The 56,883-nt window shown below is 66.2% G+C and carries 50 protein-coding genes and 1 tRNA gene (2 of these 51 cut by a window edge); 20 read left to right on the top strand and 31 right to left on the bottom strand.

What is annotated here, in order from left to right; genetic code table 11:
* The 7 genes from ACQR0W_RS07380 to ACQR0W_RS07410 all read right to left on the bottom strand — a co-directional run.
* A protein-coding gene (locus ACQR0W_RS07380) for a hypothetical protein (RefSeq protein WP_315715302.1) crosses the window boundary here: on the bottom strand, nucleotides 1-49 show its start. Its footprint begins 281 nt before the window's first position; 49 of the gene's 330 nt are visible here — the first part of the coding sequence; it begins with the start codon at nucleotides 47-49; its stop codon lies off the left edge, out of view.
* 107 nt (nucleotides 50-156) lie between these two features.
* On the bottom strand, nucleotides 157-1,809 hold the full coding sequence (locus tag ACQR0W_RS07385) for a PAS-domain containing protein (protein WP_315752256.1): 1,653 nt from the start codon (nucleotides 1,807-1,809) through the stop codon (nucleotides 157-159).
* A gap of 159 nt (nucleotides 1,810-1,968) precedes the next feature.
* Nucleotides 1,969-2,565 (bottom strand): AprI/Inh family metalloprotease inhibitor, encoded by a 597-nt coding sequence (locus ACQR0W_RS07390; protein WP_315715433.1) that lies wholly within the window; start codon nucleotides 2,563-2,565, stop codon nucleotides 1,969-1,971.
* A gap of 92 nt (nucleotides 2,566-2,657) precedes the next feature.
* Nucleotides 2,658-3,641, bottom strand: coding sequence for a 2-hydroxyacid dehydrogenase (locus ACQR0W_RS07395; protein ID WP_315825482.1), 984 nt, complete (start codon nucleotides 3,639-3,641; stop codon nucleotides 2,658-2,660).
* Nucleotides 3,641-4,369: an ABC transporter permease gene (locus ACQR0W_RS07400; protein ID WP_315715432.1), complete on the bottom strand. Its 729-nt coding sequence runs from the start codon at nucleotides 4,367-4,369 to the stop codon at nucleotides 3,641-3,643. Before ACQR0W_RS07400 ends, ACQR0W_RS07395 begins: the two co-directional genes overlap by 1 nt.
* Nucleotides 4,370-4,452: 83 nt before the next feature.
* Nucleotides 4,453-5,253, bottom strand: coding sequence for an ABC transporter ATP-binding protein (locus ACQR0W_RS07405; protein WP_315752258.1), 801 nt, complete (start codon nucleotides 5,251-5,253; stop codon nucleotides 4,453-4,455).
* Nucleotides 5,254-5,278: 25 nt separating this feature from the next.
* A complete protein-coding gene (locus ACQR0W_RS07410; RefSeq protein WP_315752323.1) occupies nucleotides 5,279-6,280 on the bottom strand; it encodes an ABC transporter substrate-binding protein in 1,002 nt (333 codons plus the stop codon).
* 122 nt (nucleotides 6,281-6,402) lie between these two features.
* Here ACQR0W_RS07410 and ACQR0W_RS07415 point away from each other — a divergent pair, with 122 nt between their 5' ends.
* From ACQR0W_RS07415 to ACQR0W_RS07440, 6 genes are all read left to right on the top strand, one after another.
* The gene (locus tag ACQR0W_RS07415) at nucleotides 6,403-7,233 is read left to right on the top strand and encodes a creatininase family protein (RefSeq protein WP_316170954.1); all 831 of its coding nucleotides are present in this window, start codon (nucleotides 6,403-6,405) and stop codon (nucleotides 7,231-7,233) included.
* A 146-nt stretch (nucleotides 7,234-7,379) separates the two neighbouring features.
* Complete coding sequence (locus ACQR0W_RS07420) at nucleotides 7,380-7,661, top strand: hypothetical protein (RefSeq protein WP_315752260.1); 282 nt, start codon at nucleotides 7,380-7,382, stop codon at nucleotides 7,659-7,661.
* 345 nt (nucleotides 7,662-8,006) lie between these two features.
* On the top strand, nucleotides 8,007-9,992 hold the full coding sequence (locus tag ACQR0W_RS07425; RefSeq protein ID WP_316170955.1) for a carbohydrate porin: 1,986 nt from the start codon (nucleotides 8,007-8,009) through the stop codon (nucleotides 9,990-9,992).
* 257 nt (nucleotides 9,993-10,249) lie between these two features.
* Nucleotides 10,250-11,560: a hemolysin family protein gene (locus ACQR0W_RS07430; RefSeq protein WP_316170956.1), complete on the top strand. Its 1,311-nt coding sequence runs from the start codon at nucleotides 10,250-10,252 to the stop codon at nucleotides 11,558-11,560.
* A 371-nt stretch (nucleotides 11,561-11,931) separates the two neighbouring features.
* On the top strand, nucleotides 11,932-13,665 hold the full coding sequence (locus tag ACQR0W_RS07435; protein ID WP_315825485.1) for an ABC transporter permease: 1,734 nt from the start codon (nucleotides 11,932-11,934) through the stop codon (nucleotides 13,663-13,665).
* Between the two features lie 15 nt (nucleotides 13,666-13,680).
* Entirely contained in the window at nucleotides 13,681-14,982 is a 1,302-nt protein-coding gene (locus ACQR0W_RS07440) for an ABC transporter ATP-binding protein (RefSeq protein WP_315752264.1), read from the top strand.
* 11 nt (nucleotides 14,983-14,993) lie between these two features.
* Here the strand turns inward: ACQR0W_RS07440 and ACQR0W_RS07445 are convergent, their stop codons facing one another.
* The 6 genes from ACQR0W_RS07445 to ACQR0W_RS07470 all read right to left on the bottom strand — a co-directional run bounded on the left by ACQR0W_RS07445 (nucleotide 14,994) and on the right by ACQR0W_RS07470 (nucleotide 21,098).
* A complete protein-coding gene (locus ACQR0W_RS07445; RefSeq protein ID WP_315715292.1) occupies nucleotides 14,994-15,311 on the bottom strand; it encodes a cupredoxin domain-containing protein in 318 nt (105 codons plus the stop codon).
* Between the two features lie 9 nt (nucleotides 15,312-15,320).
* Nucleotides 15,321-15,842 carry a DUF4142 domain-containing protein gene (locus ACQR0W_RS07450; protein WP_315752265.1) on the bottom strand — a complete coding sequence of 174 codons (522 nt, stop codon included), beginning with the start codon at nucleotides 15,840-15,842 and terminating at the stop codon, nucleotides 15,321-15,323.
* 96 nt (nucleotides 15,843-15,938) lie between these two features.
* A complete protein-coding gene (locus tag ACQR0W_RS07455) occupies nucleotides 15,939-16,625 on the bottom strand; it encodes an RNA polymerase sigma factor (RefSeq protein ID WP_315752266.1) in 687 nt (228 codons plus the stop codon).
* A gap of 81 nt (nucleotides 16,626-16,706) precedes the next feature.
* Nucleotides 16,707-18,332, bottom strand: coding sequence for an FMN-binding glutamate synthase family protein (locus ACQR0W_RS07460; protein WP_315752267.1), 1,626 nt, complete (start codon nucleotides 18,330-18,332; stop codon nucleotides 16,707-16,709).
* A 216-nt stretch (nucleotides 18,333-18,548) separates the two neighbouring features.
* Complete coding sequence (locus ACQR0W_RS07465) at nucleotides 18,549-20,114, bottom strand: acyl-CoA synthetase (protein WP_315752268.1); 1,566 nt, start codon at nucleotides 20,112-20,114, stop codon at nucleotides 18,549-18,551.
* A gap of 210 nt (nucleotides 20,115-20,324) precedes the next feature.
* On the bottom strand, nucleotides 20,325-21,098 hold the full coding sequence (locus ACQR0W_RS07470; protein WP_315715287.1) for a ferredoxin--NADP reductase: 774 nt from the start codon (nucleotides 21,096-21,098) through the stop codon (nucleotides 20,325-20,327).
* 288 nt (nucleotides 21,099-21,386) lie between these two features.
* Between ACQR0W_RS07470 and ACQR0W_RS07475 the strand changes: the two genes are divergently transcribed.
* The 3 genes from ACQR0W_RS07475 (at nucleotide 21,387) to ACQR0W_RS07485 (ending at nucleotide 25,202) form a co-directional block, all read left to right on the top strand.
* Nucleotides 21,387-22,340, top strand: coding sequence for an ATP-grasp domain-containing protein (locus ACQR0W_RS07475; protein WP_316170957.1), 954 nt, complete (start codon nucleotides 21,387-21,389; stop codon nucleotides 22,338-22,340).
* 112 nt (nucleotides 22,341-22,452) lie between these two features.
* A complete protein-coding gene (locus ACQR0W_RS07480) occupies nucleotides 22,453-23,592 on the top strand; it encodes an FAD-dependent monooxygenase (protein ID WP_316170958.1) in 1,140 nt (379 codons plus the stop codon).
* Entirely contained in the window at nucleotides 23,589-25,202 is a 1,614-nt protein-coding gene (locus ACQR0W_RS07485; protein WP_315715283.1) for a benzoate-CoA ligase family protein, read from the top strand. The genes ACQR0W_RS07480 and ACQR0W_RS07485 overlap by 4 nt, the downstream gene beginning before the upstream one ends.
* Nucleotides 25,203-25,240: 38 nt before the next feature.
* Here ACQR0W_RS07485 and ACQR0W_RS07490 read toward each other — a convergent pair whose 3' ends face one another.
* A complete protein-coding gene (locus tag ACQR0W_RS07490) occupies nucleotides 25,241-25,750 on the bottom strand; it encodes a MarR family winged helix-turn-helix transcriptional regulator (protein WP_316166213.1) in 510 nt (169 codons plus the stop codon).
* Nucleotides 25,740-26,372: a maleylacetoacetate isomerase gene (gene maiA, locus ACQR0W_RS07495; RefSeq protein WP_316166451.1), complete on the bottom strand. Its 633-nt coding sequence runs from the start codon at nucleotides 26,370-26,372 to the stop codon at nucleotides 25,740-25,742. Before maiA ends, ACQR0W_RS07490 begins: the two co-directional genes overlap by 11 nt.
* A gap of 102 nt (nucleotides 26,373-26,474) precedes the next feature.
* On the opposite strand from maiA, the gene gtdA reads away from it, so the two are divergent.
* Complete coding sequence (gtdA, locus tag ACQR0W_RS07500) at nucleotides 26,475-27,512, top strand: gentisate 1,2-dioxygenase (RefSeq protein ID WP_315825491.1); 1,038 nt, start codon at nucleotides 26,475-26,477, stop codon at nucleotides 27,510-27,512.
* A gap of 10 nt (nucleotides 27,513-27,522) precedes the next feature.
* Here gtdA and ACQR0W_RS07505 read toward each other — a convergent pair whose 3' ends face one another.
* From ACQR0W_RS07505 to ACQR0W_RS07545, 9 genes are all read right to left on the bottom strand, one after another.
* Nucleotides 27,523-28,350, bottom strand: coding sequence for an ABC transporter permease (locus ACQR0W_RS07505; RefSeq protein ID WP_316170959.1), 828 nt, complete (start codon nucleotides 28,348-28,350; stop codon nucleotides 27,523-27,525).
* Complete coding sequence (locus ACQR0W_RS07510; RefSeq protein WP_315825493.1) at nucleotides 28,343-29,116, bottom strand: ABC transporter ATP-binding protein; 774 nt, start codon at nucleotides 29,114-29,116, stop codon at nucleotides 28,343-28,345. Before ACQR0W_RS07510 ends, ACQR0W_RS07505 begins: the two co-directional genes overlap by 8 nt.
* 42 nt (nucleotides 29,117-29,158) lie before the next feature.
* Nucleotides 29,159-30,160 carry an ABC transporter substrate-binding protein gene (locus ACQR0W_RS07515; RefSeq protein WP_316170960.1) on the bottom strand — a complete coding sequence of 334 codons (1,002 nt, stop codon included), beginning with the start codon at nucleotides 30,158-30,160 and terminating at the stop codon, nucleotides 29,159-29,161.
* 480 nt (nucleotides 30,161-30,640) lie between these two features.
* Complete coding sequence (locus ACQR0W_RS07520; RefSeq protein WP_315715276.1) at nucleotides 30,641-31,123, bottom strand: hypothetical protein; 483 nt, start codon at nucleotides 31,121-31,123, stop codon at nucleotides 30,641-30,643.
* A 107-nt stretch (nucleotides 31,124-31,230) separates the two neighbouring features.
* Nucleotides 31,231-31,923: an alpha/beta hydrolase family protein gene (locus ACQR0W_RS07525; protein WP_316170961.1), complete on the bottom strand. Its 693-nt coding sequence runs from the start codon at nucleotides 31,921-31,923 to the stop codon at nucleotides 31,231-31,233.
* A gap of 59 nt (nucleotides 31,924-31,982) precedes the next feature.
* Nucleotides 31,983-33,998: a methyl-accepting chemotaxis protein gene (locus ACQR0W_RS07530; protein WP_316171115.1), complete on the bottom strand. Its 2,016-nt coding sequence runs from the start codon at nucleotides 33,996-33,998 to the stop codon at nucleotides 31,983-31,985.
* 35 nt (nucleotides 33,999-34,033) lie between these two features.
* The gene (locus ACQR0W_RS07535; RefSeq protein ID WP_410051219.1) at nucleotides 34,034-35,011 is read right to left on the bottom strand and encodes a TRAP transporter substrate-binding protein; all 978 of its coding nucleotides are present in this window, start codon (nucleotides 35,009-35,011) and stop codon (nucleotides 34,034-34,036) included.
* Nucleotides 35,012-35,255: 244 nt separating this feature from the next.
* Nucleotides 35,256-35,900 carry an NAD(P)H-binding protein gene (locus tag ACQR0W_RS07540; RefSeq protein ID WP_316170963.1) on the bottom strand — a complete coding sequence of 215 codons (645 nt, stop codon included), beginning with the start codon at nucleotides 35,898-35,900 and terminating at the stop codon, nucleotides 35,256-35,258.
* Nucleotides 35,901-36,050: 150 nt separating this feature from the next.
* Nucleotides 36,051-38,363, bottom strand: coding sequence for a Tex family protein (locus ACQR0W_RS07545; protein WP_316170964.1), 2,313 nt, complete (start codon nucleotides 38,361-38,363; stop codon nucleotides 36,051-36,053).
* A 196-nt stretch (nucleotides 38,364-38,559) separates the two neighbouring features.
* On the opposite strand from ACQR0W_RS07545, the gene ACQR0W_RS07550 reads away from it, so the two are divergent.
* Entirely contained in the window at nucleotides 38,560-40,620 is a 2,061-nt protein-coding gene (locus tag ACQR0W_RS07550; RefSeq protein ID WP_316170965.1) for an ATP-dependent helicase, read from the top strand.
* 292 nt (nucleotides 40,621-40,912) lie between these two features.
* Here the strand turns inward: ACQR0W_RS07550 and ACQR0W_RS07555 are convergent, their stop codons facing one another.
* Together ACQR0W_RS07555 and ACQR0W_RS07560 are read right to left on the bottom strand one after the other, a co-directional pair.
* On the bottom strand, nucleotides 40,913-41,872 hold the full coding sequence (locus ACQR0W_RS07555; protein ID WP_316170966.1) for a fatty acid desaturase: 960 nt from the start codon (nucleotides 41,870-41,872) through the stop codon (nucleotides 40,913-40,915).
* A 14-nt stretch (nucleotides 41,873-41,886) separates the two neighbouring features.
* On the bottom strand, nucleotides 41,887-42,918 hold the full coding sequence (locus ACQR0W_RS07560) for an alpha/beta fold hydrolase (RefSeq protein ID WP_316170967.1): 1,032 nt from the start codon (nucleotides 42,916-42,918) through the stop codon (nucleotides 41,887-41,889).
* A gap of 927 nt (nucleotides 42,919-43,845) precedes the next feature.
* Between ACQR0W_RS07560 and ACQR0W_RS07565 the strand changes: the two genes are divergently transcribed.
* Together ACQR0W_RS07565 and ACQR0W_RS07570 are read left to right on the top strand one after the other, a co-directional pair.
* Entirely contained in the window at nucleotides 43,846-44,883 is a 1,038-nt protein-coding gene (locus ACQR0W_RS07565; RefSeq protein ID WP_316170968.1) for an LLM class flavin-dependent oxidoreductase, read from the top strand.
* 238 nt (nucleotides 44,884-45,121) lie between these two features.
* Nucleotides 45,122-45,508 (top strand): hypothetical protein, encoded by a 387-nt coding sequence (locus ACQR0W_RS07570; RefSeq protein ID WP_316170969.1) that lies wholly within the window; start codon nucleotides 45,122-45,124, stop codon nucleotides 45,506-45,508.
* A gap of 38 nt (nucleotides 45,509-45,546) precedes the next feature.
* Here ACQR0W_RS07570 and ACQR0W_RS07575 read toward each other — a convergent pair whose 3' ends face one another.
* From ACQR0W_RS07575 to ACQR0W_RS07585, 3 genes are all read right to left on the bottom strand, one after another.
* Nucleotides 45,547-47,652 carry a tetratricopeptide repeat protein gene (locus tag ACQR0W_RS07575; RefSeq protein WP_316170970.1) on the bottom strand — a complete coding sequence of 702 codons (2,106 nt, stop codon included), beginning with the start codon at nucleotides 47,650-47,652 and terminating at the stop codon, nucleotides 45,547-45,549.
* An 81-nt stretch (nucleotides 47,653-47,733) separates the two neighbouring features.
* Nucleotides 47,734-48,426, bottom strand: a complete 693-nt coding sequence (locus ACQR0W_RS07580) for a flavin reductase family protein (RefSeq protein WP_315715264.1) — start codon at nucleotides 48,424-48,426, stop codon at nucleotides 47,734-47,736.
* 189 nt (nucleotides 48,427-48,615) lie between these two features.
* A tRNA-Arg gene (locus ACQR0W_RS07585) sits at nucleotides 48,616-48,692 on the bottom strand.
* A 393-nt stretch (nucleotides 48,693-49,085) separates the two neighbouring features.
* Between ACQR0W_RS07585 and ACQR0W_RS07590 the strand changes: the two genes are divergently transcribed.
* The 3 genes from ACQR0W_RS07590 to ACQR0W_RS07600 are packed head-to-tail and all read left to right on the top strand — an operon-like array spanning nucleotide 49,086 to nucleotide 51,593.
* On the top strand, nucleotides 49,086-50,009 hold the full coding sequence (locus ACQR0W_RS07590; protein ID WP_315715263.1) for a spermidine synthase: 924 nt from the start codon (nucleotides 49,086-49,088) through the stop codon (nucleotides 50,007-50,009).
* Nucleotides 50,006-50,623, top strand: coding sequence for a fused MFS/spermidine synthase (locus ACQR0W_RS07595; protein WP_315715262.1), 618 nt, complete (start codon nucleotides 50,006-50,008; stop codon nucleotides 50,621-50,623). Before ACQR0W_RS07590 ends, ACQR0W_RS07595 begins: the two co-directional genes overlap by 4 nt.
* Nucleotides 50,624-50,648: 25 nt before the next feature.
* Nucleotides 50,649-51,593 (top strand): M28 family peptidase, encoded by a 945-nt coding sequence (locus ACQR0W_RS07600; RefSeq protein WP_315825506.1) that lies wholly within the window; start codon nucleotides 50,649-50,651, stop codon nucleotides 51,591-51,593.
* 28 nt (nucleotides 51,594-51,621) lie between these two features.
* Here ACQR0W_RS07600 and ACQR0W_RS07605 read toward each other — a convergent pair whose 3' ends face one another.
* Nucleotides 51,622-53,748 (bottom strand): phytoene desaturase family protein, encoded by a 2,127-nt coding sequence (locus ACQR0W_RS07605; RefSeq protein WP_316170971.1) that lies wholly within the window; start codon nucleotides 53,746-53,748, stop codon nucleotides 51,622-51,624.
* A gap of 370 nt (nucleotides 53,749-54,118) precedes the next feature.
* Between ACQR0W_RS07605 and ACQR0W_RS07610 the strand changes: the two genes are divergently transcribed.
* The 3 genes from ACQR0W_RS07610 (at nucleotide 54,119) to ACQR0W_RS07620 (ending at nucleotide 55,806) form a co-directional block, all read left to right on the top strand.
* Nucleotides 54,119-54,820 carry a hypothetical protein gene (locus ACQR0W_RS07610; protein WP_409998663.1) on the top strand — a complete coding sequence of 234 codons (702 nt, stop codon included), beginning with the start codon at nucleotides 54,119-54,121 and terminating at the stop codon, nucleotides 54,818-54,820.
* A 100-nt stretch (nucleotides 54,821-54,920) separates the two neighbouring features.
* Entirely contained in the window at nucleotides 54,921-55,505 is a 585-nt protein-coding gene (locus ACQR0W_RS07615; RefSeq protein WP_315752288.1) for a YidB family protein, read from the top strand.
* Nucleotides 55,506-55,539: 34 nt separating this feature from the next.
* Entirely contained in the window at nucleotides 55,540-55,806 is a 267-nt protein-coding gene (locus ACQR0W_RS07620) for a GlsB/YeaQ/YmgE family stress response membrane protein (RefSeq protein WP_315715257.1), read from the top strand.
* Between the two features lie 55 nt (nucleotides 55,807-55,861).
* Here ACQR0W_RS07620 and ACQR0W_RS07625 read toward each other — a convergent pair whose 3' ends face one another.
* Nucleotides 55,862-56,641: an SDR family NAD(P)-dependent oxidoreductase gene (locus tag ACQR0W_RS07625; protein ID WP_315715256.1), complete on the bottom strand. Its 780-nt coding sequence runs from the start codon at nucleotides 56,639-56,641 to the stop codon at nucleotides 55,862-55,864.
* A gap of 233 nt (nucleotides 56,642-56,874) precedes the next feature.
* On the opposite strand from ACQR0W_RS07625, the gene ACQR0W_RS07630 reads away from it, so the two are divergent.
* Nucleotides 56,875-56,883, top strand: partial view of an acyl-CoA dehydrogenase family protein gene (locus tag ACQR0W_RS07630; protein WP_316170972.1) — the beginning only. It continues 1,056 nt past the right edge of the window; only the first 9 of its 1,065 coding nucleotides appear in the window; its start codon is at nucleotides 56,875-56,877; the stop codon falls past the right edge of the window.

The raw sequence follows: 56,883 nt of genomic DNA on the forward strand, positions 1-56,883 counted from the left end.
CCGCAGCGCCGAGGCGGGTAGCAAAGGGAATCCCCAGACGTCGGATCATGGACAGGCCTCCGTTCCGGGCACGCTAGTCCGCCCGGCGCGGCCGTTCTTGATGCAGATCAAGGCGACGTCAAGGCAGGGCAATCCACGGCCTTGCCACGTGACGCATCATGCCGCCACGCGCTGATCCTGGGTGCGGTCCTCGATGATGCTGAGGAGATATTTCGGCTCGCCCTCGCCGATCGAGACCGGCAGCCGGCGCACGACGATGTCGCGCGGACCGTTCCCGGGTGTGAGGATGCTATGGGCTCGCGGCTCATCGTCGCCGCGCCCTGCGAGCTGGTCGCGGGCGGCTTCCTCGAGGATTGCGCCGGTCGGCGCGGAGAACAGTTCGCCCGGCGTGCGGCCGATGATGTCGGTGCGTGGCACGCCGAACAGGCGCTCGGCGGCGCGATTGACGAACATGTAGCGCAGCGACTGCGCATCCTTGGCCAGCACCGCCTGCGGGATGTTCTCCAGCAATGCGGCGAGGAAATATTCGGCGCGCGCGAGCTTGCGCTCGGCACGGCGCTGCGCGGTGAAATCCTCATGAGTGGCGATCCAGCCGCCGCCGTCCATCGGACGCTCCGAGATGCGGATGATGCGGCCGTCGGCGAGCTCGACCTCGACGATCTCGGCCCGTCGCGCCTTCATGCGCTCCCGTAGCGCGGCGAGGAACTCCGACGGCTTCTCGCGCAGCAGGCCCAGCTTGGCGCGATGTGCGAGAATCTCGCGTACATGCGCACCGGGCTTCGCAACCGAGGCAGGAAGGCCGTAGAGCATGCGGTACTGCTCGTTGACGATCAGCACGTAGCCGAAGCTGTCGAGCATGATCAGGCCCTGGGCCATGTTGGCGACCGCGGCATCCAGACGCTGCTGGTTGCTGAGCGCGCCCTGCTCCAGCCGCTCGTGCTCGCGCAGGATGTCGGCGTGCTGGCGCTCGATCTCGACCTCGTGCTGCTCGAGCTCCTGAATCCGGAAGGCGCCGTTCTGGAAAGTCTCCACCGCATGGGCGACCCGTCCGATCTCGTCATGGCGCCGCGCATGGGGAATCTTGAGCTTGATGCGGCCGGCGGCGATGCGGTCGGTGACGCGGGCGATGTCCAGCAGCGGCATCAGCACGCCCCAGCGCAGCGCCAGCGCCGCGGCCGCGATCAGCACGATGATCACCGCCCCGAGCGCGCCCAGATAGAACGCGGCCATGCCGCGCGCGTCGGCCGCCTCGCCGAGCTCGCGGGTGCGGTCGGCATAGAGCCGCGACAATTTCTCGAGGTCCTCGTTGAGCGCGGTGCGCACCGCGCGATTCTCGTCATTGTCGCCGAGCTCGCGCGCCGCCGACGATCCGACCGAGATCGTCTGCCGCGCCATCTCGGTGCGGAATGCGACGAACTGATCGATCCGCTTCCTGAACGGGGCGAACAGCGCGGCGTCGTCATCTGTGACCCGGCTTTCCCATTCGTCGACCACCTTGCTCAGCTGCGCGATCTTCGCAAGCTGCGAATCGGCGTAGCGCCGCGCGACGGTGCGGTCCAACGACATGTAGATGCCGCGCGATTCCATCACGACCGCGTAGATCAGCGCGTTGGTGCGCTCGATGTTGCGGGCTGCAATGGAAAGCGCTTCGAGCCGATCGTAGAACAGGCGCTGCTCGCGCAGCGCCGACAGCGCGCCCAGTGTCGACAGCATCACCAGGACGGCGAACGCGGCCGCAGCCGCAGAGATCTTGTCGTTGAGGCTGAACGACGGCAGCGACCTGTTGAACCGGCGCAACAACTCACGCATGGCGGTCCCCCTCGATGGAGTACAACCATCAGACGCAAGATGCGTAAACAACAAGTTCCAATCAGTGGAACAGGCGTGTAACCGGCCGTTAACCAAATCCGATGCCGGAAGAAGCTTGCCCGCCGCGCGGCAAGGGCGCTCAACGGCGCGCGTCTCGTCCTACTGCCTGAGCATGATCAGCGGATTGGCGCTGTCGGGCACCAGCCGCCACTGCGCATTGTCGTCCGCCTCGAACCGCCAGGTCTCGCCGCGGTCCGACATCAGCATCATCTGGCCGTGCTCGAGCCGCCACTGGCTCGGCGCGAACGCTGCGATCATGGGGTCGCATTTCGGCTTCACGAACACTTGGAAATTGTCGTGGCCGGCGTCGTTGTTGGTCAGCACCAGGCTGCAGATCGTGGCGCCATTGCCGCGGACCATCGCCCAGTCGCCGATCATCTGGTCCATCGATTTCGCCAGCGACCGCGCCGCCGCCAGGTTCTGCAGGATGTAGACGCCTTCGCCCTGGCGCAGTCCCTCGAAGATGCCGGCCTCGACCTCGGTGAAGTCGATCACCGCTTCGCCATTGGCGGCCTGGAGACTGACGATGTCGAGGCCCTTCACGTTCCAGCCGGCGATGTCCTTGGTGAAGGGCAGCGCGGCGGCGCAGCTCGGCTCCAGCTCGAGCTTCTGCCCGCGCGGCGCCGCGTCCGGCTTCAGGGTCACGACGCAGGTCTTGCTGCGCTCGGTGGTCGCAAGCTCCCACTGCCCGATCATCGCTTTCTTCAGGCCGGCGGCGTCCTGCGCGACGGCAGGGACGCTCGCCACTGACGACAGCAGCGCGATCAGCATTGGGAGCGAGCGTTTCATCAGCGGCCTTTCACCGGCGTTTCCGGAACGGGCGTCAGCGGCGGCTTGCCGGCAAACCAGACCTTGAGATTGTCGACCACCAGCTGATCCATCGCGTTGCGGGTTACGATGGCAGCCGAGCCGATGTGTGGCAGCAGCACGACATTGTCCATCGCCTTGAGCTCGTCGGGTACCGCCGGCTCCTTCTCGAACACGTCGAGGCCGGCCCCGAGAATCGTGCCGGACTTCAGCGCCGCGACCAAAGCCTGCTCGTCGATCACCGAGCCGCGGGCGACGTTGACGACGACGCCCCGCGGCCCCAGCGCCTTCAGCACCTCGGCGTTGACGATTTTGTTGGTGCCGGCGCCGCCGGGCACGATCACGATGAGCGTGTCGACGTCCCTGGCCATCGCGAGCAGGTCGGGATAGTGCTTGTTGGTGACGCCCGCCGCCGGGTTGCGCGAGTGATAGACCACCGGCACCAGCGAGGCTTCGAGCCGGCGCGCGATCGCCTGGCCGATGCGGCCCATGCCGACCATGCCGACGGTGCGGTCGCGCAGCGAGCCGACGCTCAGCGGATAGGGCTTCGACGTCCACTCGCCGGAGCGCACGAAGCGGTCGGCCTTGATGAACTCGCGGCAGGTGGCGATCAGCAGACCGAGCGCGACGTCGGCGACCTCCTCGGTCAGCACGTCCGGCGTGTTGGTGACAATGATGCCGTGCTGGCCGGCATGGGCGGCCGCGATATGGTCATAGCCGACGCCGAAGCTTGCGATCATCTCCAGCTTCGGCAGCATCGCCATCACGGCGGCATCGGTCTTCACGGTGTGGAAGGTCACGGCGACGCCGCGGATCCGCCCTTTCACGTCCGCCGGCAGCGCTTCGAGATCGGCCTGCGTCGTCGCATGGTGCACGGTGAAGCCGTCCGGGAACCCTTTCTCCAGGATCGGCCGCAGCGGCCCATAGATCAGAACATCGATCTTGTCAGACGAAGTAGCCGCCATCAGTTGTCCTTTCCAAGCGCGCTCTCGTGCCAGCGCCGCAAAACGAGGTGCGAAACTAGCGCCAGCAAGCCATAGATGACAATCCCGGCGACCGACAGCAGCACCAGCGCTGCGAACATGCGGGGTATGTTGAGACGATAGCCGGATTCGGCGATGCGATAGGCGAGCCCTGAGCCCGCGCCGGCGCTGCCCGCGGCGATCTCGGCGACGACGGCGCCGATCAGCGACAGGCCGCCGGCGATGCGCAGACCGCCGAGAATGTAGGGCAGAGCGGCGGGCAATTTCAGATAGCGCAAGGTCTGCCAGCGCGAGGCGCCGTAGAGCTGGAACAGGCCGGCGAGATTGCGATCGACCGAGTTGAGCCCGAGCGCGGTGTTGGACAGCACCGGGAAGAAGCCGACGATCCAGGCGCATACGACCACCGCGGTCTGCTGCGGCAGATAGATCAGGAGCAGCGGTGCGACCGCGATCACAGGGGTGACCTGCAGCACTACGGCATAGGGAAACAGCGCCCATTCCAGCCATCTCGACTGGTTGAACAACAGCGCCAACGCGATGCCGCCGAGCGCGGCGGCGATGAAGCCTTCGAGCGTGGTGACCAGTGTCGTCAGCAGCGACTGCGCCAGAATGTCCCAGTCGGCAACCAAGGTCTTCAGGATGAGCAGCGGCCCCGGCAGCACATAGGGCTGGATGCCGTTGACGCGCACCACCAACTCCCACGCCGTCATCGCTGCGACGAAAACCAAGGCCGGAAAGGCGAGGCTCGCCAGCCGCTCGCCCGCAACGGATGTCGCTCGCTCGGAGGCACCGCTCACAGCGCATGCACTCCGGTGTAGGCCGGCGCCAACGCGTCGGAGACGCGACGGCAGTATGCGGCGTAGTCCGGCGAGGCCCGGAACGCATCATCGCGCGAGTCGACGTCGATCCGGATTTCGGCACTGAGCCGGCCGGGCCGCGCCGTCATCACCAGCACGCGCTGCGACAGGTAGACCGACTCGAACACCGAATGGGTGACGAACAGGACGGTCATGTTCAGGCTGCGCCACAGCGCCAGCAGGTCGTTGTTGAGGCGAAAGCGCGTGATCTCGTCGAGGGCCGCGAACGGCTCGTCCATCAGCAGGATGTCGGGCCGCGTCACCAGCGCCCGCGCCAGCGAGGCGCGCATCTTCATGCCGCCGGACAATTCGCGCGGGAAAGCATCGGCAAAATCCGACAGGCCGACCTGCGCCAAGGCCGCATCGATCCGCGGCCGCGCCTCCATGGCCGGGACATGCGCAAGCTTCAACGGCAATCCGACATTGTCGCGCACGCTGGTCCAGGGCATCAAGGTCGGCTCCTGGAACACGAAGCCGATGCGATGGCCCGGATGCGTCTCGGACGCGGACGCCGCGACATCGACCGCGCCGCCGCTCGGGCGCGCGAGGCCTGCGATCAGCCGCAGCGCCGTCGACTTGCCGCAGCCGGAGGGGCCGAGCAGCGAGACGAACTCGCCTTTGGCGATGGTCAGATCGATCGGCCCCAGCGCGGCGACGCCGGACTCGTACACCTTGGTGACGCCGCGCAGGCGTACCGCGGTCGCGACGGCGCGCTCGGACGAAAGGGGTGAGCTCATTTGCTGAAAGTGCCGCTCAAGCGTCCTACTTCTTCGGCCGGAGATCGATGCCGACGCTCTTGTTGACGAAACGCAACGTGTAGGACTTGCGATAGTCGATCGTCGACTTGACCACGCCGGCCCGCACCATCTTGTCGAAGAAGCTGGCGATGCGCTCCTCCGTCATGGCGCCGATGCCCTTCTCCACGCTGTCGCCGGAATCGACGATGCCGTACTCCTTCATCTTGGCGACCGAATAGGCCAGCAGGTCGTCGGTCATCTCCGGGTTCATCTTCTTGATCAGCGCATTGCCCGCGGAATTGTCGCCGTAGATGTAGTTGTACCAGCCGATGATCGAGGCATCGACGAAACGCTGCACCAGGTCCGGCTTGCTCTCGATCAGGTCGCGGCGCGTCTCGATCAGGGTCGAATAGGTGTTGAAGCCGTTGTCTGCGAGCAGGATCACGCCGGGCTTGAAGCCGGCGGCGCGCTCGACCGCGAACGGCTCCGACGTGACATAGCCCTGCATTGCGCTCTGCGGCGTGGCGATGAAGGGCTGCGGATTGAACGTGTAGGGGCGGACGTTCTTCTCGGAGAAACCGTATTCCGATTTCAGCCATTGATAGTAGCTGGAGATGCCTTCCTTGGAGACGAACAGGGTCAGCGGCTTCAGCTCGTCGAGCTTGGTGATCCTGGACTCCGGGTGGGTCAGGAACACCTGCGGGTCCTTCTGGAACATCGCCGCGATCGACACCACCGGCACGTTGTTGGCGACCGCGTCGAACGACATCAGCGTGTTCGCGGCCATGAAGAACTCGATCTTGCCCGAGATCAGCAGCATGCGGTTGTTCTCGTTCGGACCGCCCGGCACGATCGTCACGTCCAGACCGTAGCGCTTGTAGGTGCCGTCGGCGACCGCCTGGAAGAAGCCGCCATGCTCGGCCTCGGCGACCCAGTTGGTGCCGAACGAGACCTTGTCCAGAGTCTGGGCATGGGCCGCCGAGATCATCCCGCCCAAAGTCCCGCCGAGGACCAGCAATGCCGCCATTAACGTTCGCGGCAGAAGCGCCTGCGCCATGTCTGGTCTCCCCGGTTCTTTCTGGCTGAACATGTTAAGATCGTTCGGGTGATACCTACCCTGCCCCACGGACGAAGGAAACTGCCCGCGCGATGACCCTGCCGCCCCGCGACTGGACCGAGCTGCACTGGCCCGCTTTGGCAACGCCCGAGGCGGGAACGCCCGAGAGCGCGCGCTGGATCGCAGTGCTGCCGCTCGCCGCCACCGAGCAGCACGGCCCGCACCTGCCTCTCGGCACCGACGTCTACATCGCCGAGGCCTATCTCGCCCAGGTGCGCGCGCTGCTGCCGCCGTCGCTGCCGGTGACGGTCCTGCCGGTGCAGCCAGTGGGGATCTCGACCGAGCATATCGACTATCCGGGCACGCTGACCATGCCGACCGAGGTCGCGCTGCGGAGCTGGCGTGCGCTCGGCGACAGCGTCGCGCGCGCCGGGATCAGGAAGCTCGTGATCGTCACCAGCCATGGCGGCAACAGTGCCGCGATGACCCTGGTCGCACAGGATCTGCGCGCTGATCACCGCATGCTGGTGGTGACGACGTCGTGGTCGCGCTTCGGTGCGCCCGACGGCCTGTTCTCGCCCGATGAGTTGCGGCACGGCATTCACGGCGGCGCCGTCGAGACCTCGATCATGCTGGCCCGCCATCCCACGCTGGTGCGCAGCGATGCGATCGCCGCTTTTCCCTCGCGCGGCGCTGAGATGGAAACGACCTACAAGGTGCTCTCGACGCAGCGGCCGGCGCCGATGGCCTGGCAGACGCAGGACCTGAATGCGGGCGGCGCGGTCGGCGATGCCACGCAGGCGTCGGCGGAGAAGGGCGAGCGCGTGCTCGACCACGGCGCGCGGGCGTTCTGTGCGCTGCTGGCGGACATCGATAACTTCGACGTGAACACGCTTCGCCGCGGCCCCCTGTCGGGCGGCTGAGCCAGAGATAACACTCTGGATCTTCTGATGAATCTTCGAACGGCGTCGATCGCGATCAGGCGATTCGAACCGGTTTCGAAAAGGCTCCGTCCAATTTGGCAAGCGGCCGACGCCGGCCGCCGCAACAACAAACAGGAGCCTTCACCATGTCGATCAAGACCAAGATTGCCGCCCTCGCGCTGACCGCTCTCGCCGTGACCGGCAGCATCGCCGCAACGTCGACGCCTGCCGCGGCCAACGGCTTCCATCATCACCATTGGGGCTGGGGCGTCGGTGCCGGCCTCGTCGGAGCCGCCGTCGTCGGCAGCGCCATCGCCGCCAGCAACGACGGCTACTACTATGGCGGTGGCTATCGGTACTGCCGCTGGGTGCCGCAGTACAACGTCTACGGCCAGTATGTCGGCCGGGTCAGGGCCTGCGGCTATTGATGCTGGGCTTTCGTCGCGCCCCGCCCAGCCGCGGCCAAGGCTCGCCTCGCCAAATTCGCCAAGGCCGGGCGTCTACCTGCCCCGATCTGCGATCTCGACAGCCCGCCCGGCCGCCCGGGCGGGCCGATTGTTGCGTGGGCGCAACACCCTCGATCAGAAACCGGGTCAGATCGCCCCACGCTTGCTCTTGCGAATTAATCGCAATATAAATCATCCCTGAATTGCCGCGTGTCATCCACACTTCCGATCAAACATCGACGACTCCGTAATCTTCTCGTGACTGTGCGCGGGCAATCAGTTGTGACGTTGCCTGTGTCGTTTGCCTTGCCTTGGGAATCCGCCGCCATGATCCGTTCGAACTGCACCCGGGAAGTGATCGCGGCCGGCGCCATGATCGCCGCGCTCGCTGCCCCCGCCGCTGCCGCCGACCTGCCGGTCAAGGCCCGGATGGCGCAGACGGTGTTCGACTGGACCGGCCTCTATGTCGGCGTCCATGCCGGCTATACACGTGACCACGGCCGGGCGACCCTGACGGACCCGAGCGGCACGGTCAGCACCGGCAGCCCTTTCAGCGGTCTCACTGGCGGCGTTCAGGCGGGCTACAACTGGGTCACCCGCTCCGGGCTCTTGCTCGGGCTCGAGGGCGATTTCAGCTTTCCGAACTATCTCACCTCCAACCACACCGTCGCGATGCTCGGCACGCCCGGCTCGAACGTCTCGGAGCTGTGGGACTATGTCGCCACCGCCCGCGGCCGCGTCGGCTACATCAGGGGCGACTGGCTGGTCTATGCCACCGGCGGACTTGCCTGGACCGGCGGCCGCTTCATCAACACCAATGCAGCCGGCGACACCGAGAAACTGCTGACGACGCGGCTCGGCTGGGCCGCCGGCGCCGGCATCGAACGCAGCTTTGCGCCGCATTGGAGCTGGCGCCTCGAATATCTCTACAGCCATTTCGAGAACGGTGGCGTCCGCTTCTCCAACGGCGCCAGCTACAATTCGCAACTTGACTTCCAGACCCTGCGGGTCGGGCTCAACCGGAAGCTCGACTTCGCCAGCGGTCCCGACCTGAAGCTCAAGAGCGATCCGTCCGATCCCGAATCCGACCGCTGGGAGATCCACGGCCAGGCGACCGTGATCGGCCAGGGCTATCCGGCGTTCCGCGCCGCCTACACCGGCGCCAACAGCCTGACACCCGCGCGCCAATTCCAGGAGACCTGGAGCAACAGCCTGTACATCAACGCGCGGCTGTGGGACGGCGGCGAGGTCTACTACAATCCCGAGCTGCTGCAGGGCTTCGGCCTCAGCAACACCGTCGGACTCGGCGGCTTCCCCAATGGCGAAGCGCAGAAGTCCGACTTCCCCTATCCGCACTACAACACCTCGCGGCTGTTCCTGCGCCAGACCTTCGGCTTCGGCGGCGAGCAGGAGCAGCTCGGCAGCGGCCAGCTGCAGCTGTCCGGCAAGCAGGACATCTCGCGTCTCACGGTGCAGATCGGCAAATTTCCGGTGCTCGACGTGTTCGACGGCAACGCCTACGCCAAGGATGCGCGCAAGGACTTCATGAACTGGTCGATCTGGGCGCCCGGTGCCTTCGACTACGCCGCCGACAAGCTCGGCCTGACCTATGGCGCCACCGCCGAGCTGAACCAGAGGAACTGGGCGCTGCGCGCCGGCTATTTCCTGGTCGACGCCACCTCGAACTCCAACAATTTCGACACGAACGTGTTCAGGCGCGGCAGCTATGTCGTCGAGCTGGAGACGCGCTATCAGCTGTTCTCGCAGCCGGGCCACCTGCGCACCATCGGCTTCTTCAACAACACCTTCTCCGGCAGCTACCGCGAGACGCTGGACAATCCCGCGCTTAATGCCGACATCACCCAGACCCGCCGCGGCCGCCCCAAATACGGCTACGTCGTCTCTTTCGACCAGGCGCTGTCAGACGAGCTCGGCCTGTTCGGCCGCTGGAGCTGGAACGACGGCAAGACCGAGATCATGGCCTTCACCGACATCGACAACAGCCTGTCGTTCGGCACCTCGATCAAGGGCACGCGCTGGGGCCGTCCCGATGATACGATCGGCCTCGCCGGCGTGACCAACGGGCTGTCGCGCGACCACCGCGCCTTCCTAGCCGCCGGCGGCCTCGGCCCGCTGATCGGCGATGGTGCGCTGAACTATCGGCGCGAGAACATCATCGAGGCCTACTACGCCTACTCGATCAACAAATACCTGACCTTCACGACGGACTACCAGTTCGTCAACAACCCCGCCTACAACGCCGACCGCGGCCCGGTGTCGATCTTCTCCGGGCGGTTGCACGGGGATTTCTGAGGGCGACAGGCTGCGCCGCCGTCGAGGCCGGCAGTCGAGCGCCGATGAGAGCCACAATTCGCGCCACAAATGGGTGTCGTCCGGGCTCAAGGCCGGGACGACAGCGGAGGATGATGCGCCCGTCGGTGCGCCAAGCTGACCTGCCGCCAGGGTGCAGTCCCCCATGCGCTTACCGCAATGCGGCATTGGGCGCTTGCCATCCCCATATGCTAGGACCTGTCTCCATTCCCCGCCCCTTCGGGCGCTCACAGGTCGAAATGCTCTCAGTCGAACTCGCCATCATCGTCGTCCTCATCGTCGTCAACGGGCTGTTGTCGATGTCCGAACTCGCGATCGTCTCGTCGCGGCCGGCCCGGCTGGCCATGCTGGCCGAGAAAGGCGTGTCCGGCGCGCGGCGGGCGCTGACGCTGGCGTCCGACCCGGGGCGGTTCCTGTCGACGGTGCAGATCGGCATCACCCTGGTAGGCGTGCTCTCCGGCGCGTTCTCGGGCGCCACGCTCGGCCAGCGCCTGACGCAATCGCTGCTGGAGCTCGGCCTGTCGGCTTCCGTCGCCGACATCGTCGGCGTCGGCCTGGTCGTCACCATCATCACCTATGCCACGCTGATCGTCGGCGAGCTGGTGCCGAAGCAGCTCGCGCTGCGTGATCCCGAGGCGATTGCCGTCCGCGTCGCGCCGGCCATGCAGGTGCTCGCCAAGGTGTCGCTGCCGCTGGTGGTCCTGCTCGACCTTTCCGGCAAGCTGATCCTGACGCTGCTCGGCCGTTCCGGCGAGGCCGAGGAGAAGGTCTCGGAGGCGGAGATCCATCATCTGGTGCGCGAGGCCGAGACTGCCGGCGTGCTCGAGCCGGGCGAGAAGGAGATGATCGCGGGCGTGATGCGGCTCGGCGACCGCCCGGTCGGCGCCATCATGACGCCGCGCCCCGAGGTCGACGTCGTCGACCTCAACGACGATCCCAAGACCATTCGCGAGCTGCTCGCCAGGAGCCCGCATTCGCGCCTGCCGGTGTCGGACGGCGAGCGCGACCGTCCGATCGGCGTGCTCCAGGCCAAGGACCTGCTGGCGGCCTATCTGCGCGACGAGACGCCGGACCTGCGCAACCTGGTGCGCGAGGTGCCGATCATTCCCTCCACCGTCGATGCGCGCGACGTGATCGCGATCCTCAAGGTAGCGCCCGTGCATATGGGGCTGGTCCACGACGAATACGGCGCGTTCGAAGGCGTCGTGACCGCGGCGGATATTCTGGAGTCGATCGTCGGCGCATTCTCGTCCGAGCAGGGTCCCCCCGAGCCCGCCTGCGTCCGCCGCGACGACGGCTCGCTGCTGGTCTCCGGCTGGATGCCGCTCGACGAGTTTGCCGACGTCCTCGCCATCGAGGTGCCGCCACATCGCGGCTATCACACCGTCGCCGGCCTGGTGCTGCAGCACTTCGGCAGCGTGCCCGAGGTCGGCCAGAGCTTCGAGCTGCAAGGGTGGCGCTTCGAGATCATCGACCTCGACGGCCGCCGCATCGACAAGATCCTGGCGACCAGGCTCGCGCCGGAGGGCGGCGAGCCGAATGTGGGGTAGCTGAACCCGTGCTGTCGCCGCAACGACAGTGCGCCCCGCCGGAGCATTCTCGCACCCGCATCGCATCTGCCATGCGATGCGACCTCCCTCGCACGCGGCGGAGGCGCAGATCGAGCGAGTGGCGCGCGATCAGGCATACCCCGGACAGCCGATGTCGCGGGAACGTGAAGACGCGGCCTGCGTATCCTTTGATAGGCCGACATGTGGTACCGGATCCCGGCCGCCGCCGCTTGATATCAAACCATCACACAGGGCACTTAGGGTACGGATTCGGTCGGCAGCCCCAGCCGGCGCGAACCAGCCCATACGCCATGACAAGCACCGTCCGCAGCCACCGCCGATGGCTGCGGACGACGAGACGAGACACGCCGATGATGCTTCAGGAGCTCCGGACCACAGTGCTGCGCGACGCCGTCCGTCCCAACATCTGGGACGTGGTCGCGCTGGTGATCGTGGTGGGCGCGATGGTGCTGATCGTCTATGGCGGCGAGCAGACCACCCAGCCGCTGTCGGCGCTGGATACCGCCCCGGTGTCGCTCGATCCGGCCAACCTTCCGCTCTACGCGCTGCGCACGACCTTGCGCATGCTGCTCGCGATCGCGTGCTCGCTCGTGTTCACCTTCGTCTACGCCGCGCTGGCGGCCAAGAGCCGGCGCGCCGAGATCGTGCTGATCCCGCTGCTCGACATCCTGCAGTCGGTGCCGATCCTCGGCTTCCTCACCTTCACCGTCGTGTTCTTCATGAACCTGCTCCCCGGCAAGGTGCTGGGCGCCGAGCTCGCCTGCGTGTTCGCGATCTTCACCAGCCAGGCCTGGAACATGACCTTCAGCATGTACCAGTCGATGCGCAACGTGCCGAAGGATCTGGAGGAGGCGACGCGCAGCTTCCACCTCTCCGGCTGGCAGCGCTTCTGGCGGCTCGACGTCCCCTATGCGATGCCCGGCCTGATCTGGAATGCGATGATGTCGATGTCCGGCGGCTGGTTCTTCGTCGTGGCCTCCGAGGCGATCACGGTCGGCAACACCACCGTCACCCTGCCCGGCATCGGCTCCTACGTCGCGCTGGCAATTCAGCAGAAGGATCTCGCCGCGATCGGCGCCGCGCTGCTGACCATGCTGCTGGTCATCACCGCCTACGATCAGCTGCTGTTCCGTCCGATCGTGGCCTGGGCCGACAAATTCCGCTTCGAGCAGACCGCCTCGGGCAATCCGCCGAGCTCGTGGATGCTCGACCTGTTCCGGCGCACCCGCGCGCTGCGCTCGCTGTCCGTCCCGTTCGCCGCGGTCAATCGCGCCGTCTCGAACCTGCGGATCAACTGGCCTAAAACCTGGAGCGGCCCGGTGCGGCACGCGCCACCGTCGCAGCTCGTCGACGGCCTCTGGCTCGCCGTCGTCGTTCTCGGTTGCGCCTATGCCGGCTGGAAGACGTACCTCTACCTCTCGGCCACGCTGGCGCCCGCCGATGTCCTCTCCGCCATCGGCTATGGCCTGATCACGCTGATCCGCGTGGTGGTGCTGATCGGGCTGGCGTCGCTGATCTGGGTCCCCGTCGGCGTCTGGATCGGGCTGCGGCCCAAGCTCGCTGAGCGCATCCAGCCGCTGGCGCAGTTCCTCGCCGCCTTCCCGGCCAACCTCGCCTTCCCGGTGTTCGTCGTGCTGATCGTGCGCTTTCGCCTCGACGCCAATGTCTGGCTGAGCCCGCTGATGATCCTGGGCACGCAATGGTACATCCTATTCAACGTCATCGCCGGTGCCAGCGCCTTCCCGACCGACCTGCGCGAGGCGGCCGCGAGCCTGCACCTGACCGGCTGGCGCTGGTGGTTCAAGGTCGTGCTGCCCGGAATCTTCCCCTATTACATCACCGGCGCCATCACCGCCTCGGGCGGCTCATGGAACGCGGCGATCGTCGCAGAGGTCGCGAGCTGGGGCGACACGCATCTGACGGCGTCGGGGCTCGGCGCCTACATCGCCGCGGCGACGGAGCGCGGCGACTTTCCGCGCGTGGTACTCGGCATTGCCGTGATGTGCATCCTCGTCACTCTGTTCAACCGGCTGCTGTGGCGGCCGCTGTATGCCTTCGGCGAGCGCCGGCTGCGGCTCGGCTGACCGGGAGAGATCATCATGCGCGACCAGGTCAAGGACACATCGCTGATCGAGATCAAGAGCGTCAGCCGGCTCTTCCCAAAGGGCAGCGGCGAGGATCTCGTCGTGCTGGAGAAGGTCGACCTCACGATCCGAGCCGGCGAAATCGTCGGCCTGCTCGGACGCTCCGGCTCGGGCAAGTCGACCCTGCTGCGGATCATCGCCGGCCTGGTGTCGCCATCCTCAGGCGAAGCACGATGCCGCGGCGAGATCATCGCCGGCCCCCCTGTTGGCGTCGCCATGGTGTTCCAGTCGTTCGCGCTGTTTCCCTGGCTCACCGTGCTGCAAAACGTCGAACTCGGCCTGGAGGCGCTCGGTGTCGACAGTGCCGAGCGGCGCAAACGCGCGCTGGCCGCGATCGACCTGATAGGTCTCGACGGTTTCGAATCGGCTTTTCCAAAAGAGCTGTCCGGCGGCATGCGCCAGCGCGTCGGCTTCGCCCGCGCGCTCGTCGTGCATCCTGACCTCCTGCTGATGGACGAGCCGTTCTCCGCGCTCGACGTGCTCACCGCCGAGACGCTGCGCACCGACCTCGTCGATCTCTGGACCGACGGCCGGCTGCCGATCAAGTCGGTGCTGATGGTGACGCATAACATCGAGGAAGCGGTGCTGATGTGCGACCGCGTCCTGGTGTTCTCGTCCAATCCCGGCCGCGTCGCCGCCGAGTTCAGGATCGACCTGCCGCATCCGCGCAACCGGCTCGATCCCGCGTTCCGCCAGCTCGTCGACAGTCTCTATGCCCGCATGACGCAGCGGCCCGAGCCGAAGCTGCCGAGCACCGCCAGCGCCGGCGTGGGCATGGTGCTCAACCACGTGTCGTCGAACTCGATCTCCGGCCTGATCGAGACGCTAGCCGGCGAACCCTATAATGGGCATGCCGACCTGCCGGTGCTGGCGGGCCATCTGCAGCTCGAGGTCGACGAGATCTTTCCGCTGGCCGAGGCGCTGCAGCTCTTGCGCTTCGCCCAGCTCAGTGAAGGCGACCTGACCTTGACCGAGGACGGGCGGCGGTTCGCCCATCAGGAGACCGACGAGCGCAAGAAGCTGTTCGCGAAGCATTTGATGGAGAACGTGCCGCTGATGGGGCTGATCCGCCGCGTGCTCGACGACCGCCCCTCGCACGCCGCTCCGGCTGCGCGCTTCCGCATCGAGCTCGAGGACTACATGTCCGAGCACTACGCCGACGAGACCTTGCACACCATCGTGTCATGGGGCCGCTATGCCGAGCTGTTCGCCTATGACGAGCAGTCCGAGACCTTCAGCCTGGAGAACCCGCATTGAGGCCAACGGCGTCACGGCGCGATGGTCAGTGTCGCCTTCATGTTGGGATGAAAGCGGCAGTAGTAGTCGACCGTGCCCGCCTTCTTGAGGACCGAGCTCACCGTCTTGCTCGGCGGCAAAGTGACATCGAAGGCGCCATCCCGCGCCGTGGCCGTATGAGCCAGCGCATCCTTGTTGACCCATTCGACGGTATCGCCGACCTTGGCCGAAGCCGCGGCCGGCGAGAATTCGAGCTTGTCCACCAAGATCCGGATCGTGGCAGCGCGCGCCGGAACGCTCATGGCGGCGAGCACAACCACACTCACGAGAGTGATGCGTCCTGACAGCATCGGATCGTCCTACTTCAGATCCGCCGCGACATGCTCGGCGTGCTGCTCGTGGCCCTGGAAGAGCTTCAAGCCGGTCTGCAGCAACTCCTTCAGCTCGGCGTTGGTTGCGGACGGAATGAGCTGCGTCTCCAGCGCGCCGTTCACCGTCTTGTGGTAGGCGACCTCGTTGGCGATATAGGCCTTGTCGAATGCCGCGCCCTTGAGCTTGCTGAGCTCGTCGAGCTTCTCGCTCGCCTGCTTCGACAGCGCGCGGCTGGTATCGTTGTCTTCCGGCGTCACTTTCAGCTTCTTGACCAGGGCGAGGGCCTGCTTGTTGACCGCCTCGTGGTCCCGCACCATGCCTTGCGCGAACTCCTTGACCTCCTTGCTGCCGGACTTGTCCAAGGCCTGCTTCGCCGCCTTGATGTCGATTTCGCCGGCGGTGTAGGCGATATGCGCGATCTGCGGATCGCTGAGCTTGGCGCCCTGCGACAGGGCGACGCTGCTCGTGAGGCAGAGCGCGAGGGCGATCGTACCGATATGCTTGAACATGGTTCTCATCTCCTGTGCCGCCGGACCTCGTGGCCGGCGGGTGAATGACTGCACAGGGATTGGATGAAAAGCGGGAGCCGACGTTCCCGAGAATCTTCAGGTCGGACGTCGAAGACGATCGAGCACGGCCTCGGTCAGCCGCTCGCAACGCGGGCCGGCGAAGGGAAACGCGTCCAGAAGGACGGGACCGATCTCTTTTTCGACGTTCTCGCGCAACATGCCGCGGGCGCGATGCAGGCGCGTCTTCACGGTCTCGGGCTTCAATCCGAGCAAGTCCGCCGTCTCGTCGATGCTCATCTCCTCGATCACGCGGGCGATGAACACCAGGCGAAACGGCTCGGACAGGTCATCGATCGCCCGTTCGACAACGGCCTGGATCTGGCGCTGCGCCACCGACTTCTCCGGATCGCTCGACGTGGCGGGAAATTGGATGACCTCGGCCCGAGGCTTGTTCTCTCGCTCCGCATCCAGTTGCAGTGCCGGTCGCCGCCCGCGCAGCCGCCCCATCGCCTCGTTCATCGCGATGCGAACCAGCCACGTCGACAGGCTGGACTGGCCGCGAAACGCGTCCAGGTGGGTGAGTGCCCGGACATAGGTTTCCTGCACGACGTCCTCCGCCTCGCTGTCGTTGCGCAGGATGCCGCGGGCGATCCGGAACAGGCGGCGGTTGTTGGCCTGCAGGATGGCCCGAATGGCCGCCTCGTCGCGGGCTTTCGCCCGTCGGATCAGGTCATCCTCGCCGCTCGTCGCCGCGGAGACCGTGGTCGCTGTGGTCCAAGGCATTGTCGATCATCCAAGCTGAGTACACGTGGCTTAGATGGAATTGGAGCCGGAAAGTTCCCAAGAACGATCACGCAAGGCGTTTCACTGCACCGCCGCAAACGTATCGGCTCGCGCCATCGCCCAGGCGTCGCGGAAGCGGACGTCCTGGGTGCCCTCGAGCAGTTCGCCCGGCCGCAGCGATGGATACAGCTTGGCAAAGGAGGAGACATCGGTGGTCGACGTCCGCTGTGAGAAGTGGATGGGCCGCAGATCCTGCGGATGCTCGAGGCCGGCGGCGGCGAGCAGCTCGGCCAGCGCATGCAGGGTCGCGTGATGATAGTTGTAGACGCGGTCGAGCTTGTGCGGCACGACCAGCGCGCGGGCGCGCGTCGGATCCTGCGTCGCGACGCCCGTTGGGCAGCGGTCGGTGTGGCAGCTCAAGGACTGGATGCAGCCGAGCGCGAACATGAAGCCGCGCGCCGAGTTGCACCAGTCGGCGCCGATCGACATCGCGCGCGCCATGTCGAAGGCGGTGGCGATCTTGCCGGAGGCGCCGATCTTGATACGATCGCGGACGTTCAGCCCGACCAGCGCATTGTGCACGAAATTGACGCCCTCGCGCATCGGCATGCCGAGGTGGTCCATGAACTCCAGCGGCGCCGCGCCGGTGCCGCCCTCATTGCCGTCGACCACGATGAAGTCGGGATAGATGCCGGTCTCCAGCATCGCCTTGCAGATCGCAAGGAACTCCCAGGGATGGCCAATGCACAGCTTGAAGCCGGCCGGCTTGCCGCCCGACAGCCGCCGCATCTCGCCGATGAACTGCATCATCCCGATTGGCGTCGAGAACGCGCGGTGCGCCGCCGGCGAGATGCAGTCCTCGCCCATCGCGACGCCGCGGATCTTGGAGATCTCCTCGGACACCTTCGCCGCCGGCAGCACGCCGCCGTGGCCGGGCTTGGCGCCCTGGCTGATCTTGAGCTCGACCATCTTGATCTGCTCGGCGGCTGCGACCCGCGCGAACGCGTCGGGGTCGAACGTGCCGTCATGGCGGCGGCAGCCGAAATAGCCGGATCCGATCTCCCAGATGATGTCGCCGCCCATCTCGGCATGGTACGGGCTGAAGCCGCCCTCGCCGGTGTCGTGCGCGAAGCCGCCGCGCTTGGCGCCACCATTGAGTGCGCGCACCGCATTCGGGCTCAGGGCGCCAAAGCTCATCGCCGAGATGTTGAACACCGAGGCGGAATAGGGTTTTGCGCAGTCGGGGCCGCCGATGGTGATGCGGTATTTTTCCTCCGCACGCGGCTTGGGCGACATCGAATGGTGCATCCATTCATAGCCCTCGCGGTAGACGTCTTCCTGGGTGCCGAACGGGCGCTTGTCGAGCACCATCTTGGCGCGCTGATAGACCACCGCACGGGTGTCGCGCGAGAACGGCATGCCGTCCTTCTCGCTCTCGAAGAAATACTGCCGCATCTCAGGCCGCATCTCCTCGAGCAGGAAACGCAGGTGTGCCGCGATCGGGTAGTTGCGCAGCACCGCGTGGCTCTTCTGCATGAGGTCGCGCACGCCGAGCAGGGTGAGCGCGCCGAAGATCAACAGCGGGATCAGGACGAGATCAAAGATCTTGCGGTCGTAGATGCCGAGGATCAGCAGCAAAGCGGTCGCCGTGGCGCAGATCGTCAGCACGATGAAGCGCGGCGAAAACGGGAGCAGCAGCGTATCCATGGAAGGCCTCGGGGCGGCTCGTGGAAGATCGATAATCACGATACTACTGATATCGCGAAGCAATCGTTACACAAGCGCGCGCAATCGGCCATCGATCATATCACAACGTCGATAGCCGCCTTCTATCGACTGCCGCGCTGCGGGATCGAGCCGCAGCGCCGGGCCGGCCTCCGGGACTCCCGGCGCCGCTACGCGTTGCTCGACGACGGCAGCCGCTTACCCCTGCGCAAACAGCCCCGAATGCGTCTCGCGCAACTGCCGCTTCAGCAGCTTGCCGCTGGGGTTCTTGGGCAGCGCATCGACGAACACGATCCGCTTCGGCGTCTTGAACGAGGCCAGCCTGGCCGAAGCCTGCTCGAGCACGGCCGCCTCGGTCAGCTCACAGCCGGACTTGACCACGACCATCGCCACAACGGCCTCGACCCAGCGCGGATGCGGCAGGCCGACGACGGCGACCTCCGACACTTCCGGGATCAGATAGAGCGCCTCCTCGACCTCGCGGCTGGCGACGTTCTCACCGCCGGTCTTGATCATGTCCTTCTTGCGATCGACGATGGTGATGTAGCCTTCCCCGTCGATGGTCGCGAGATCGCCGGAGTGAAACCAGTCGCCCTGGAAGGCGGCGGCGGTGCGCTCGTCGTCGTGGAAGTAGCCGAGCATCAGATGCGGCGAGCGGTGCACGACCTCGCCGACCTCGCCTGGTGCGACATCATTCATGTCGTCATCGACGACCCGCGTCTCGACGTTGAGCACGGCGCGGCCGCAAGAGCCCGGCTTGCGCAGTTGATCCTCGGGTCCGAGCATCGTCGCCAGCGGAGCGATCTCGGTCTGGCCGTAGAGATTCCACAGCCGCACCTTGGGCAGCCGCTGCGCCAGCTCGCGCAGCACCTCGACCGGCATGATCGAGGCGCCGTAATAGCCCTTGCGCAAGGTGGATACGTCGGTGGTCTCGAACAGCGGCGAGCGCAGGATCGAGATCCAGACGGTGGGCGGCGCGAAGAACGATGTGATCCGATATTTCGCGATCAGCGGCAGCAGATTGTCGGGCGTCGGAAACGCCGTGATGATGTTGGTCGCGCCGACATAGATCGAAGGGCCGAAGAACACGTCGAGCTGCGCGCAATGATACAGCGGCAGCGCGTGCAGGGTGACGTCATCGGCGGCGATGCCAGCATCGACGATACAGCTCACATACTGCCAAATGACGGCGTCATGGGTGAGCATGGCGCCCTTCGGCAGCGACTCCGTACCAGAGGTGTAGACGATCTGCGCGACGTCGCTTCCGGCGATCTCGACGGCAGGCACCGTCGCCGTCGACGCCGCGAGCTCCGCAAAGTCGATCATGTCGCTTTGCCGCTCGCTCGGACCTTCCGACGGCAGCCAGATCATCTGCTCGACCGCCGGCACCAGCGTCTTGGCGGCGCGGGCCACGCCGGCAAAGCCGCTGTCGGTCGCCAGCAGCCGCGCGCCGGCATGCTTGAGGATGTAGGCAACCTCCTCGGGCTTGAGCATGAAGTTGATCGGCACCAGCACGGCGCCGAGCCGCGCCAGCGCGAAGCGCAAGGCCGCGAAGGCATGCGAATTGCGGGCGAGGATGGCCACGCGCTCGCCCTTGCCGACACCGCGGGTGGCGAGGCCGGCCGCGAGGCGGTCGACGATGGCGTTGAACTCGGCGTAGGTCCAGCTGACCTCGCCGCAGATCACGGCCGTCTTTCCCGGCGTGCGCGCCGCGCTCCGCCGCAGGAGGTCACCGAGCGTCTGTCTGCGAACGATGGAATCCATGGCCGTACCCCTTATTGTATCGGGGATGGCCGCCGCTCAGGCAGTCCAAGTCCCCTCCCTGTGTCGCGCCGGACGTCTGCAGGTCCGGTCTTGCTGCCGAAAATCGCACAGCCGCTTCGAAACGCGCAAGGAGGATATTGCCAACGAAAAGAGCGCCCCGATTGCGTCGAGGCGCTCTTTCAGAAAAGTCGGAGACGAAGGGGCGACGGCTCAGCGCTCGACGAAGGCCTTCTCGATCACGAAATGGCCCGGCTCGTTGCCGCTGCCTTCGAGGAAGCCGCGCGACTCGAACATGGTCTTGAGTTCCTCCAGCATCGCCGGGCTGCCGCACATCATGATACGGTCCTTGGCGATATCGAGCTCATGCTGGCCGATATCGTTGAACAGCTGCTGCGACGAGATCAGGTCGGTGATGCGGCCACGGTTGCGGAACGGCTCGCGTGTGACGGTCGGATAATACTGCAGCTTGCCGTCGAGCAGTTCTCCGAACAACTCGTCCTCGCGCAGCTTGGCGACGACGCTCTCGCCATAGGCGAGCTCGGCGACCTGGCGGCAGCCATGGACCAGCACGATGCTCTCGAACCGCTCGTAGACGTCGGGGTCCTTGATCAGGCTGGCGAACGGGGCAAGGCCGGTGCCGGTCGACAGCAGCAGAAGCCGGCTGCCGGGCAGCAGGTTGTCGGGGATCAGCGTGCCGGTCGCCTTGCGGCCGACCAGGATGGTGTCGCCTTCCTTGATCTTCTGCAGCCGGGAGGTCAGCGGTCCGTCTTGCACCTTGATGCTGAAGAACTCGAGTTCCTCCTCGTGATTGGCGCTGGCCATGCTGTAGGCGCGCAGCAGCGGGCGGCCCTCGACCTCGAGGCCGATCATCGCGAACTGACCATTCTGGAAGCGGAAGCCCGCATCGCGGGTGGCTCGGAAGGAGAACAGGGTGTCCGTCCAGTGGTGAACGGAAAGAACTTTCTCTTTATAGAACGCGCTCATGTCGTTTGTTTTTTCACGTGGGCTGAAGTTGGAAGAAACAAGTCGTGACGGAGGCAGGACCGCAAAACCCCTATAGATCCAGCGATTTCGGCGCCTGATGTACGTGAAAACAGCGAATAATCAACCCGCATGGACGCACCATTGATCACGATCAAATGCATGCCGGCTGATGTCCGGATTCGCCTCGATCGGGCATTCGTTCGTACACAAACGATATGGGTAATTTACTTGCCGATATTCCGATTTTCCAGCACTTTAATTCCGCATCTCTGGCCCAATCCTTGAGCAATGATTAACCATCCGCAGGCCCAGCTCGCCGCCATCACCCGCTACTGCGCCGAACGAGGCATCGCGCTCGACGTGCGGGAGGACGGCTGGCTGCTGGTGCTCGAGGATGCCACCCGGCGTCACCTGATCTTCGGCTATGATCTCGGCCTGAACAGTGCGGTGGCGCACAGACTGGCCTGTGACAAGGCGGCGACCTCGGCGCTGCTGAGAGCCGACGGGATTGCCGCGGTTCCACACGCATTCTTTCTGGCGCCGGCCCTCGGCGGCCAGTCGGGGCAGATGGCCGAGGCCGCGCTGGCGCTGCTCGAAACGCATCCGCGCGGGCTGGTGGTCAAGCCCAACGAGGGGACCTCTGGACGGTCGGTGGTCCGCGTCACGGCGAAGGATGACCTGCTGCGCGCAGTGAACAGCATCTTCGAGACCGGCGCGAATGTCGCGATCGCGCCGCTCATGGACATCGTCGACGAAGTCCGTGTCGTGCAGCTCGATGACGCGTCCCTGATCGTCTACCGCAAGCAGCGCCCCATCGTGGCCGGCGATGGCGTGCAGCCGCTGCTCGCCCTCGCGCTGGCGGCCACTCCGGCCACGGGGCACGCCCAGCTCCTGCGGCGCCTCGATGCGGAATTCGACGCGTCGGCCTTGCGCGCCGTCGTGCCGCGCGGCGAGCAGCGCCTGCTGAGCTGGCGGCACAATCTCGAATTCGGAGCTCAGCCAGTGCTGCTCGAACCAGGCGCGCAGCGGGACCTCTGTGCCGCACTCGCCACCGCGGCGGCACGCGTCATCGGCATCCGCTACGCATCGGTCGACCTCGTGCTGGCCGATGGACACTGGCAGGTGCTCGAGATCAATTCGGGCGTGAAGATGGAGGCGCTCGGCCGGCATGCGCCGGAGCTGGTCGAAAGCACATATTTCGCCGCGCTCGACGCGATCTTCGGCAGAGGCCGGTCGGGATGACTTGCGGCCGCCGGCCCGATCTCCAGCAATAAGATTTCCCTGGCCTCGATCGAGATGAGGGATTAATCTCCGATCCAAAATAAACAGTATACTGTCAATGTGGAGGACGCCCTTGCGCATCGCCGTGCTCGGCGGCGGCCCTGGCGGGCTGTATTTCGCCTATCTCTGGAAGAAGCGGCACCCCGCCGCCGTGGTCGATCTGTTCGAGCAGAACCCGGCCGGGGCGACCTGGGGCTTTGGCGTCGTGTTCTCCGATCAGGCGCTCGAATTCCTGCGCGCCGACGATCCCGACACCGTGGACGCGATCGCGCCGCACATGGAGAGCTGGCGCAACATCACGCTCAATCTGCGCGGCGAGACTGTCGAGATCGACGGCGTCGGCTTTTCCGCGATCGGCCGGCTCGAGCTGTTGAAGCTGCTGCAGGCCCGCGCCGAGAGCGTGGGCGTCGTCGCCCGCTACGGCACGACCATCCAGTCGCTGGACCAGCTCGCAGGCTACGACCTCATCGTCGCTGCCGACGGGCTGAACTCGCTGGTTCGCCGCAGCTTCGAAGGCGATTTCGGCTTCTCCGTCTCCTACTCCAGCAACAAGTTCGCATGGTACGGCACGTCGAAGACCTTTGCCACGCTGTCGCAGACCTTCGTCGCGACCGACCGCGGCAGCTTCAACGCGCACCATTATCGCTATTCGCCGGACATGAGCACGTTCCTGGTGGAATGCGATCGCGCCACGTGGCACGCCCATGGCTTCGCCGAGATGTCGGTCGATGAATCCCGGCGCGTCTGCGAGCAGGTGTTCGCCGCCACGCTCGACGGTCACGCGCTGGTCTCCAACCGATCGGTATGGCGCAATTTCCCCTGGGTCTGGAATGAGCACTGGTGGCACCGGAACATGGTGCTGATCGGCGACGCGCTGCATACGGCGCACTTCTCGATCGGCTCCGGGACGCGGCTGGCGATCGAGGACGCGATCGCGCTCGCCAAGGCGCTCGATGCCGAGACCAGCCTCTCTGACGGCCTCGCCCGCTATCAGGCCGAGCGCCAGCCGATCGTGAAGAAGCTGGTGACGGCGGCCCGGACCAGCAGCGACTGGTATGAGTCCTTCCCGGCTCACATGACGCTCAGCCTGTTGGATTTTGCCTACAGCTACATCACCCGGTCCGGGCGCATCGATGAGACCAGGCTGCGCGCGATGGCTCCGCAGTTCATGGCCCGCTACGAGGCATCTCGGAGCACGGGAGCACGCGCATGACCAGAGAGATCGCCGACCAGGTTCCGCGCGACAGCGCCGGCGCGCGCGAGATCGGCTTCGCAATTCCCGCCCGCTACAATGCCAGCCGCGTGCTGTTCGACAACCTCGCCAAGGGCAACGCCAACAAGACTGCGCTGATCGGTCCGGCCGGCCAGCGCAGCTATGCCGAGCTGTGTGCCGACGCCTGCCGTTGGGGCAACGGCTTCACCGCGCTCGGGCTCAGCCGCGGCGACCGGGTCCTGCTGTTCCTCGACGATACACCGGCCTATCCGGCCGCGTTCTTCGGCGCAGTGCGCGCCGGCTTCGTGCCGCTGCTGATCAACACATTGACGCCGCCGGATCTGCTGCAATTCTATCTCGCTGATTCCGGCGCCAAGATCGCGGTCGCCGACGCCGAGTTTGCCGCACGGTTCGACGCACAGGCCTGCGCCGAGACCGCGCTGCGTACACTGGTCGTCGTCAATGGCGAGGCGCCGGCCACCGCCGTCGCAACGACGGTCGCGGTCGATGCGTGGCTGCCCAACTTCACCGATCAGTTGGCGGAGGCCGACACCCACCGCGACGAGATGGCATTCTGGATGTATTCGTCCGGCTCCACCGGACGCCCCAAGGGCATCGTCCATCTGCAGCACGACATGGCCTATAGCGAGCAGGCGTTCGCCCGCAACGTGCTGCGGCTCAAGCCGGACGACATCTGCTTCTCGGTGCCCAAGATCTTCTTCGCCTACGGCTTCGGCAATGCGATCACCTTTCCATTCTCGGCCGGAGCGACGACGCTGCTGCTGCCCGGCCAGCCGAAACCCGCCGCCATCTTCGATGCGATCGGCCGCTTCCGACCAACCGTGTTCTTCGGCCTGCCGACGCTCTACACCGCGCTCACCAAGGCCGAGGGTGCGAAGCAGGCCGACGTCTCGTCACTGCGGCTCGCGGTTTCTGCGGCCGAGGTGCTCTCGGCCGAGGTCTTCAACGGTTGGAAGAGCCTGACCGGCTTGGAGATCGTCGAAGGTCTCGGCTCGACCGAGGTTCTCCACGTCTATCTCTCGAACCGCGAGGACCGCAAGAAGCTCGGCGCCGCCGGACTGCGCGTTCCCGGCTACGAGATCGCGCTGCGCGACGGCGAAGGACGCGAGGTCGCCAACGGCGAAGAGGGCATTCTCTGGGTACGCGGCGACTCCAACACGCCGCTCTACTGGAACCGTCCGGACAAGACCGCGGAGACGATCCGCGATGGCGGCTGGATCTACACCGGCGACCGTTTCGTGCGCGATGCCGACGGCTTCCATTTCTTCCGCGGCCGCGCCGACGACCTGGTCAAGATCTCCGGCCAATGGGTCTATCCGCTCGAGGTCGAGCTCTGCCTCGCCGAGCATCCCGATATCAGAGAATGCGCCGTGTTTGCGCACGAGCTGCCGGATCGTCGCATGAGCCTGAAGGCCGTGGTGGTCACCAACGGCGGATCCCCCGACCAAATCCCGACCGTCAAGGCGCTTCAGGACTACGTGAAGGCGAAACTGCTGCCCTACAAATATCCGCGCGAGATCGTCTTCATCGACGAATTGCCGAAGACGGGCACCGGCAAGATCGATCGTCAGGCGGTGATGCGGCTGTGAGCCTACGCCTTGCGCCCGACAACTGCGGAGTTCCGCGATCAGCCGGTTTTGCCGAGATGCTCCAGCGCATCCTCGGCGCGCAGCGGCACCCGCGACACCTCGTTGTTGAGATCGACGAGCTGCGCCAGCAACGCCATCAGCATCTTGCGATCCGCGGCCTTCAGCGGCGCCAGCATGCGGGCCTGGGCGCGATCGACCGCCGGCATGATCGCACGGAGAAGGGCTCCGCCCGCCCTGGTCAGATAAAGCAGCTTGACGCGCTTGTCCTCGGCCGACGGCCTGCGCTCGATATGGCCCTTGCTCTCCAGCCGCTCGATCACGCTGCCGAGCGTCGAACGGTCGAAGGCGATCACCGCCGACAGCCTGGTGGCATCGATGCCGGGGTGCGTCTGGATCGCGACCAGCGCCGCATATTGCACCGGCGTCAGGTCGAACTCGCGGCACTCCTCGACGAAGATGGACACGGCAATCTGCTGCATCCGCCGGAACAGATAGCCCGGCTTGGTGTAGACTGCGTCCATCGTGATGTCGGCCGGCCTACTCGGCATCGGGCTGACGCTCCGGAGCAGCAGCGGCGAAGGCCGGCAGCGCCTTCGCCGCGGCTTCGGCCTGCAGCAGGCGCGGAAACGCTGCGACATCGACGCCGAAGCGGCGTGCATTGCCGAGCTGCGGCACCAGGCAGAGATCGGCCAAGGTTGGCGCCGCACCGAAGCAGAATGGGCCAGGCTCATGCTTGATCAGCGCTTCGCAGACAGCAAGCCCCTCGCGGTTGGCCCAGCCGGCCCAGGCCGTGACCTTGTCCTCGGGCAGGCCGAGCTCCCGGAGCCGCGCCAGCACCTTCAGGTTCTGCACCGGATGGGTGTCGCAGGCGAGCACCTGCGCGAAGGCGCGGACCTGGGCGCGTCGCAACGGATCCTTCGGCAGCAGCGGCGGCTCGGGATGAGTCTCGTCGAGCCATTCGATGATCGCAAGCGACTGGATCAACGTGGCGCCGCTGTCGTCCTCGAGCGCCGGGACCAAACCCTGCGGATTGAGCGCGAGATAGGCGGGCGCGCGCTGCTCGCCCTTGCGGAGGTGATGCGGCAGATGCTCGGCCGTGAGACCCTTGAGGTTGAGCGCGATCCTGACGCGATAGGATGCGCTGCTGCGGAAATAGCCGTGCAGCTTCATCATGGCAGTCCTCCCGATGCGACAGCTCTGGTTGTATTTGACGGTAATCAAATTGGCAGTATACTGTCAATCAAGAACGACATCTGATCATGGGAGGCGCGCATGGCCGCGGTTTCGACACCGGAGCGCGAGGCGTTCTACAAGAAGATCGACGGCGAAAACATGACGGCGCTGTGGACCGTGATGAGCGATCTCATCACGCCCGAGCCGAAGAGCGCCTGCCGCCCGCATCTGTGGCAGTTCGCGGCGATCCGCGACTACATGGTCGAAGCCGGGCGGCTGATCACGGCGAAGGAAGCCGAGCGGCGCGTGCTGATCCTGGAGAATCCGGGACTGCGCGGGCAGTCCAAGATCACCACATCGCTCTATGCCGGCGTTCAGATGGTGATCCCAGGCGATGTTGCGCCCGCCCATCGGCACAGCCAGTCCGCATTGCGCTTCGTGCTGGAAGGAAAGGGAGCCTTCACGACCGTCGAGGGCGAGCGCACCCTGATGGAGCCGGGCGACTTCATCATCACCCCGTCGATGACTTGGCACGATCACGGCAATGAGACCACCGAGCCGATGTTCTGGCTCGACGGCCTCGACATTCCCCTTGTGCAGTTTCTCGACGCGTCGTTCGCGCAAGGCGCGCAGGAGGACCAGCAGAAGGTCGCGCGCCCCGCGGGCGACAGCTTCGCCCGCTACGGCCACAATCTGCTGCCGGTCGATGCGAAGCGCAAATCCAGGACATCGCCGATCTTCAACTATCCCTACGCCTATACGCGCGAGGCGCTGGAGAACGCGAAGCGGAGCGAGGAATGGGACGCCTGCCACGGGCTGAAGCTGAAATTCTCCAACCCGGAGACGGGTGATTTCGCGATGCCGACGATCGGCACCTTCATCCAGCTGCTGCCGAAGGGCTTCAAGACTGCGCGCTATCGCTCGACCGACGCGACCGTGTTCACCGCGATCGAAGGCAGGGGCCGCAGCCGCATCGGCGACCAGACCTTCGAATGGGGCCCGCGCGACCTGTTCGTCGTTCCGAGCTGGCAATGGGTCAGCCATGAGCCGGACGAGGATGCGGTACTGTTCTCGTTCTCGGATCGCCCGGTGCAGGAGAAGCTCGACTTGTTCCGGGAAGACCGCGGCAACGCCTGACACCGCCGGATCAGCGCCAGCGCAGGAGCCGCGCTTCGAGCATGCTGATCAGCCGGCCGACGGCGAGACCGAACAGCGACAGGATCAGGATCCCCGCCATCAGCTGATCGGTCTGCATCAGATTGCCGGCCTGCAGCACGAAGGTGCCGATGCCGGTCTCGGCGCCGATCATCTCCGCCGAAACCACGAGCATCAGCGCGACCGACGCGGTGATGCGGAAACCGGCGAGGATCGACGGCAGCGCGCCGGGCCAGATCACGCGGCGGACGATGGTCGGGAACGGCACGTTGAAGCTCTGCGCCATCCGGATCAGGTTGCGCGGCACCGCATCGACGCCGCTATAGACCGAGATCGTGGTCGAGAAGAACACGCCCAGCGCGATCGTCGCGATCTTCGGCTGCTCGCCGATGCCGAGCCAAAGAATCAGCAGCGGCAGCACGGCGATCTTCGGAATCGGAAACAGCGCAGAGACGAAAGTGATGCCGATGCTGCGCGCAATGCGCCAGAGGCCGATCGCGAAGCCGACGACGATGCCGGTGGCCGTGCCGAGCGCCCAGCCGGATACGATGCGCACGAACGATGCCGAGACATGCTGCCAGAGCGCGCCGCTTTCGGCCAATCGATACAGGGCGCGCAAGATCGTCAGCGGCGCCGGCAGGAACAATGGGTTGACCAGTGCGAGGCTGCCGATGAGTTGCCACAGGCCGAGAGCCGCCGCGAGCGCGAACCAGCCGGCCCATCGGCTTGCGGCCGGCGTGAAGCCGCCGCCCCGGAACGGCACTTTCCGGCTCTGCTTGCCGACGACCTCAGGCGTTCCGGCCGGGGAGCGTTCAAGCATTCTGAACCTCGCGCTCGGCATCGATTGCCTCGGTCCGGATCAGCCCCCAGAGCTCGTTCTGCAGGTCCAGCAGTTGCGCGCGTACTCCGGCATCGCCGCGGCTGCGCCGCGTCGCCGGGACGCTGACGACCTTCCGGATGCGGCCGGGACGACGCGACAGCACGACGATGCGGTCGGCGAGCCGCACGGCCTCCTCGAGATTATGCGTGACATAGACCGCGCCCATGGTGCCGTCGGCGAGCAGATCGACGAAGTCCTCCATCAGCAGCTCGCGGGTCTGCGAGTCCAGCGCCGACAACGGCTCATCCATCAGCAGGATCGCCGGGCGGACCGCCAGCGCCCGGGCAATCCCGACCCGCTGTCGCATGCCGCCCGACAACTGCTTGGGATAGACGGTCCGGAAGTCTGCCAGGCCGGTTCGCCGCAACGCATCGTCGACGGCGGCGGCGCGCTGCTGCGTCGACAGGGATGTATGGAGGAGCGGAAAGGCGACATTGTCGGCGACGCTTGCCCACGGCAGCAGCGCGAAGTCCTGGAACACGAACGTCAGGGGATTGAGGCTGCCGGGCGGCGGAGCTCCGCGCAGCACCGCCTGTCCCTTGCTTGGCTGCAACAACCCTCCGAGGATTGCCAGCAGCGTGCTCTTGCCGCAGCCGGACGGCCCAACGAGGGCGACCACCTCGCCGGCTCCGACCGTGAACGACACGCCATCGAGCACATCGAGCGCGTCGAAACGGTGGCTGATGGTCTCGGCGATCAGGTCCATATCAGGCGATCCCGCTGCAGGCCCGCGCTGCGCCTGCCTTCATCAATCCGGCTTCACAAAGTCTTTGGCGATGATCGCGGCCGCATCATAGCCCTGGTCCGCGAACCCCTGAGCCTGCAGCCATTTGATCTGGCTGTCGATGTTCTTCACATCGAGCTTGCCGTCGGGATCGATATAGGCGCAATTGCCCACGACCTGCTCGACCGGCAGGTTCGTGTACTTGCCGATGATCTCGAGCAACGGCTTGGTCTTGTCGTCGATGGCGGCGGTGCCGTCCTTGACCGAGGCGAGCACGACATCATGATACTCGCGCTCGGCGCGCTGAAGCGACGCCAGCAGCTTACCGACCAGCGCCGTGTTGGCCAAGATTTTCGGCCCCGCGAACACGCCGCTGACCTGCCACGGCGTCTCGTCGCCGACCCAGCCAAGATGCTTGACGGCGCCCTCCTCCATCAGCTTGCGCGCCACCGAAACCGGCATCAGCGCCGCGTCGACGGTTTCCCCTTTGATGGCCGCCGACATGTTGGACATCGACTGCAGCGGCACGATCTTCACGTCGGCGAGCTTGAAGCCATATTTATCGGCCAGCAGCCCCACCGAATAGTGAAAGCTCGACCCGACCTGGGTCATCGCCACGCGTTTGCCGGCAATGTCCTTCGGCGTCCTGAGACCTGCCTCATAGGCCTTGTTGCTGGCAAAGTAGCCAATCAGCGGAAAGCCCGGGCGGTCACGGCTCATACCGGCGATGATCTTCAACGCGCCCTTGCCTGCGAGGTTATACAGTCCTGCGGTGAAAGCGGTCACCCCGACGTCGACGTCGCCGGTGGCCGCCGCCACGGCGATCGGTTGCGCTGCATCGAAAAACTTCAGCTCGACGTCCAGTCCAGCTTCGCGGAAGTAGCCTTTGTCCAACGCGATGAACACTGGCGCGGACGAGGACAGCCGGAGAACGCCGATCCGGAGCTTGGCGTCGTCGGCCAGCGCGGTGCTGATCGATACGAGGCTCCAGAGCAGCCCCAGGACGACCCCAACGTATCGGAACATCACACTCTCCAAGTTCTGGCGACCCGCACGCCCGGCCTCACCCACGACGCCGACTTGTTGCAATATTTCGCGCTTGATGTCGCGCCAAATTTTCGGGAGTCGGGAGATCGCAGCCTCAGAGGCCGGGCGTCTTGCTCCAAGCCGCCTCGTCCGTCACGGTAACGCGTATTGAGCTAAACGCCCTTGCAATCGGCGGTCCGGTCCTTTGCCGCGACCGTGAGCTTCCTGCAGGGGCCGTGAAACGTCTCGATCCCTTTCAATCCGTCCTCTGCACGGACCGACATGGCCGGCGGCTCGCCGCACCGAGGGCCAGCAGCCAAACGGATGAAGCTGTCTTTTTCATCGCGATCTTCTGACAAAGTGGATATTGCCGAGCGGGCCGGATTTGCCGCGTGGACCGTACGATCGCGAGTGACGACCGGCGACGCCGCGACGAGCTCTCCTGCTGGCCCATCCTGCTTGTGCGCAGGGGTAACGGCCTCAGAAGGTCTGCATCACCGGCTTCTCGCCATTGGACAGAAATAGCCCTTCAAAACGGCCGATCTCGCTGTCGGCTGTGCATTCGAGCAGGTCGGGTCCCTTGAATGGATTGCCGTGACGGCATTGCCCCTTGGCCGTCACCTTGTTGATCGTCTTGCGACTTTGGCCAATGATCATCATGTCGACCGGCGTGACGAACTTGTCAGGCCCGGGTTGCTCTTGCAGATCGCCGCGGTTCGAGAACGTGACCACGCTGCCGTCGAGCAAGGTGAAGTAGAAGCCGGTGCGCTGATCGTCATAGTCGGTATTGAGCAGCGCGCCCTTGCATTCCGAGCTGCGATCCTTTCCCGCGACGATGAGCTTCTGGCAAGTTCCCTTCACGACCACCATGCCGGTCAGCCTGGCATCGGCGAGCGATGGAGCTGCAGAGATCATCAGCACGCCAAGCGCGCACACCGATAGCGCCACCACTGCTGACTTCATCGAACCCTCTCCCCTACCTTTCAATAGGACTATGCCTCAACCTCCGGCGGCAGAAAAGTTCTATTTTTGTTCTCATGCCATTTTTTCCGAAAGAGGCGCTCGGCGCGTCAGCCGGCACACGCTTCGAGAGTCTCCAGCCACGCCGCAAACGCCTCCGTCAGGTCCTCCATGACGGCCTGATCATTCCGGCCGGAGCGCGCAGGCACGTGGAAGGCGTGGTCGGCCTGATCGATCCAATGCAAGGTCGCGCGCGGTCCCAGCCGCTTCACGACGGGCGCGAGCAGCTCCATCTCCGCCAGCTTGTCGCGCGTCCCCTGCAGGAACAGCATCGGGACCTCGATCGCATCGAGATGATCGGCGCGCGCGATGGAGGGCTTGCCGGCGGGGTGAAGCGGAAAGCCGAGAAAGACGAGCCCGGCCACGCCTGGCAGCGGCGCTGCACTCTGCGCCTGCGACGTCATGCGCGCCCCGAACGACTTGCCGCCCGCGACGAGCGGCAGCCCCGGACAGAGCCGCGCGGCCTCCGCCACGGCAGCCCGCACCGCGGCGTGGGCGAGCGCGGGCGGATCAGGGCGCTTGCTACCCTTCTCCATATAGGGAAACTGGAAGCGGAGCGTCGCGATGCCGCGCGCGGCAAGGCTTGCCGCCGCTTGGTTCATGAAGACGTGGGTCATGCCGGCGCCCGCGCCATGGGCGAACACGAAACAGGCGCGCGGCCGCGGCGGGGCCATGAACAGCGCGGACACGACGTCCGCGCCGTCGACGGGAAACGCAAGGGAACGCGGCTGGTGCCCGGCCATGCCCCAGAGTGTGAGCCTGCGCTCCTTGCGTCAACTCCAGTCGCCACCGACTTTGCAGCTCAGGCCGCGGTCCGGATCGTCTGCAGGAAGTCGGCGACATTGCTCTTCAGCGAAGCGGCCTGCTGCTGCAGCGCCGCGGCCGCCGCCAGCGCAGCTTCAGCGCCGGCATCGGTTTGCCCGGCCACGTTGCGCACGTCGCCGATCTCCTGCGTGACCGCCGCCGTACCGCTGGCCGCCTGCTCGACGTTGCGGGCAATCTCGCTGGTCGCCGCCCCCTGCTGCTCAACCGCGGCGGCGATCGCATTGGAGATCTCGGCAATCTCCCGCACGGTCGTGCCGAACTGGGCGATCGCGCCGACCGTCTCCTGCGTCGCGCTCTGGATGGTCGCGATCTGGCTCGAGATCTGCTCCGTCGCCTGCGCGGTCTGCGACGCCAGGTTCTTCACTTCGCTCGCGACGATCGCAAATCCGCGGCCGGCCTCGCCGGCGCGCGCCGCCTCGATGGTGGCGTTGAGCGCCAGCAGGTTGGTCTGGCTCGCGATCGCCTGGATCAGCTGCACGATGGTGCCGATCCTCTCCGCCGCGCTGGACAGCCCGTCGATCAGCTCGGATGTCCGCTGCGTCTCGTGCGTCGCCCGGGTCGACACCGTGACCGAGCGCTGGACCTGGGAGGAGATCTCCCTGATCGAGGCCGCGAGCTCCTGGGTCGCCGAGGCCACGGTCTGCACATTGACGGAGGCCTGCTCGGCCCGGCTGGCGACCGCTTCCGCAAGGCCACGGCCGCGTTCGGCGACGCGCGCCAGCTCGCTGGCGCTCTCGCCCATCTCGGTCGCACGCCCGCCGACGCCGGTGATGACACCCTGCATGCCCTGCTCGAATCGACCAGCAAGATCTGACATCATGCGGGCGCGCTCGGCCTCCGCAGCTTCACGCTGTGCCGCAGCCTCCTGCTCCATGCGGCGCACGGCAAGCGCGTTGTCACGGAAAATCTCCACGGCGCGCGCCATCCGGCCGATCTCGTCGCGCTGCTCGCCGCCGGGAATCGGCTGATCCAATTCGCCGGCCGCCAGCGACTGCATGCGGTCGGTCATGCCGCGGATCGGGGTCGACACGCTGGCGCCGATCAGCCAAGCCAGCACCGCTCCGAATATCACCGCTGCGGCTGCGGTCACGATCACGGTCTGCTTGGTATCTTCGACCGCGACGCTGGTCCTCGCGGCCTGCTCTGCACGCGCGGTACCAAGCTGCCGGTTGATCTGGCTGACCTGGGTATCGATCGAGGCGCTCGCCTTGGCGAGCTCCGCCTGCTTGGCGCGCAGGTCAGCGGCCACCTTGATCACGTCCTCGAGCGCGGCGGCATCCGCCGTGAGAGCCTCTTTCAGCGCAGCAACCAGCGCCTTCAGCTTGGCATCATCGACACCCGCGATCTCGGCCTCCGTATCGGCAATCGCGAGCTTCGCATAGACGAAGGTGAGCCTGGCATCGTCGGCATCGCCATTCGATAACGTGTTAGTATAGCGCATCATCGCGATGCGAACCGCGTCGACGACGCTGGCCAGGCGTAACGGATTCATCAGCGGCTCGCTGCCCGCACGATTGGCAAGGGCAACCTGGATGCCGCCCATGTTGATGCCGGCAACGGCGCCCAATGCGTCGGTCTTGGTCGTCGCCGCCCGCAGGCGGTCCACGGCCTCGGCCGCGGCGACGAACGATGAGCGGTAGGCCGCCAGCGCGCTCCGTACCGGCCCCACGCCGTCAGCCAGCACCTTCAGGCTGCCGGACTGCTTCTCGACCTGATCGGCGAGACCGCCGACAGCGTCGATGGCCTTGCTGGCCGCATCCTTGTCACCGACGTTCCAGGTCCGGACGAATCTCTCGACCGCGCCGTTGGCGCCGAGCAGCGCGGCACGCACCTGCGACATGCCGGCGTCCCCGGCCGCGCTGGTAACGAGTTCATCCACGGTGCCGCCGATGCGGCCGACCTGGACCATGGCGAAGCCGCCGAGCAACACCAGGAAGCTCAGGATCAGGGCGAATCCGCCGAAGATGCGCGGGCGGACGCCGATCCAAGACATCAGAGAAGACAATTTCATCGATTTGCCCGGCTGTTTCACGGAGTGGACCTGATGGTGGCGAGCAGCTCCTTGCCGAAGCGCTTCTCGAAGTCGGCATCGAGCGGCCTGACCGCATCGACGAAGGTCTTGCGGTCGAACGTCTCGATCACCTCCATGCCGGTCTTGCGCAACTCATCGAGCTTCTGCGCATCGAGCTGGGCCTGCCAGGTGACCTCCGCAGCCGCCTTGGCGGCGGCAACCAGCGCATCACGATCCGCCGCATCGAGATGGTCGAACATCGCGCGGTTGGCGACGAAGGCGATCGGCGCGAAGAAATGCCCGGTGAGCGTCAGATATCTCTGCACCTCGTCGAAGCGATTGGCCGCGATGGTGGCAACCGGATTTTCCTGACCGTCGAGCCGACCGTCCTTGAGGGCGGCATAGACCAGCGGGAAATCCATCGGCATCACGTCGGCGCCGAGCGCCTTGAAAGTCATCTGGTAGACCGGATTGGGGATCACGCGGATCCTGAGGCCCTTGACGTCATCGACGGTACGGACCGGGCGCTTCGAGTTGGTGAGATTGCGAAAGCCCTGCTTGCCCAGCGCCAGCAGCACCAGTCCCTTGTCGGCGAACTTGGCGCCGATCGCGGCGGCGACCGGCCCTTGCGCAACCGCCTTGGCATGCGCGGTGTCACGGAACAGGAACGGGATGTCGAAGACGCCAAGCTCGGGGACCACCGCGCTGGCGATGCCGCCGGACACCACGGCCACGTCCACTGCGCCGCTCCGGGTTGCAGCCAGCACCGCCGCCTCGCTGCCGAATGCGTTGCCCGCACGCTCATCAATGATGAGCCGCTTGCCGGCCAACGCCTGCAGCTTCACGCGAAATTCGTCCGACCCGACCTGCTGCGGGTTCTGAATCTGCGAGTTGTAGACCAGCGACACCATTCGCGGAGACGCCGTCGCCGCTTGGGATCCGAGCAGGGTTCCCATCAATGCCAAGAAGCAAAATTCAAGCAGCTGTCTGCGCATGAAACACCGGGCTGTTTTTCCTCGATGCACAACTAACAGCGAGATATGGTTAAGATGTTAAGATGCGATTCCCGTCTTGCCCGCTCCAGCCATTCACTCGCTGATAGTCGCATGCGAGAGAGCCGTAAAACTACGGGGCGGGTGTGTCGACCAGTCGATCCGAGCTTGAGGCGCGGCGCGATATCAGATTTCGATTTATCGTAAATAGCGAGACCGGGCCGCTACGCAAGAGCCGCAGGCTCGATCATCGGCGCATGGCCCCTGACAGCATCACTCGCTTGCCGGCAACCGTAGGAACAGCCATCAGCAGCGCGTTGGCGACGTCCGCCGCCGCGATGGGCTTGTAGTTCGCCGGGATCAGGAAGCCGATGATGTTGTTCAGCCTGTTGCCCCATTCCTCGCCCGGATGACTCGGCTGTCCGAGCTCCGCCCGCGGGCCAACCAGCAGCGAAGGCCGCGCGATCACCAGTCCCTCGAAGGGCAACGCGGTCAGATCGTCCTCGAGCTCGCCTTTCACCCGGCTGTAGAAGACGCGCGACCTGCTGTCGGCGCCCATCGCGCTGACCAGACCAACGCGCCTGGTGCCGCTCGCGAGCGCGGCCTTGGCGACGGCGAGGTTGGCGTCGTGATCGATGGCGCGGAAGGCGGCCTGGCTTCCGGCCACCTTGATCGTGGTCCCGAGAGCCAGGTAGAGCTCGTCGGCCAGCGGCAGGGACGGCAGCGCAGTGAAATCCACGACATGCGCCGTCAGCTTGGGCGAATGGTCAGGCGGCGCGCGGCGGCCGACGACATGCACATGATCCACGGCCGGGTCGGCAAGCAGACCGCGAAGCAGCTCCCGTCCCACCAGCCCAGTCGCGCCGGCAATGATCACGGTCCGGTTCGTCATGCGCGGTCCCCACTCACAACTCGCCGCCCAAGGTAAGCCTGGCCGCGGAGATAGGGAAGACCGCAACGACACGACGCCGAATGCCATGGCGCCGCAGATATGACGCCGCAGACGAGACATTCCCTCCGCGGCGCCTCGTCACCATTCGCCTCAGGCGCCCTTGCGCCGCTCTGCGGCCTTGGCCATCGCCGCGGCGAACGCGCCGCCGCCAGACGGCTTCTCCTCACGCGAGGTCATGCGCCCCGCGGGCGGCCGTGCGCTGGTCCGCTTCTCGCCCTTGGCCGGCAGCGGATCGGACAGCCGAAGCGTCAGCGAGATGCGGTTGCGCGGCACATCGACGTCGAGCACCTTGACCTTCACGACCTGCCCCGGCTTCACCACCTCGCGCGGATCGTTGATGCGCTTCTCCGACATCGCCGAGATGTGGATCAGGCCGTCCTGGTGCACGCCGATATCGGCGAAGGCGCCGAAGGCCGCGACGTTGGTGATGGTCGCCTCCAGGATCATGCCGGGCTTGAGATGGGTGATCTTCTCGACGCCCTCCTGGAAGGTCGCGGTCTTGAACTCCGGGCGCGGATCGCGGCCGGGCTTCTCCAGCTCCTTGATGATGTCGGTCACGGTCGGGACGCCGAAGCGCTCGTCGGCGAATTTCGCCGGATTGAGCGTCTTCAAGGTTTTGGTGTCGCCGATCAGCACCTTGATGTCGCTCTTGGTCGTCTCGAGAATCTTCTTCACGACCGGATAGGATTCCGGGTGGACACCGGAGGCATCGAGCGGGTTGTCGCCATCGCGGATGCGCAGGAAGCCGGCGCACTGCTCGAACGCCTTCGGTCCGAGCCGCGGCACCTCCTTGAGCTTGTCGCGGGTCGGGAACGGACCGTTGGCATCGCGATGCGCGACGATGTTCTGAGCCAGGCTCTCGCCGATGCCCGACACCCGCGCCAGCAACGGCGCCGAGGCGGTGTTGAGATCGACGCCGACGGCATTCACGCAGTCCTCGACGGTGGCATCGAGCGCACGGGCGAGCTCATACTGGTTGAGGTCGTGCTGATACTGGCCGACGCCGATCGAGGCCGGCGGCACCTTGACGAGTTCGCCGAGCGGATCCTGCAGGCGGCGCGCGATCGAGACGGCGCCGCGGATCGAGACGTCGAGATTGGGGAATTCCTTCGCAGCGAACTCCGAGGCCGAATAGACCGACGCGCCGGCTTCCGACACGATCGCCTTGGTCAGCTTGAGATCCGGCTTCAGCTTCATCAAATCGTTGACGAGCTTCTCGGTCTCGCGCGACGCTGTGCCGTTGCCGATCGCGACGAGATCGATGCCGTGCTTCACGCAGAGCTGCGCCAGGGTCAGCATGCTCTCGTTCCACTGCCGCTGCGGCTCGTGCGGATAGATCGTGGCGTGATCGACGAACTTTCCGGTGCGGTCGATCACCGCGACCTTGACGCCGGTGCGGAAGCCGGGATCGAGCCCGAGCGTGGCGCGGCCGCCGGCCGGCGCGGCAAGCAGCAGATCGCGCAGGTTGGCCGCGAACACGCGCACCGCCTCCTTCTCCGCCTCCTGCCACAGCCGCATGCGGATATCGAGCGCCAGCGAGGTCTTGATGCGGGTGCGCCAGGCCCAGCGCACGGAGTCCGACAGGAACTGATCGGCCGGGCGGCCCTGGCGCGAGATGCCGAAGGTCACCGCGATGCGGTTCTCATACAGCGTCGGGTCCTTCGAATCCTCCGGCTCGCCATCGCCGAAATCGAGCTGCAGCACCTCTTCCTTTTCGCCGCGCAGCATCGCCAGGATGCGGTGCGACGGCAGCTTGGTGAACGGCTCGGAGAAATCGAAGTAGTCGGCGAACTTGGCGCCCTCGGTCTTCTTGCCATGCCGCACGGACGATTTCACCGCGCCGCGGGTCCACATCTCCTCGCGCAGCGAGCCGACGAGATCGGCATGCTCGGCGAAACGTTCGACCAGGATCGCGCGGGCGCCGTCGAGCGCGGCCTTGACGTCCTTGACCGGGTTGTCGCCATCCTTCTTGATGAAGGCCTTGGCCTCGACCTCCGGCGCCTTCATCGGATCACCGATCAGCATGTCGGCGAGCGGCTCGAGCCCGGCCTCCTTCGCGATCTGCGCCTTGGTGCGGCGCTTCTCCTTGAACGGCAGATAGATGTCCTCGAGCCGGGCCTTGGTGTCGGCGGTCGCCAGCGCCAGCTCGATCTCGGGCGTCATCTTGCCCTGCGCCTTGATACTCTCGATGATCGCGGTGCGCCGTGCATCCATCTCGCGCAGATATCGCAGCCGTTCCTCCAGCGTACGCAACTGCGTGTCGTCCAGCATGCCGGTCGCCTCCTTGCGATAGCGCGCGATGAACGGCACGGTCGCGCCGCCGTCGAGCAGGTCGATCGCGGCTTGGACCTGGGCATCCTTGACTGAGAGCTCAGCAGCGATGATGGAGGAGAAATTCGACACGGTGTTCTTCCGAGATTCGTGACGGGGCTGATTGGATAGGAGTGCACGCGCGCCAGCGCAAGCGGCTGGCAGACGCTCTGTGGGCAACCGTGACAAAAAAGACCGGTTGCGAATCATGTAAAACGCTGCCGCGACCGGGCCATCGCGTTGCACATGCGGCGCAAATCACTGATTCTTGCAGGCTGAGGGACGATTCGTGCAGGCCACGGCTGCGACATATCTCGACGATCTCAATCCGGAGCAGCGCCGCGCCGTCGAGCATGGCGGTGCCTGCGCCGCGCCTGGCCCGCCGCTGCTGATCATTGCCGGCGCGGGCTCGGGCAAGACCAACACGCTCGCGCATCGCGTCGCACATCTGCTCGTCAATGGTGCCGATCCGCGCCGTATCCTGTTGATGACGTTCTCGCGCCGCGCGGCGAGCGAGATGAGCCGCCGGGTCGAGCGCATCGCCCGCAAGGTGCTGGGCGGCAAGGCCGAGCCGATCACGGCCGCGCTCACCTGGGCGGGCACGTTTCATGGCCTGGGCGCGCGGATGCTGCGCGACTACGCCGAGCGCGTCGGCCTCGACCCTGTGTTCACGATCCATGATCGCGAGGATTCCGCCGACCTGATGAATCTGGTGCGGCACGAACGCGGCTTGTCCAACACGCAGCGACGCTTCCCGACCAAGGGAACCTGCCTCGCGATCTATTCGCGCTGCGTCAACGCCGACATGCCGCTCGACGAGGCACTGGTGCGGCATTTTCCGTGGTGCGCGGAATGGGCCGGCGAGCTGAAGGGCCTGTTCGCGGCCTATGTCGAAGCCAAGCAGGCCAATGCCGTGCTCGACTACGACGACCTGCTGCTGTACTGGGCGCAGATGATGGCGGACGAAACCATCGCACGCGAGATCGGCGATCGCTTCGACCACGTGCTGGTCGACGAATATCAGGACACGAACCGGCTGCAGTCGCAGATCCTGCTCGGCTTGAAGCCCGACGGCGCGGGACTGACGGTGGTCGGCGACGACGCGCAGTCGATCTACGCCTTCCGCGCCGCCACCGTGCGCAACATCCTGGAATTTCCCGATCAGTTCAGCCCGCGCGCCGACATCATCACGCTGGACCGCAACTACCGCTCGACGCAGCCGATCCTCACGGCGGCCAACGGCGTGATCGGGCTGGCGCGGGAGCGCTTCACCAAGAATTTGTGGACCGACCGCACGAGCCCGCGCAAGCCGCAGCTCGTGACCGTCAGTGACGAGACCGATCAGGCGCGCTACATCGTCGAGCAGGTGCTGGCGAAGCGCGAGGAAGGCATTGTGCTGAAGCAACAGGCCGTGCTGTTCCGCACGTCGTCGCACAGCGGTCCCTTGGAATTCGAGCTCACGCGCCGCAACATCCCGTTCGTGAAGTTCGGCGGGCTGAAGTTCCTCGATGCCGCCCACGTGAAGGACGTGCTGGCTTGCTTGCGCTTCGTGGCCAATCCTCGCGACCGCATCGCCGGCTTCCGCGTGCTGCATCTGATCCCGGGCATCGGCCCGGCGTCGGCGCAGCGTCTGCTCGATGCCGTCAGCGACAGTGCCGATCCGATCGCGCGCCTGTGCGAGCAGTCCGCACCGGCGCGCGCCGGCGATGACTGGACCGCGTTCGTGCGCACGCTGGAGCAGTTGCGCGTCTCGGAATGGCCCGGAGATATCGAGCGCGTCAGGCACTGGTATCAACCGCATCTCGAGCGCGTTCATGAGGATGCGGAGGTGCGAGCCGCCGACCTGCTGCAGCTCGAGCAGATCGCGAGCGGCTATCCGTCGCGCGAGCGCTTCCTCACCGAGCTGACGCTCGACCCGCCCGACGCCACCTCCGATCAGTCCGGCGTGCCTTTGCTCGACGAGGACTATCTGATCCTCTCCACCATCCATTCCGCCAAGGGCATGGAGTGGAATTCCGTGCACCTCCTCAACGTCGTCGACGGCTGCATGCCGTCCGATCTCGGCGCCGGCTCCAGCGCCGAATTGGAGGAGGAGCGCCGGCTGCTCTATGTCGCGATGACCCGCGCCAAGGACGATCTGCATCTCCTGGTGCCGCAGCGGTTCTTCGTCCACGGCCAGCCGGTGCGCGGCGATCGTCATGTCTATGCCTCACGCACGCGGTTCATTCCGGAAGCGCTGGTGCCGCTGTTCGAACGCGCCAGCTGGCCGCGGGCGCAGCCGGGGTCGGCATATGCGCGCTCCGGGCCGCGCATCGATCTCGGCGCGCGGATGCGCGAGCGATGGCGGTGAGCCAGCGTCGCTGCGACCATATCAACACGACGCCAATCACTGCACTTCTCCCACAAGGGGCGTGCCGGGAGGACGCGCACCGGTCGGGCACGATGGCTTGCTGACATCCCTGGCGACGTGGTCGGTCTGCGCCTCCCCCGCTTGCGGGGGAGGTCGCATCGCATCGAGAGATGCGATGCGGGTGGGGGATGCTCTGGAAAGACTGCCGTTGTGGCGCCCCCACCCCAGCCCTCCCCCGCAAGCGGGAGAGGGAGCGCACCGGCCGAGCGGCGATAACTCGGATCCAAACTCATCATGGATGAGACTTCGTTTCCTTCCACTGCGCGCGAAACCACGCCCAGGTCTGCCGCGTCACGGCGACGTAGCCCTGCCCGCGATATTTGATCTCGCCGTCGACGATCGCGTGCAGCTTCGGCAGCGCATGGAACGGCACCGCGGGATAGGCATGGTGCTCGACATGATACGGCATGTTCCACGCGAGCCAATGCACCGCCCGCGTGGTGAAGGTGGTGCGGGTGTTCTGGAAGGCGCTCCGGGTGTGATCGCAGCCGGTGTGCTCGGCGTAGAGATAGGGCCGCAGGATCAGTTGTCCGACGAGCAGCGGCAGTACCCAGACCCACAGCAGCAGCGCGCTGTGCAGCGCCAGCGAGGCGATGAGCAGCAGTGCATAGCCCGCGACATAGGCGCGCGCCTCCCGCACGACGATCGCCCGGCGGCCCGCGGGGACCCACGGCACCGTCACCTCGCCGGTCACCGCATGCTTCAGCAGCAGCCTGAGACGGCCGGCCACCTGGACCAGGCCGGAATAGGCAATCGCGAGTTGCGTCTCGGAGCGCGGTTTGGGGCCGACGATCAGCTCCGGATCGCGCAGGGGATCCTGGGTGTGGCGGTGATGCTCCCAATGGAACAGGCAGTAATATTCATAAGGCAGTCCGATCAGGAAGCCGGAGAGATAGCCGACGGCCAGGTTGAGCCTGCGGCTGTCGAAGGCGGTCTTGTGCGCGGTCTCGTGCACCGCCATGAACAGGAACGCGATGACGACGCCCTGCACCGGCAGCAAGGGCAGCACCCACAGCACACCATGCGTCGATGCGATCGCTCCGATCAGCGCACCCACGCCGATGATCGCGCCGTAATGGCTGAGCGTGCGCAGCACGCCCTGCATGTTGGAGCGCGTGCAGAGCTGCTGCAGCACTGGCGGTGTCAGCAGCTTCGGACGGGGCGCGAATTCGTCGGTGGGCACGTCGGTCATGTCGAACTCAAGTGTCAGCTCTGGAGAAGGGCGGAAACGCTGGCGTTGATGAAGTCGCGATCGGCCGGGATGCGGACAGGATTGCCGGCCCGGTGGCCGTGGATCGACGGAATCGGCCGCAGCACGGCGGAGCGCGCGTTGACCAGCCCGGGCAGTTCGCGCTCGTTGTCGCGCCAATCGAAATAGCGGTCGGTCCGGCCCGGCATCAGCAGCATGTGCGCGGCGATTGCCGACAGCGCCCGATCCAGATCGTCGCCGAACGCCGCGCAGGCGCTGATATCGCCGCCCTGCCAGATCGCGATCTGCGCCAGCAGGTTGTCGGCATCGCGATGCGCGAAGGCTAAGTCCCAGGTGGCGGCGAGATAGTCCTCCTGCGAGCCAAAGCCCTGCTCGCGCCAGACCTCGTCGCGGTAGAACTCGTAGGACATCGCCCAGCCCGCATAGATCCGCCCCATCGCGCGCAGGCCGGCCACCGGCTTCTCGGCGAAGCGGCCGTTGCGAAACGCGGGATCGGCCATCAGCGCCGCCTTCACCGCGTCGAGAAACAGGTGATTGTAGGGCGAGCAGCGCGCGCTGCCGCACACCACCGCCGCACGCTCCACCATGTCCGGATGACAGGCGGCCCAGTGATAGGCCTGCATGCCGCCCATCGACCAGCCATAGACCAGCGCGATCCGGCTGATCCCGAACTGTTCCTCAACGAGCCGGCGCTGCACCGCGACCGCGTCGTGATAGCTGATGGCCGGGAACGGCGCGTCGCCGAACAGCTCGCGCGTGTTCGAAGGCGACGACGACAGCCCATTGCCGAACAGGTTGGGAATGATGATGAAGTAGCTGCTCGGATCGAGCGCGCCGCCGGGCGCGATCAGCCACTCGGTGTCGACATGCTGGGCGCCGAACGAGGTCGGATAGAGGATGACGTTGTCCTTGGCCGCGTTCAGCGTGCCATAGGTCTTGTAGGCGAGCCGCAGCGACGGGAACGTCACGCCCGATTGCAGCACGACGTCGCCCGCCTCGAAGATCTGATAGTCGCTGCCCGCCGCCATGCACGTCATCCCGTGTGATCGATGAACGGAGCCTAGGTGATGCGCGGCCGGGCCACACGCCCATTTTTTGGCATGGCATGACCGCGCAAGAGGCGCGGGCGGCAATCGCATCGGCCGAGGCCATGGGGTCGTACCCTCGCGGCCGCTCAAGCCCGAGCTTTGTCCGGATCGCGTGCCCTCTGAAACGTGAGGGCGCAGGGAAGACCGGGAGCTCGCCGCCCCCATGGCCCGCCTGCGAAAAAAAATGCAGGCGGCAGGAACCACAGGTTCGGCTGGGACATCCCGGCCTTCCCTGCGCGATGGTCTTAACAGCTGCTTCGCGCTCTCCCTGGGGACCGGCTGTGTTGCCCCCATCGTCGGCGTGATGCGCTTCCGCACCATCATCCGGCTTGACCTCAGCATCGGGAGGCCAGGACCACGCGATTTGACTGTCCGCATCGGATCGTTCGTCGGCGCGACACCGCGCTGCGACCCGCTACGGCCACCGCATCCCTGCCTCGCGTCTCGTGACGACCGCGCGTACGCCCCTCATCGATGAGGCAGGATGGGCGCAGTAGAGCATACTTTCTGGAAAAACGAAAGAAAAATTTTTGCCGGTCGTCCGGACCGTCTGATCCGCCCGGTATCACGACCACCGTCATTCCGGGGCAAGGCCGAGAGGCCTTGAACCCGGAATCTCGATATTGTCTTGCGTCCATTCTGAACGACTTCGAGATTCCGGGTTCAATCGTCAACACGCAGCCGCTCCGCGCCTGCGCATCGACGATTGCCCCGGAATGACGGAGAATGGCGACGGCCCAACCTTCTCATGATGCGCTCAAGCTCACGGAAACCTTGTGTTTCGCTTTCCTCCGCTTGCAATCCGGTGCGGCCCCTTCCAGCTGACGAGCAGAGGCCGTATGACGGCCCGACGCAACGGAATGAGACATGAGCACAGCGATCGAATTCGGCCTGGACACGTTCGGCGACGTCACCCGCAACGCGGAGGGCGCGATGGCCGCCCATGCCCAGGTGATCCGCGACGTCGTCGCGGAGGCGGTGCTCGCCGACCAGCTCGGGCTCGATTTCATCGGGCTCGGCGAGCACCATCGCGGCGATTTCGCGATCTCGGCGCCGGAGGTGGCGTTGGCGGCGATCGCCGCGCGCACCACGAAGATCAAGCTCGGCTCGGCGGTGACGGTGCTGAGCTCGGATGACCCGATCCGCGTGTTCCAGCGGTTTTCGACGCTGGACGCGGTGTCGAACGGCCGCGCCGAGGTCATCCTCGGCCGCGGCTCCTTCACCGAGTCCTTCCCGCTGTTCGGCTTCGATCTCAAGGACTACGAGGCGCTGTTCGAGGAGAAGCTCGATCTGTTCGTCAGCCTGCTGCCGCAGCAGCCACTGACCTGGCAGGGCCAGTTGCGCCCGCCGCTCAGGGATCAACTGGTCTATCCGCCGGTCGAGCATGGGCGGCTGAAGGCCTGGATCGGTGTCGGCGGCAGTCCCGAGTCCGTGGTGCGCGCCGCGCATTACGAGCTGCCGCTGATGCTCGCGATCATCGGCGGCGACCCGAAACGGTTCGGGCCCTATGTCGAGCTGTATCATCGCGCGCTCAAGCAGTTCGGCCGCGAGACGAAGCCGATCGGCGTGCATTCGCCGGGCTATGTCGCCGACACCGACGAAGTGGCGCGCGAGGAGCTGTGGCCGGACTACAAGACCATGCGCGACCGCATCGGCCGCGAGCGCGGCTGGCCGCCGATGGGCCGCGACGAGTTCGTCCAGGAGGCCGATCACGGCTCGCTCTATGTCGGCTCGCCGGAGACCGTGGCGCAGAAGATCGCCGCGACGATCAAGGCGCTCGGCCTGTCGCGGTTTCAGCTGAAATACTCAGCCGGTCCGCTGCCGCATGCGAAACTGATGCGGAGCATCGAGCTGTATGGCAAGGTGGTGGTGCCGAGGGTGAGGGAGTTGCTGGGGGAGCAGTAGGCCGGACACGCGGTCCTTTACCATGTCCGCAACCGCGCCTGGCCCTTGCATCACGGGACCTGGATCAAAGGCGCGAGCAAAACGGCTCGTTCAGGACAATCCAAGCGAGCCGATTAACAGAGCCTTCGTGACACGCATCGTAAGCTCGATGTCGCGCGTGCCTGCTCCGATCAAGGGGGCGCAATCCGATCGGTTGCCCGGAGGCAGACGACAAGCTCGCGAGCCTGGGAACGAACTGATGTTGCTGAAGATCGTCGCGGTGGTCTACGGACTCTGGTTCGTCCAGGCCGCGTTGGAGCCCGGCTTCTACGACACGCCGTCTCACATGGCGAGCTCGACGCTCGCGCTCGCCGGATTGCTCGCGCTGTTCGATCACGCCTTCAGGATGGGCTGGCTGTCCGCCAACATCTGGCGGACCGTTGCGCTTGTCTACGTCGCCGACGGCCTGGTCCACGTGGTTCCGAGCGCCAAGGCCCTGATCGAGGCACAACGTTTCGAGGTGCTGGCGGGCGCTGCGGCGATCAGCTTCGTTTTCCAACTCCCGATGCTCTTCAGCTTGTGGCGATTGTCGTTTCCGTCCACGCGCTCGGATCAGACCGGTCTCGCACGCATGGCCATGCGATAAGCGTCAGGCCCTGTCGGCCTTCGAGGTCGCTCACCGCCTCATACCTGCCCGGGCAACAACGGCCCGCGCTCACCTGCCGCCAGCCGCGCAAGCTCCCCTGCCGTCCGCGCCAGCACCCCGTCCCAAGCCATGGGCTTCTCCTGCCTGAACAGCCGCATGGTCGGATACCACGGGGTGTCGGCGCGGTCGCGCAGCCAGCGCCAGTCGAGCGCATAGGGCAAGAGCACCCAGACCGGACGGCCGAGCGCGCCGGCGAGATGCGCCACCGACGTGTCGACGGAGATGACGAGATCGAGCACGGCGACGGCGGCCGCGGTCTCGGCGAAGTCGCTCAGCAACGGCGCGAGATCGATGACGTCGGTGCCAAGCTCGGCGAGCCCTAGCGCATCGTCCGGCCGCGGCTCCTTCTGCAAGGAATAGAGCTGCACGCCCGGCATCATCAGCCGCGGCAGCACCGCCTGCGCGGTGAGCGAGCGCTGGCGGTCGCCCTTGTGCCTGGGATTGCCGGCCCAGACGACGCCGACTTTCAACGACGGCGCGCGCCCGAGCACGTTGCGCCACGCGGCCATCTTGATCGGATCGGCCGCGAGATAAGGCACCTCGGCCGGGATCGTCTCCAGCGTGGTGCCGAAGATGCGCGGCAGATCCATCAGCGGCGCCTGCAGGTCGAATGGCGGCAGCGGCGCGCCGCGCGGCACCACGGTCACGCCCTCCAGACAGCGCAGCAGCGGCGCGATCGCCGGCTGCACCTGCAGCACGACCGGTCCCCCCATCATCCTGACGCGATCGATGTAGCGCACGAATTGCAGCGCATCGCCGATGCCATATTCGGCGAACAGCAGCAGCGTGCGTCCGTCGAGCGGCGCGCCCTGCCATTCGGGCGCGTCGAAGCGCGGCATGCCCGCGGAGAGGTCCGGACAGTCGCGGCCCCAGCGATGCTCCGCAAAGCCGTTCGCGAGGTCGCCGCACATCAGCAGGAAATGCGCGTGATTGTAGCGGGCGAGCGCATTGTCGGGCGCCCGCGCGATCGCACGATGCGAGGCGGCCAGCGCCGCGTCGATGTCGCCGGCGTTGCGCAGCGCCACCGCGAGGTTGGCGTGACCCTTGGCGTAACCGGGATCGGAGGCGACGGCGCGGCGATGCGCCGCGACGGCCTCGATGGTCTCGCCGCGCATCTCATGGATGATGCCCAGATTGGTATGCGCCGGGGCGTGATCGGGCTGCAGCGCCAGCGCGTGCTCGCAGGCGGCAATCGCCGCATCGAGCTGGCCCGTCCCGCACAGGCAGGCCGCGAGATTGCTGAGCACGACCACATCGGTGGGATCGAGCACGGCGGCGCGCCGATAGGCCTCGACGGCCTCGGCCGGGCGGTCGGCCTCATGCAGCGCGTGCCCGAGCAATCGCGCGGCATTGGCATCGCCGGGCACGAGATCGCAGGCCTGACGATACTGGACCGCGGCCTCGGCAAAGGCGCGCTGCTTGTAGAGCACATCGCCCAGGCTGAGATGCAGGCCGGCATCGGCCGGCTGCGCCGCCAGCGCATGCAGATAGGCCGGCACGGCCTCGTCATATCTGGCCTGGTCGGCGAGCACATGCGCCAGCGCCCGGCATGCACCGGGATAGGAGGGCTCGCGCTCGAGCAACGCGCGATAGGCTGCTTCCGCCTCGGCAAGCCGCCCCTGCCGGTTGAAGGCGAGCGCGAGATTCCAGCGCGCGTGCAACAGCGCCGGATCGAGCGCCAGCGCGTGGCGATAGGCGGCCTCGGCCTCGGCGAAGCGCGACAGCTCGAGCAGCGCGCTGCCGAGCCTGCTGTGAATCGCCGCATCGAGCGGCCGCAAAGCCGCTGCGCGCGCGAACGCATCGGCGGCGCCCTTGCGCTCGCCTTTCACGGCGAGCGCATCGCCGAGCGTGACATAGGCCGGCGCATGGTGGGGATCGCGGGCGAAGACGCGCCCGAGCAGCTCCGCACCCTCCGCCATGCCGCCGTCGGCGAAGGCGAGGATCGCGGACAGATGCAACGCCGGCAGATGATCCGGCACCGCTTGGAGGATGTCGCTGCACAGCGCCTTGGCCGGACCGGCGCGCCCCGCATTGTAATGATCAGCCGCCTCGATCAGCAGCCGGTCGACAGCCACAGCCCCCATGATGTCCCCACCTCTCGCACTCGAATGCAAGCTTCAACGTGCGGCCGGGCGATTTCAGGCGAGACTCCAGGCCGAGCCGGCTCAGCCTGCCGCCACCTCCATCCGCATGGCCGCCTCGCGGGCGCGCTCGACGTCGGGCGTGCGATAGGCCGCCTCCGGAATGGTGCCCAGCCGCGACTCGTGAAGGCGCGCGCCCAGGCCATAGAACTGCTGGAAGCTCATGATCAGCGGCCGCCATTTGTCCGGGTCGATGCGGTCACGCGTACCGTCCATCAGGATGGCCTCGTCGACATGGACCCGCTGCACCCGCACCTCGAAGCACTGGATGTGCCCCTTCAGGATCGCGTCGTCGTCGGCGATGCCATGCACCGACTCGATGCGGGCTTCGAGCTGCACCGCGCATTCGGCGACGCGCGGAGCCGCAACGGTTTCCGACGCCGTTGCGGTCAGCCCGGCGGCGGCAAACTTGTCGGACACGTGGCGGTAGCCCTTGCGCTGCTTCATCGCCGGCACCGGGTCCGATCCCGTGGTCAGCGCCAGGCGATCGACGGCGGCGACGAGATCGACCGACGGCAGGTTCAGCACGCACTCGCCGGTGCGGCGCATGTTCTGCGGCGTCTTCGATCCGGCGGCGAGGCCCAGCATGCAGCGCCAGCCGAGCCAGAATGCCGACGACATCGGCGCGAGATTGAAGCCGCCGTCCTCGTTGACGGTGCTGATGAGGACGACCGGCGTCCCGAAATAGAGGATGCCCGGCTCGATGGTCGTATGCATGAAAAGCGCTCCAGGGTGATGCATCTCGGCGGCGATTGCGCGCGCCGCGCGGACGGGGCTCAAGCCGCCGTCTCACCCGGAGAAGTTCCTCGATGGCAGCGAAGCGCTCCACCCGATTCCCGAACGGGCCGGATCAGGCGCGCCCTGGGTTTGATCTGGAGATGTCTGCGCGTGCAAGGCTGCGGCAGATGGCGATCCCGGCATGACTCGAACATGCGACCTACGGTTTAGGAAACCGCCGCTCTATCCAGCTGAGCTACGGGACCGGAGCCTGCACCGAAGTGCACCTGCTTCGCCGCCTCCATAGCAGACCCGGCCACCGACCGGAAGCCTCTCCGGTCGGAGCCTGGACCGGGCGGCCGACCGGGGCACAACGACGCTCGGATCCCCTGACGGGACGACGACGGGAACGCAGCCGCGCGATCCCGGTTAGAGCGGGGCCGCTCATGCCCGATCACACCCCCGTTTGGGAGGGGCGGTTTGACTATCCGGACGGCAGCCGATGGTCTAAGAGAACGGCGCCAATCTGGAACCCGGCCTCGGGATTGCCGTATTGGTCGTGCCTGAGCGCATCTCGTGGCCGGCCAGGCGTCCGGCGCCACGAGGTCCGCTCGATCCAGCGCGCCTGCCCATTTCAGCCGAGGGACACAGACAAGTCGATGCTCATCCGGTCGGTCATTTCAGGCGTGTTCGCGAGCTTCCTCTCCATCGCCGCCGCAAGCGCGCAGGACACCCGCCACCTGCTGGAGTCGAAGGAGTCGCTCTACAACAACATCTATGTCTATGAGCAGGCGCCCTACCGCAGCATGACGTTCGGTCACAACCGGCGCATCTATACCGAGAGCGTCTACAACACCCAGGACGAGCTCGATCTGCCGGTCGACTATACCCGCTTCATGACCGCGAGCGTCATGTACGCAAAGAATGTCGGCTCGGTCCTGGAGATCGGCTTCGGTGGCGGCCGCACCGCCTGGTACCTGCACCGCTTCCTGCCCAAGGTGCAGGTGACGTCGGTCGAGCTCGATCCGACCGTGCTGGAGCTCGCCAAGAAGTATTTCGGCATCAAGGAGGAGCCGAACTTCCACGTCGCCAACCGCGACGGCCGGCTGTTCGTGCAGGAATCCAAGGAGCGCTACGACATCATCCTGATCGACGCCTATCGCGGACCGTTCGTGCCGTTCCACCTGCTGACCAAGGAATTCTACCAGCTCGTCAAGGAGCATCTCGCCGAGGGCGGCGTGGTGGCGCAGAACGTCGAGCCGTCGACCATGCTGTTCGACGCCGCGGTCAAGACCATCCACAGCGTGTTCCCGCAGGTCGACTTCTACGAGGCCGGCGGCAACATCGTGATGGTCGCCTATCCCGGCGACGAGCGGAAGCCGGAGGATCTCGCGGCCATCGCGCAGGAGCGCGACAAGGAATTCGGCTTCCGCTACAAGCTCGCCGACATGCTGGCGCAGCGCAAGCGCATCGACATCGATAACGGCCAGGTGATCGACGCCAAGGCCAAGGTGCTGACCGACGACTTCGCGCCGGTCGAGGCGCTGAAGAGCATCGAGCGCCACAACAAGAAGCTGCCATGAGCGCGCCGGTGTCCCGCGCCGGCATGCTGGCGATCTATCTCTGTTCGTTCCTGGTCGGCTGCGTGCTGATGGGCTTCGAGATGCTCGGCAGCCGCTACCTCAACCCGTATTTCGGCAGCGGCATCGGCGCCTGGGCCAGCCTGATCTCGACCGTGCTGTGCGCGCTCGCGATCGGCTATTTCGCCGGCAGCGCCATCGTCGACCGGCAGCCGACGACGCGCACCATCGGCACCATGATCCTGATCGCCGCCGCCTACATGGCACTGGTGCCGGCGACCGCCGACACCGTCATGGCCGACATCCTCGACAGCATCGGCGACGGGCCGATGGCGACGCTGATGGCCTCGACCGCGCTGCTGCTGGTGCCGCTGACCCTGCTCGGCACCTTCTCGCCGATCGCCGTCAGCCTGTTGACGCGCTCGGCCGGCGAGGCCGGCCGTGTCGCCGGATTGGTCTACGGCGTCTCGACCATCGGCAACGTCGTCGGCACGCTGGTCACGACGTTTGCGCTGATTCCGACGATCGGCTCGCGCGCGATCACCTATTATTTCGCCGTGGCGCTGGCTGGCTGCGCCGGCATCCTGTTCATTCCCTTCGGCAAGAAGACGTCCTGATTTCCATCATTGAAGAGCTTTGCGGATGACTGAGTTCTGGCCTCGCCTCGCCGCCACCGCGACAGCGGCCGTATTGCTGCTGATGTCGCCGACCGCCTACGCCGCGGACGCGCAGATCGAATTGTGGGACGGTCAGCGCGCAATGGCTGTCATCGCCGATCTGCTGCGCTTCACGCCGCGGTCGATGGGCGAGCCGGGACATCAGAAAACGATCGACTACATCAAGGCGGCGATGGCCAAGAGCGCGGCAGACGCCGTGCTCACGCAGAGCTTCACCGCCAAGGGCGATGACGGCAAGGCGATCCCGCTGACCAACATCATCGCCCGCTTCCAGGTGCAGAACCCGCGGCGCGTCATCGTCGCCACCCATTACGACAGCATCATCAAGGCCTATCGCGATCCCAAATCGCCGGACGCACCGATGCCGGGCGCCAACAACTCCGCCTCGGCGGTGGCGCTGCTGCTCGAGACCGCACGCGTGCTGTCGCTGTCGCCGAAGCCCGACGTCGGCATCGACATGATCTTCTTCGACGGCGAGGAGGGGCCGAAATCGCTCGGCGCCGGCGATCCGACCTGGCGCCCGCTGGGCTCGCCGCATTTCGCGGCCAACCTGAAGACCTATTATCCGACGCACAAGCCGGAGAAGGCAGTCGATTTCGACATGGTCTGCGACAAGGATCTCAAGCTGCAGCCGGAGCCGTCGTCGCTGGCCTCGGCGTTGCCCGAGGTCAAGAGGTTCTGGAGCATCGGCAGCCGTATCGCGCCATCGGCGTTCTCGCCGGAGCCCACGGCGTATCCGATCAGCGACGACCACACGGCGCTGCAGCAGGCCGGCATTCCGAGCTTCCTCGTCATCGACTTCGACTACGAGCCCTATTTCAACACCACGCAGGATACGATCGAGCAGTGCTCGGCGCAGAGCCTGGAGACCGTCGGCCGCACCCTGCTGCGCTACCTCTATACGCCTTGATACGCCCGAGCTGCGGCAGGCGCCGCGCTCAGGCCGCCCGCGGCCGCGCCGTCACCGCGTCCGACGCGACTGCCGATGCGCGCGCCAGCAGACCCGGCACCAGCGCCTCGGCCGCCTCCGCGCCCGAGATCACCACGGCCTCGACGCCCGCTCCGGCATTGCCGCCGCCGGCGATGACGAGATTGCGCACCGGCGCCTTGGCGCCCTTCAGCCGTCCCGACTGCGCCACGCCATAGATCGCGCCGGCGCTGGCGAGATCATAGCGTGCATAGGTCACCGGGCTGGCGTCGGTCCGATAGACGATATGCCTGGACAAGTCGGGAATGACGGTCGCGGCAGCGGCAACCATGGCATCGCCGAGCTGCTGCTTGCGGGCCTCGTAGTCCGGCGAGCGCCGCCACGCCTTCCAGTCGTCGCCGCCCTCGCCCGGAAACCAGCGCGTGGCCTGATCGTGCGGCACGAGGGTGATGATCGTCATCGTGGCATGGCCTTCGGGCGCCGCCGACGGGTCGAGCTTGGACATCACGGCAAGGCCGATTCCCATCGGCGTATCGAGATGCGTGGCGGGCGCGATGTCGGGCACGATGTCGAGGCCGAGATGCACCGAGAAGCACGACGTCGCCGGCGCGAGGGTGCGGGCACGCTCGCGAAAACCGGCGGGCAGATCGTCGGGACTCAGAAGCTCGGTGAAGGTACGGCCGAGATCGGCATTCGAGACCACCGCCTGCGCGCGGACCGTGCGGCCGTTGCCGAGCACGACGCCGACGGCGCGGCCCTCCTCGACCAGGATGCGGGTGACCCTGGATTTCAGATGCACCTCGCCATCCCTGGCGGTGACCGCCTCGGCGAGCACGTCCGCGAGGCGGCCGGAGCCGCCGACCGGATAGAAGCCACCCTTGAAATAGTAGCCGAAGATCGGGACCATCTGGGCGCAGCTCAGCGTCTCGCTGCCGTCGCCGAGATAGCCCGACAGCGCATTGAGATAGGCGATGAGTTCGGGATCGGAGACATGGGCGGCGACGAGCTCATCGAACGGGCGGTTCATCCACCTGAACGCCTGCGGATGCTTGCGCGGGAAGGCCAGCATCTCCTCCAATGTGGCGGGCATGCCGGGAATGCCGCTGCGACCCTGCCCCGTCGCGTACATGCTTTCGAAAATGGCATGGATGGTGTCGAACAGCCGGGTGAGCCCGTCCGCGCTGGCGGGAAACATCTCGCAGAGCAGTCGGACATAAGCACGCCAGTCCGCTGGCACGTCGACGCGGCGGCCGGCGAGACGGTAGGAGTGGGTGACCCGCCGCCACTGGATGCGGTCGGCGACGCCGAGCCGGCGCAGCACGCTGTCGACAGGCCCGCCCGGCCAGACGCCGGAGAAATCGTGCGGCCCTGCATCGAAGCGATACAGCACCGGCTTGTTGTCGTGGTGAGCCTTGCGAAGATAAGTGTGGCAGAAGCCGCCCGGCACCACGTGGTGATCGAACACCTTCACCTTCAACCCGGACTCCGCGAGCAGGGCGGCGGCCGTCAGCCCGCCGATTCCGGCGCCGATCACCGCGACGTCGCAGTCGACGCCGGCCGCGGGGGTGAAGCCCGGTGCCGGCCAATGGCACTCCTCGCGCGCGGCCCGCATGCGCAGCAAGGCCTGGCGAATTGCGAAGCGCGGGCCGAAGATCGAGATCAGCGCGCCGCCGACGACGATCATCGTCGCGATCCAGGAGGCGACGCCGGCCCAGCGGCACAGGCCGAGGACCAGGAACAGGACGCCCCAGAGCCCGGTCATCATCATGTTGATCAGGTGGAATTGGGGCGTCGAGGCGCTGTCGGCATAGGCCGAGCGGGAATAGTCCGCGGTCCAGGGACGGCCGACGACGAGCGAAGCGAAGCTGATGAGGCCGAGCCCTGCGAAGGACAGCCACAGCGCGTTGCCGGCCGTCCAATTCGGCGCGACGTCGTTGGCGATCGCCAGCACGACGAAAAGGGCGAGGCTTCCGAGCTCCAGCAGCGCGAGCTCGCTCCGGGAGGCTCGCCAGACGTTGGCGGCGAGCGCCAGGGCCAGCGCGGACCACACCGCCCATGCCGGCTGATGCCAGGCCAGCAGGGTCCAGAACGCGACGAACGGCAACAGCGCCAGCTTGACCGTGAGGAACACTTTCATCGCAGCCTCTCCTCCGCACCGGGCGGCGCAGCTCATCTTTCCATTGTCAAGATATTCATAGGAGCGCTTGCCCGGTCTCGTCAACACCAATCTTTCCAACGTCAAGATTAGTTTCGTCAACTACGGCGGGATGAAAATGGTGGAAAAATGCTGCGCATCGTTCCGGCGCCACAGCAAGGCGCGATTCACGAACGGCGCTGCCGTCATTGCCGGCCCGACTGTGGCAACGAGATCACGGAACCACGGCAGATAAAGAAGAAAGTCTCAATTTACGCAGCATTGGAGTCACACCCCGCCGCAAAATGGCGACAATCTCCCGTCATCTGAGGCGGGGAGCCGCTGAGGATTACCGTTCGTGTACCCACCCCGCCTGCCAGTACTGGTCTTTGCAGCGATCACCTGCCTGCCTGCCGTGCAACCTCAACGCGCGCATGCGGAATGGTGGAGCCGCTCCCCGACGGATTTCGAGGAGTGTGCCGACGCTGCCGAGAAGTCCGCCTCCAAGGAGGAGAAGACGGCGGCGCTGGCGCAATGCAACGCGAAATTTGCCGGGAGACGGAAGCCGGGCGGCGGCTACGTCTATTACGACTTCATGCAGGATCGCAGCTTCGACATCGCCGGCCCCAATCCCACGGCCGAAGAGCAGAAGTTCATCGACCAGCAGTATACGCAATACCTCGAGCGCCAGCGCCACGCCAACATGAGCTCGGCGATGATGTCGCGGCCGCAAACGCAGGACCTCCAGCCCTCGCTCCGGGACATGACGGCGCGGGCCGCGATCGAGCCGCCGAAGCCGGCCATGCCGGCCCCGCCGCCGCAACGGCCGAACAAGCCCCCGGCCGCGACCGCGCAGGGCGGATTGCCATCGCCGGCGTCGAACGTGGAGGCACGCGCCCGCATCAAGGCAGCGCAATGCGCCAAGGACGGCTGGCGCCGCGATTCGTTCTCGTGCAACTTTCCAGTCCTGTCGGAGAAGCTCGACGAGCTGAAGCGGATGTTCACCGGCCCCAGCCAGGCCGCAGCCGCACCGCCCGGAGCCAAGGCGCCGAAACGGGCCGAAGCCCGGAACTGAGCCGCGCGCGACACGTTCCCCTGTGCGACGAATCTGACCGCGGCTTGTAACGCCGCGTGCAAGCCCATAGGTTTGTCGGCGCGGGGCGCAGGAGCAGGTCATGGGTCTACTCGATATCCTCAACGGCATGCAGAACGGCCCGAGCGGGCCGAGTCATCCGACCACGCAGAAGAACGGCGGCATGTCGCCGATGACGATGGCGATCCTCGCTTTGCTGGCGTGGAAAGCGGTGAAGCATTTCTCGCAGAATGGACAGCAGCCGAACGCGGCGCCTGCGCCAGTCCCGCCGCCCCAGCCGACCGGGAATCAAGGCGGACCGCTCGGCGGTGCGCTTGGTGGCGGCCTCGGCAACATCATCGCCGGCGGCCTGGGCGGCCTGCTTGCGGGCGGCGCGGCCGGCAGCGTGTTGTCGGGCGGGCTCGGCGATCTCCTGCGCCAGTTCCAGGACAAAGGCCATGGCGACACCGCGAACTCCTGGGTCTCCCCCGGCGAGAACAAGCCGATCTCGCCCGGCGATCTCGCCAATGCGCTCGGCGCCGATCAGATCGATCAGCTCACCGCGCAGAGCGGGCTGTCGCGCGACGAGCTATTGAACGGGCTGAGCCAGTACCTGCCGAAAGTGATCGATCAGCTCACGCCGGACGGTCGGCTGCCGACCGAGCATGAGTTGGCGGGCCGGATCTGACGCTCCGCGATCGTTGACGGGAAGGACGAGACTCATGCTGCACATTCTGATCGTCGGGCTGGTCGCCGGCTTCCTGGCGCGGCTTCTATCGCCGGGTCCCAACAATCCCTCCGGCTTCATCCTGACCATCGTGCTCGGAATCGTCGGCGCGTTCATCGCCACCGCCATCGGGCAGGCCATCGGCCATTACAGCCCCGACCAGGGCGCGGGCTACGTGACCGCAACCCTCGGCGCGATCGTGGTGCTGTTCATCTGGAACAGGCTGGTCGCGAGCGGCACGATCCGCGATTTCAATCGGTAACGGCCTCGCGCCACGTCATCGCGAGCGACCACAGCGGCCGCTCGCCATGACGATTTCACCCCAACAGATGCATCCCCGCATCCATGCGCACGACCTCGCCGGTCATGTGGCCTGACGCCGGGCTCGCCAGGAACGCCACGAGCTGCGCGATGTCCTCAGCGGATGAAGCCGCGCGCAGCGGCACCCGCGCGACCACCGCATCGCGCACCTGCTTGGCACCGGCCTCGCCGCGGCCCTTGGTGAACCAGGGCGTATCGATGTAGCCGGGGCAGACGGTGTTGACGCGGATCGCAGGCGCCAGGGCGCGCGCCAGCGATAGCGTCATCGTGTTCAGCGCGCCCTTGCTGGCGGCGTAGGCGACCGACGAGCCGATGCCGCTGATGCCGGCTACCGACGAGACGTTGACGACCGCGGACGCACGCGCCGTCGCCTTGGCCGCCGCTTCCAGCAGCGGCCGCGCGGCGCGCACCATCTGGAAGGGGCCGATGGTGTTGACTGCGAAGATGCGCTGGAAATCCTCCGCCGAAAGGCCATCGAGCTGATCGTGCGGCACGTGCTTGGTGGTGCCGGCATTGTTGACGAGGGCATCCAGCCGGCCCCAAGCCGCAGCGGCGGCGACGATCTTGCGGCAATCCTCATCGCGCGACACGTCGCCTTGAATGACGACGACCTCGACTCCTTCCTTGCGGCAGAGATCAGCGGTCTGCTCGGCTTCACTCTTGCTGTTCGAATAGTTCACGACGATGCGCATGCCGGCCTTCGCCAGCAGCAACGCGGTCGCGGCTCCGAGGCCGGACGCCGACCCCGTCACGACCGCGCACAGACCTTCAGCCATTCCGCACCTCCCTGTTTGCCTTGCTTCTTCTTAGCCAACATCGCTGCATCTGCAAAATCGGCACAATCTCCGCAGCGCGGAAATCGCTCGCCTCCATGCGGCGAGCGGACGGGGCCCTGCAGCGGGCTACGCTTGTCAGGGCCGTCGCTTGCGCTCATCATGCCGGCAAAACATCGCCGGCGCGCGCAGGACATGGCGCGCCGAGACCGACGACAACGAGGGCGAGGAGCGCTGTGGCGGAA

Origin of the sequence: Bradyrhizobium sp. HKCCYLRH1034 (assembly GCF_051168375.1) — a bacterium.
Classification (GTDB): domain Bacteria; phylum Pseudomonadota; class Alphaproteobacteria; order Rhizobiales; family Xanthobacteraceae; genus Bradyrhizobium.

Coding starts and splice junctions, on each gene's coding strand:
- ACQR0W_RS07590 (WP_315715263.1), top strand. CDS start 49,086: ATGCTCATCCGGTCGGTCATTTCAGGCGTGTTCGCGAGCTTCCTCTCC.
- ACQR0W_RS07535 (WP_410051219.1), bottom strand. CDS start 35,011: ATGCGCAGACAGCTGCTTGAATTTTGCTTCTTGGCATTGATGGGAACC.
- ACQR0W_RS07600 (WP_315825506.1), top strand. CDS start 50,649: ATGACTGAGTTCTGGCCTCGCCTCGCCGCCACCGCGACAGCGGCCGTA.
- ACQR0W_RS07405 (WP_315752258.1), bottom strand. CDS start 5,253: ATGAGCTCACCCCTTTCGTCCGAGCGCGCCGTCGCGACCGCGGTACGC.
- ACQR0W_RS07430 (WP_316170956.1), top strand. CDS start 10,250: ATGCTCTCAGTCGAACTCGCCATCATCGTCGTCCTCATCGTCGTCAAC.
- ACQR0W_RS07415 (WP_316170954.1), top strand. CDS start 6,403: ATGACCCTGCCGCCCCGCGACTGGACCGAGCTGCACTGGCCCGCTTTG.
- ACQR0W_RS07400 (WP_315715432.1), bottom strand. CDS start 4,369: ATGACGGCGTGGGAGTTGGTGGTGCGCGTCAACGGCATCCAGCCCTAT.
- ACQR0W_RS07580 (WP_315715264.1), bottom strand. CDS start 48,426: ATGCATACGACCATCGAGCCGGGCATCCTCTATTTCGGGACGCCGGTC.
- ACQR0W_RS07575 (WP_316170970.1), bottom strand. CDS start 47,652: ATGGGGGCTGTGGCTGTCGACCGGCTGCTGATCGAGGCGGCTGATCAT.
- ACQR0W_RS07520 (WP_315715276.1), bottom strand. CDS start 31,123: ATGAAGTCAGCAGTGGTGGCGCTATCGGTGTGCGCGCTTGGCGTGCTG.
- ACQR0W_RS07385 (WP_315752256.1), bottom strand. CDS start 1,809: ATGCGTGAGTTGTTGCGCCGGTTCAACAGGTCGCTGCCGTCGTTCAGC.
- ACQR0W_RS07460 (WP_315752267.1), bottom strand. CDS start 18,332: ATGGATACGCTGCTGCTCCCGTTTTCGCCGCGCTTCATCGTGCTGACG.
- ACQR0W_RS07450 (WP_315752265.1), bottom strand. CDS start 15,842: ATGTTCAAGCATATCGGTACGATCGCCCTCGCGCTCTGCCTCACGAGC.
- ACQR0W_RS07395 (WP_315825482.1), bottom strand. CDS start 3,641: ATGGCGGCTACTTCGTCTGACAAGATCGATGTTCTGATCTATGGGCCG.
- ACQR0W_RS07485 (WP_315715283.1), top strand. CDS start 23,589: ATGACCAGAGAGATCGCCGACCAGGTTCCGCGCGACAGCGCCGGCGCG.
- ACQR0W_RS07615 (WP_315752288.1), top strand. CDS start 54,921: ATGGGTCTACTCGATATCCTCAACGGCATGCAGAACGGCCCGAGCGGG.
- ACQR0W_RS07525 (WP_316170961.1), bottom strand. CDS start 31,923: ATGGCCGGGCACCAGCCGCGTTCCCTTGCGTTTCCCGTCGACGGCGCG.
- ACQR0W_RS07565 (WP_316170968.1), top strand. CDS start 43,846: ATGAGCACAGCGATCGAATTCGGCCTGGACACGTTCGGCGACGTCACC.
- ACQR0W_RS07420 (WP_315752260.1), top strand. CDS start 7,380: ATGTCGATCAAGACCAAGATTGCCGCCCTCGCGCTGACCGCTCTCGCC.
- ACQR0W_RS07625 (WP_315715256.1), bottom strand. CDS start 56,641: ATGGCTGAAGGTCTGTGCGCGGTCGTGACGGGGTCGGCGTCCGGCCTC.
- ACQR0W_RS07445 (WP_315715292.1), bottom strand. CDS start 15,311: ATGCTGTCAGGACGCATCACTCTCGTGAGTGTGGTTGTGCTCGCCGCC.
- ACQR0W_RS07440 (WP_315752264.1), top strand. CDS start 13,681: ATGCGCGACCAGGTCAAGGACACATCGCTGATCGAGATCAAGAGCGTC.
- ACQR0W_RS07620 (WP_315715257.1), top strand. CDS start 55,540: ATGCTGCACATTCTGATCGTCGGGCTGGTCGCCGGCTTCCTGGCGCGG.
- ACQR0W_RS07470 (WP_315715287.1), bottom strand. CDS start 21,098: ATGAGCGCGTTCTATAAAGAGAAAGTTCTTTCCGTTCACCACTGGACG.
- ACQR0W_RS07555 (WP_316170966.1), bottom strand. CDS start 41,872: ATGACCGACGTGCCCACCGACGAATTCGCGCCCCGTCCGAAGCTGCTG.
- maiA (WP_316166451.1), bottom strand. CDS start 26,372: ATGAAGCTGCACGGCTATTTCCGCAGCAGCGCATCCTATCGCGTCAGG.
- ACQR0W_RS07515 (WP_316170960.1), bottom strand. CDS start 30,160: ATGTTCCGATACGTTGGGGTCGTCCTGGGGCTGCTCTGGAGCCTCGTA.
- ACQR0W_RS07570 (WP_316170969.1), top strand. CDS start 45,122: ATGTTGCTGAAGATCGTCGCGGTGGTCTACGGACTCTGGTTCGTCCAG.
- ACQR0W_RS07595 (WP_315715262.1), top strand. CDS start 50,006: ATGAGCGCGCCGGTGTCCCGCGCCGGCATGCTGGCGATCTATCTCTGT.
- ACQR0W_RS07425 (WP_316170955.1), top strand. CDS start 8,007: ATGATCCGTTCGAACTGCACCCGGGAAGTGATCGCGGCCGGCGCCATG.
- ACQR0W_RS07390 (WP_315715433.1), bottom strand. CDS start 2,565: ATGATCGGGCAGTGGGAGCTTGCGACCACCGAGCGCAGCAAGACCTGC.
- gtdA (WP_315825491.1), top strand. CDS start 26,475: ATGGCCGCGGTTTCGACACCGGAGCGCGAGGCGTTCTACAAGAAGATC.
- ACQR0W_RS07455 (WP_315752266.1), bottom strand. CDS start 16,625: ATGCCTTGGACCACAGCGACCACGGTCTCCGCGGCGACGAGCGGCGAG.
- ACQR0W_RS07435 (WP_315825485.1), top strand. CDS start 11,932: ATGATGCTTCAGGAGCTCCGGACCACAGTGCTGCGCGACGCCGTCCGT.
- ACQR0W_RS07475 (WP_316170957.1), top strand. CDS start 21,387: ATGATTAACCATCCGCAGGCCCAGCTCGCCGCCATCACCCGCTACTGC.
- ACQR0W_RS07505 (WP_316170959.1), bottom strand. CDS start 28,350: ATGCTTGAACGCTCCCCGGCCGGAACGCCTGAGGTCGTCGGCAAGCAG.
- ACQR0W_RS07530 (WP_316171115.1), bottom strand. CDS start 33,998: ATGTCTTGGATCGGCGTCCGCCCGCGCATCTTCGGCGGATTCGCCCTG.
- ACQR0W_RS07540 (WP_316170963.1), bottom strand. CDS start 35,900: ATGACGAACCGGACCGTGATCATTGCCGGCGCGACTGGGCTGGTGGGA.
- ACQR0W_RS07560 (WP_316170967.1), bottom strand. CDS start 42,918: ATGGCGGCGGGCAGCGACTATCAGATCTTCGAGGCGGGCGACGTCGTG.
- ACQR0W_RS07510 (WP_315825493.1), bottom strand. CDS start 29,116: ATGGACCTGATCGCCGAGACCATCAGCCACCGTTTCGACGCGCTCGAT.
- ACQR0W_RS07465 (WP_315752268.1), bottom strand. CDS start 20,114: ATGGATTCCATCGTTCGCAGACAGACGCTCGGTGACCTCCTGCGGCGG.
- ACQR0W_RS07410 (WP_315752323.1), bottom strand. CDS start 6,280: ATGGCGGCATTGCTGGTCCTCGGCGGGACTTTGGGCGGGATGATCTCG.
- ACQR0W_RS07490 (WP_316166213.1), bottom strand. CDS start 25,750: ATGCCGAGTAGGCCGGCCGACATCACGATGGACGCAGTCTACACCAAG.
- ACQR0W_RS07605 (WP_316170971.1), bottom strand. CDS start 53,748: ATGAAAGTGTTCCTCACGGTCAAGCTGGCGCTGTTGCCGTTCGTCGCG.